Annotated in this window: 54 protein-coding genes (1 of these 54 running past the window's edge); 42 read left to right on the top strand and 12 right to left on the bottom strand. The window is 71.9% G+C overall.

What is annotated here, in order from left to right:
• The 11 genes from ACIBG4_RS16910 to ACIBG4_RS16860 all read left to right on the top strand — a co-directional run.
• On the top strand, window positions 1-241 hold the end of the coding sequence (locus tag ACIBG4_RS16910; protein WP_310712352.1) for a YebC/PmpR family DNA-binding transcriptional regulator. 512 nt of this gene lie to the left of the window's left edge; only the last 241 of its 753 coding nucleotides appear in the window; its start codon lies beyond the left edge, outside the window; it ends in the stop codon at window positions 239-241.
• Window positions 242-475: 234 nt separating this feature from the next.
• Window positions 476-2,326 carry a carbohydrate ABC transporter permease gene (locus tag ACIBG4_RS16905; RefSeq protein ID WP_397202548.1) on the top strand — a complete coding sequence of 617 codons (1,851 nt, stop codon included), beginning with the start codon at window positions 476-478 and terminating at the stop codon, window positions 2,324-2,326.
• An 11-nt stretch (window positions 2,327-2,337) separates the two neighbouring features.
• Window positions 2,338-3,495, top strand: a complete 1,158-nt coding sequence (gene eis, locus ACIBG4_RS16900) for an enhanced intracellular survival protein Eis (protein WP_397202547.1) — start codon at window positions 2,338-2,340, stop codon at window positions 3,493-3,495.
• 265 nt (window positions 3,496-3,760) lie between these two features.
• A complete protein-coding gene (gene ruvC, locus ACIBG4_RS16895) occupies window positions 3,761-4,399 on the top strand; it encodes a crossover junction endodeoxyribonuclease RuvC (protein ID WP_397202546.1) in 639 nt (212 codons plus the stop codon).
• Complete coding sequence (gene ruvA / locus ACIBG4_RS16890; RefSeq protein ID WP_397202545.1) at window positions 4,396-5,016, top strand: Holliday junction branch migration protein RuvA; 621 nt, start codon at window positions 4,396-4,398, stop codon at window positions 5,014-5,016. The genes ruvC and ruvA overlap by 4 nt, the downstream gene beginning before the upstream one ends.
• 211 nt (window positions 5,017-5,227) lie before the next feature.
• A complete protein-coding gene (gene ruvB / locus ACIBG4_RS16885; RefSeq protein WP_397202544.1) occupies window positions 5,228-6,259 on the top strand; it encodes a Holliday junction branch migration DNA helicase RuvB in 1,032 nt (343 codons plus the stop codon).
• A gap of 212 nt (window positions 6,260-6,471) precedes the next feature.
• Window positions 6,472-6,882, top strand: coding sequence for a preprotein translocase subunit YajC (gene yajC, locus ACIBG4_RS16880; protein WP_397202543.1), 411 nt, complete (start codon window positions 6,472-6,474; stop codon window positions 6,880-6,882).
• Between the two features lie 43 nt (window positions 6,883-6,925).
• A complete protein-coding gene (gene secD, locus ACIBG4_RS16875) occupies window positions 6,926-8,743 on the top strand; it encodes a protein translocase subunit SecD (protein WP_397202542.1) in 1,818 nt (605 codons plus the stop codon).
• Window position 8,744: 1 nt separating this feature from the next.
• Window positions 8,745-9,752, top strand: a complete 1,008-nt coding sequence (secF, locus tag ACIBG4_RS16870) for a protein translocase subunit SecF (protein WP_355447030.1) — start codon at window positions 8,745-8,747, stop codon at window positions 9,750-9,752.
• 326 nt (window positions 9,753-10,078) lie between these two features.
• The gene (locus ACIBG4_RS16865; protein WP_397202541.1) at window positions 10,079-10,597 is read left to right on the top strand and encodes an adenine phosphoribosyltransferase; all 519 of its coding nucleotides are present in this window, start codon (window positions 10,079-10,081) and stop codon (window positions 10,595-10,597) included.
• Window positions 10,598-10,769: 172 nt separating this feature from the next.
• A complete protein-coding gene (locus ACIBG4_RS16860; protein ID WP_310712342.1) occupies window positions 10,770-12,965 on the top strand; it encodes a bifunctional (p)ppGpp synthetase/guanosine-3',5'-bis(diphosphate) 3'-pyrophosphohydrolase in 2,196 nt (731 codons plus the stop codon).
• Window positions 12,966-13,094: 129 nt separating this feature from the next.
• Here the strand turns inward: ACIBG4_RS16860 and ACIBG4_RS16855 are convergent, their stop codons facing one another.
• On the bottom strand, window positions 13,095-14,324 hold the full coding sequence (locus tag ACIBG4_RS16855) for a DUF349 domain-containing protein (protein ID WP_310712341.1): 1,230 nt from the start codon (window positions 14,322-14,324) through the stop codon (window positions 13,095-13,097).
• A gap of 60 nt (window positions 14,325-14,384) precedes the next feature.
• On the bottom strand, window positions 14,385-15,272 hold the full coding sequence (locus tag ACIBG4_RS16850) for a peptidylprolyl isomerase (protein WP_397202540.1): 888 nt from the start codon (window positions 15,270-15,272) through the stop codon (window positions 14,385-14,387).
• 139 nt (window positions 15,273-15,411) lie between these two features.
• Here ACIBG4_RS16850 and ACIBG4_RS16845 point away from each other — a divergent pair, with 139 nt between their 5' ends.
• The 3 genes from ACIBG4_RS16845 to aspS are packed head-to-tail and all read left to right on the top strand — an operon-like array spanning window position 15,412 to window position 19,081.
• On the top strand, window positions 15,412-16,092 hold the full coding sequence (locus ACIBG4_RS16845) for an MBL fold metallo-hydrolase (RefSeq protein ID WP_355447037.1): 681 nt from the start codon (window positions 15,412-15,414) through the stop codon (window positions 16,090-16,092).
• On the top strand, window positions 16,092-17,348 hold the full coding sequence (gene hisS / locus ACIBG4_RS16840) for a histidine--tRNA ligase (protein WP_397202539.1): 1,257 nt from the start codon (window positions 16,092-16,094) through the stop codon (window positions 17,346-17,348). Before ACIBG4_RS16845 ends, hisS begins: the two co-directional genes overlap by 1 nt.
• A complete protein-coding gene (gene aspS, locus ACIBG4_RS16835; protein WP_397202538.1) occupies window positions 17,345-19,081 on the top strand; it encodes an aspartate--tRNA ligase in 1,737 nt (578 codons plus the stop codon). The genes hisS and aspS overlap by 4 nt, the downstream gene beginning before the upstream one ends.
• 149 nt (window positions 19,082-19,230) lie before the next feature.
• On the opposite strand, the gene ACIBG4_RS16830 is transcribed toward aspS, so the two are convergent.
• Window positions 19,231-20,118: a peptidylprolyl isomerase gene (locus ACIBG4_RS16830; protein ID WP_310712336.1), complete on the bottom strand. Its 888-nt coding sequence runs from the start codon at window positions 20,116-20,118 to the stop codon at window positions 19,231-19,233.
• 169 nt (window positions 20,119-20,287) lie between these two features.
• On the opposite strand from ACIBG4_RS16830, the gene ACIBG4_RS16825 reads away from it, so the two are divergent.
• The 9 genes from ACIBG4_RS16825 to ACIBG4_RS16785 all read left to right on the top strand — a co-directional run bounded on the left by ACIBG4_RS16825 (window position 20,288) and on the right by ACIBG4_RS16785 (window position 29,893).
• On the top strand, window positions 20,288-20,773 hold the full coding sequence (locus ACIBG4_RS16825; protein ID WP_397202537.1) for a hypothetical protein: 486 nt from the start codon (window positions 20,288-20,290) through the stop codon (window positions 20,771-20,773).
• 59 nt (window positions 20,774-20,832) lie between these two features.
• A complete protein-coding gene (locus ACIBG4_RS16820; RefSeq protein WP_397202536.1) occupies window positions 20,833-22,134 on the top strand; it encodes a replication-associated recombination protein A in 1,302 nt (433 codons plus the stop codon).
• Between the two features lie 193 nt (window positions 22,135-22,327).
• The gene (locus tag ACIBG4_RS16815; RefSeq protein WP_397202535.1) at window positions 22,328-22,771 is read left to right on the top strand and encodes a DUF948 domain-containing protein; all 444 of its coding nucleotides are present in this window, start codon (window positions 22,328-22,330) and stop codon (window positions 22,769-22,771) included.
• Window positions 22,768-22,998 carry a hypothetical protein gene (locus ACIBG4_RS16810; protein ID WP_310712333.1) on the top strand — a complete coding sequence of 77 codons (231 nt, stop codon included), beginning with the start codon at window positions 22,768-22,770 and terminating at the stop codon, window positions 22,996-22,998. The genes ACIBG4_RS16815 and ACIBG4_RS16810 overlap by 4 nt, the downstream gene beginning before the upstream one ends.
• Window positions 22,999-23,044: 46 nt before the next feature.
• On the top strand, window positions 23,045-25,717 hold the full coding sequence (gene alaS / locus ACIBG4_RS16805; RefSeq protein WP_397202534.1) for an alanine--tRNA ligase: 2,673 nt from the start codon (window positions 23,045-23,047) through the stop codon (window positions 25,715-25,717).
• Between the two features lies 1 nt (window position 25,718).
• Window positions 25,719-26,201, top strand: a complete 483-nt coding sequence (gene ruvX, locus ACIBG4_RS16800; protein WP_355447052.1) for a Holliday junction resolvase RuvX — start codon at window positions 25,719-25,721, stop codon at window positions 26,199-26,201.
• Window positions 26,202-26,247: 46 nt separating this feature from the next.
• Window positions 26,248-27,480, top strand: a complete 1,233-nt coding sequence (gene mltG, locus ACIBG4_RS16795; RefSeq protein ID WP_397202533.1) for an endolytic transglycosylase MltG — start codon at window positions 26,248-26,250, stop codon at window positions 27,478-27,480.
• 232 nt (window positions 27,481-27,712) lie between these two features.
• Window positions 27,713-28,870 (top strand): endolytic transglycosylase MltG, encoded by a 1,158-nt coding sequence (gene mltG / locus ACIBG4_RS16790; protein ID WP_397202532.1) that lies wholly within the window; start codon window positions 27,713-27,715, stop codon window positions 28,868-28,870.
• 168 nt (window positions 28,871-29,038) lie between these two features.
• Window positions 29,039-29,893, top strand: a complete 855-nt coding sequence (locus ACIBG4_RS16785; protein WP_397202531.1) for a shikimate dehydrogenase — start codon at window positions 29,039-29,041, stop codon at window positions 29,891-29,893.
• On the opposite strand, the gene ACIBG4_RS16780 is transcribed toward ACIBG4_RS16785, so the two are convergent.
• Both ACIBG4_RS16780 and ACIBG4_RS16775 read right to left on the bottom strand, forming a co-directional pair.
• Window positions 29,868-30,284, bottom strand: coding sequence for a type II toxin-antitoxin system VapC family toxin (locus ACIBG4_RS16780; protein ID WP_397202530.1), 417 nt, complete (start codon window positions 30,282-30,284; stop codon window positions 29,868-29,870). The two genes, ACIBG4_RS16785 and ACIBG4_RS16780, sit on opposite strands and share 26 nt — an antisense overlap.
• A complete protein-coding gene (locus ACIBG4_RS16775) occupies window positions 30,281-30,541 on the bottom strand; it encodes a type II toxin-antitoxin system Phd/YefM family antitoxin (RefSeq protein WP_397202529.1) in 261 nt (86 codons plus the stop codon). Before ACIBG4_RS16775 ends, ACIBG4_RS16780 begins: the two co-directional genes overlap by 4 nt.
• 344 nt (window positions 30,542-30,885) lie before the next feature.
• Between ACIBG4_RS16775 and infC the strand changes: the two genes are divergently transcribed.
• From infC to ACIBG4_RS16740, 7 genes are all read left to right on the top strand, one after another.
• A complete protein-coding gene (gene infC / locus ACIBG4_RS16770) occupies window positions 30,886-31,491 on the top strand; it encodes a translation initiation factor IF-3 (RefSeq protein ID WP_355447114.1) in 606 nt (201 codons plus the stop codon).
• Window positions 31,492-31,614: 123 nt separating this feature from the next.
• Window positions 31,615-31,809: a 50S ribosomal protein L35 gene (gene rpmI / locus ACIBG4_RS16765; protein WP_310712325.1), complete on the top strand. Its 195-nt coding sequence runs from the start codon at window positions 31,615-31,617 to the stop codon at window positions 31,807-31,809.
• A 24-nt stretch (window positions 31,810-31,833) separates the two neighbouring features.
• Window positions 31,834-32,217, top strand: coding sequence for a 50S ribosomal protein L20 (gene rplT / locus ACIBG4_RS16760; protein WP_397202528.1), 384 nt, complete (start codon window positions 31,834-31,836; stop codon window positions 32,215-32,217).
• A 179-nt stretch (window positions 32,218-32,396) separates the two neighbouring features.
• Window positions 32,397-33,200 (top strand): TrmH family RNA methyltransferase, encoded by an 804-nt coding sequence (locus tag ACIBG4_RS16755; RefSeq protein WP_397202527.1) that lies wholly within the window; start codon window positions 32,397-32,399, stop codon window positions 33,198-33,200.
• 201 nt (window positions 33,201-33,401) lie between these two features.
• Window positions 33,402-34,484, top strand: a complete 1,083-nt coding sequence (locus ACIBG4_RS16750) for an ATP-binding protein (RefSeq protein WP_397202526.1) — start codon at window positions 33,402-33,404, stop codon at window positions 34,482-34,484.
• Between the two features lie 129 nt (window positions 34,485-34,613).
• Entirely contained in the window at window positions 34,614-35,654 is a 1,041-nt protein-coding gene (gene pheS, locus ACIBG4_RS16745; RefSeq protein WP_397202792.1) for a phenylalanine--tRNA ligase subunit alpha, read from the top strand.
• On the top strand, window positions 35,654-38,209 hold the full coding sequence (locus tag ACIBG4_RS16740) for a phenylalanine--tRNA ligase subunit beta (protein WP_397202525.1): 2,556 nt from the start codon (window positions 35,654-35,656) through the stop codon (window positions 38,207-38,209). Before pheS ends, ACIBG4_RS16740 begins: the two co-directional genes overlap by 1 nt.
• A gap of 54 nt (window positions 38,210-38,263) precedes the next feature.
• Here ACIBG4_RS16740 and ACIBG4_RS16735 read toward each other — a convergent pair whose 3' ends face one another.
• Window positions 38,264-38,866, bottom strand: coding sequence for a Uma2 family endonuclease (locus tag ACIBG4_RS16735; protein WP_397202524.1), 603 nt, complete (start codon window positions 38,864-38,866; stop codon window positions 38,264-38,266).
• Window positions 38,867-38,953: 87 nt separating this feature from the next.
• On the opposite strand from ACIBG4_RS16735, the gene ACIBG4_RS16730 reads away from it, so the two are divergent.
• On the top strand, window positions 38,954-39,187 hold the full coding sequence (locus ACIBG4_RS16730) for a hypothetical protein (RefSeq protein WP_397202523.1): 234 nt from the start codon (window positions 38,954-38,956) through the stop codon (window positions 39,185-39,187).
• 6 nt (window positions 39,188-39,193) lie between these two features.
• Here the strand turns inward: ACIBG4_RS16730 and ACIBG4_RS16725 are convergent, their stop codons facing one another.
• The 4 genes from ACIBG4_RS16725 to ACIBG4_RS16710 form a co-directional block, all read right to left on the bottom strand.
• On the bottom strand, window positions 39,194-40,501 hold the full coding sequence (locus ACIBG4_RS16725; RefSeq protein WP_397202522.1) for an MFS transporter: 1,308 nt from the start codon (window positions 40,499-40,501) through the stop codon (window positions 39,194-39,196).
• Between the two features lie 97 nt (window positions 40,502-40,598).
• The gene (locus ACIBG4_RS16720; protein WP_397202521.1) at window positions 40,599-40,958 is read right to left on the bottom strand and encodes a nuclear transport factor 2 family protein; all 360 of its coding nucleotides are present in this window, start codon (window positions 40,956-40,958) and stop codon (window positions 40,599-40,601) included.
• Window positions 40,959-41,011: 53 nt separating this feature from the next.
• Entirely contained in the window at window positions 41,012-41,425 is a 414-nt protein-coding gene (locus ACIBG4_RS16715; RefSeq protein ID WP_397202520.1) for a hypothetical protein, read from the bottom strand.
• Window positions 41,426-41,627: 202 nt separating this feature from the next.
• A complete protein-coding gene (locus ACIBG4_RS16710; RefSeq protein ID WP_397202519.1) occupies window positions 41,628-43,289 on the bottom strand; it encodes a class I adenylate-forming enzyme family protein in 1,662 nt (553 codons plus the stop codon).
• A gap of 226 nt (window positions 43,290-43,515) precedes the next feature.
• On the opposite strand from ACIBG4_RS16710, the gene argC reads away from it, so the two are divergent.
• The 9 genes from argC to ACIBG4_RS16665 all read left to right on the top strand — a co-directional run bounded on the left by argC (window position 43,516) and on the right by ACIBG4_RS16665 (window position 52,616).
• Window positions 43,516-44,538: an N-acetyl-gamma-glutamyl-phosphate reductase gene (argC, locus tag ACIBG4_RS16705; protein WP_397202791.1), complete on the top strand. Its 1,023-nt coding sequence runs from the start codon at window positions 43,516-43,518 to the stop codon at window positions 44,536-44,538.
• Window positions 44,535-45,686 (top strand): bifunctional glutamate N-acetyltransferase/amino-acid acetyltransferase ArgJ, encoded by a 1,152-nt coding sequence (argJ, locus tag ACIBG4_RS16700; protein ID WP_310712313.1) that lies wholly within the window; start codon window positions 44,535-44,537, stop codon window positions 45,684-45,686. Before argC ends, argJ begins: the two co-directional genes overlap by 4 nt.
• The gene (gene argB / locus ACIBG4_RS16695) at window positions 45,683-46,585 is read left to right on the top strand and encodes an acetylglutamate kinase (RefSeq protein WP_397202518.1); all 903 of its coding nucleotides are present in this window, start codon (window positions 45,683-45,685) and stop codon (window positions 46,583-46,585) included. Before argJ ends, argB begins: the two co-directional genes overlap by 4 nt.
• Window positions 46,578-47,756 (top strand): acetylornithine transaminase, encoded by a 1,179-nt coding sequence (locus ACIBG4_RS16690; protein ID WP_397202517.1) that lies wholly within the window; start codon window positions 46,578-46,580, stop codon window positions 47,754-47,756. Before argB ends, ACIBG4_RS16690 begins: the two co-directional genes overlap by 8 nt.
• On the top strand, window positions 47,753-48,673 hold the full coding sequence (argF, locus tag ACIBG4_RS16685) for an ornithine carbamoyltransferase (RefSeq protein ID WP_310712310.1): 921 nt from the start codon (window positions 47,753-47,755) through the stop codon (window positions 48,671-48,673). The genes ACIBG4_RS16690 and argF overlap by 4 nt, the downstream gene beginning before the upstream one ends.
• Entirely contained in the window at window positions 48,670-49,176 is a 507-nt protein-coding gene (locus tag ACIBG4_RS16680; RefSeq protein WP_355447105.1) for an arginine repressor, read from the top strand. Before argF ends, ACIBG4_RS16680 begins: the two co-directional genes overlap by 4 nt.
• A gap of 24 nt (window positions 49,177-49,200) precedes the next feature.
• Window positions 49,201-50,400, top strand: a complete 1,200-nt coding sequence (locus tag ACIBG4_RS16675; protein ID WP_310712308.1) for an argininosuccinate synthase — start codon at window positions 49,201-49,203, stop codon at window positions 50,398-50,400.
• 63 nt (window positions 50,401-50,463) lie between these two features.
• Window positions 50,464-51,885: an argininosuccinate lyase gene (gene argH / locus ACIBG4_RS16670; RefSeq protein WP_397202790.1), complete on the top strand. Its 1,422-nt coding sequence runs from the start codon at window positions 50,464-50,466 to the stop codon at window positions 51,883-51,885.
• A complete protein-coding gene (locus tag ACIBG4_RS16665; protein WP_397202516.1) occupies window positions 51,867-52,616 on the top strand; it encodes a DNA-3-methyladenine glycosylase in 750 nt (249 codons plus the stop codon). The genes argH and ACIBG4_RS16665 overlap by 19 nt, the downstream gene beginning before the upstream one ends.
• Here the strand turns inward: ACIBG4_RS16665 and ACIBG4_RS16660 are convergent.
• Complete coding sequence (locus ACIBG4_RS16660) at window positions 52,556-52,957, bottom strand: PH domain-containing protein (protein WP_397202515.1); 402 nt, start codon at window positions 52,955-52,957, stop codon at window positions 52,556-52,558. The two genes, ACIBG4_RS16665 and ACIBG4_RS16660, sit on opposite strands and share 61 nt — an antisense overlap.
• 84 nt (window positions 52,958-53,041) lie before the next feature.
• Here ACIBG4_RS16660 and tyrS point away from each other — a divergent pair, with 84 nt between their 5' ends.
• On the top strand, window positions 53,042-54,307 hold the full coding sequence (gene tyrS, locus ACIBG4_RS16655; protein WP_397202514.1) for a tyrosine--tRNA ligase: 1,266 nt from the start codon (window positions 53,042-53,044) through the stop codon (window positions 54,305-54,307).
• Between the two features lie 70 nt (window positions 54,308-54,377).
• Here tyrS and ACIBG4_RS16650 read toward each other — a convergent pair whose 3' ends face one another.
• A complete protein-coding gene (locus ACIBG4_RS16650; RefSeq protein WP_397202513.1) occupies window positions 54,378-55,838 on the bottom strand; it encodes a glycosyltransferase family 39 protein in 1,461 nt (486 codons plus the stop codon).
• 31 nt (window positions 55,839-55,869) lie between these two features.
• Between ACIBG4_RS16650 and ACIBG4_RS16645 the strand changes: the two genes are divergently transcribed.
• Window positions 55,870-56,463 carry an HAD family hydrolase gene (locus ACIBG4_RS16645; protein WP_397202512.1) on the top strand — a complete coding sequence of 198 codons (594 nt, stop codon included), beginning with the start codon at window positions 55,870-55,872 and terminating at the stop codon, window positions 56,461-56,463.
• Window positions 56,464-56,954 lie beyond the last annotated feature (491 nt).

Genomic DNA, 56,954 nt, shown 5'->3' with positions numbered 1-56,954 from the left:
CTTCGAGGTCGTCTCCGAGGCCGGCGACCTCGTCCCCGTGCGCAAGGCGCTGCAGGAGGCGGGCATCGACTACGACTCGGCCGAGTCGGGCTTCATGCCGACCATGACGGTGCCGCTCGACGAGGACGGCGCCCGCAAGGTGTTCCGCCTCATCGACGCGCTGGAGGACAGCGACGACGTGCAGAACGTCTTCGCCAACTTCGACGTCTCCGACGACATCATGGAGAAGCTGGAGGCCTGAGCCTCCCGCTTCCCGCGTGCCCCGGAGCCGCCCTTCACACGGGCGGCTCTCCGGGACGCCACGGGTGCCTTGCTCACCGGAAGCAGGGGAGCGCCTCCCGGGACGCCCTGGACCGCTTTCCGGCCCTCCCAGGCGCCCTCCACGCCGTTCCGGGCGGGTAGCGCGCGCCGGGCGTCGCACCCCCGGAGTCCACGGCGTGCAGGGCGCTCCGAGATCGGCGTAGGGTCGGGGGACGTGACGTCCGACAGCCTTCCCCGACCCCCGTCCTCCCCGCTCGGCTGGGTGCTCCTCATGCCCGCCGGGCTCGGGATGCTGATCACGCTGCTGCTGCCCACCGTCCAGACGATCCGGCTCAGCCTGGAGTCCGGCGGCACGCTCACCCCTCTCACCTTCGTGGGCCTGGACAACTACACGCGCCTTCTCGGCTCGGGTGGCGGGTTCTGGGGCGCCCTGGGGTTCAGCCTGTCGCTGGTGCTCGTGCCCCTGCTGGTCGCGCTGATCGCCGGGCCGCTGCTCGCGCTGGCGCTCGACCGGGCCGGCACCGGGCCGCGGCGCGCCGGACTGGTCGTGCTGTCACTCGCCCCCGTGGTGTTCTCCCCGGCCGCCGTCGCCGTCGCGTGGATGCACGGCCTCACCCCGGGCGCCTCCGGGCTGGTCACGCTCGCCACCGCACTCCGCGACCCCGCCACGGCCCCCGGCGGGCTGCGGCTGATCCTCGGCGCCGCCACGTTCGGCGCCGTGTGCGCGCTGGCCGTGATGGCGTTCCTGCCGGCGCTGCGCGGCGGCGCCGTGACCCGGAGCATGCTCGCGGTGGGCGCCGTCGTCGCGCTCGCCACGGTCGCGGCGGGCCTCCAGACGTTCACCCTCACGACGGTCCTGACGCGGGGCTCCCGCCCCACGCAGACCCTCGCCGGCCTCCAGTACACCGAGGCGTTCGTCCAGGCCCGGCCGGGCATGGGCGCGGCCGTCGCCACGCTGACGGGGGTCATCCTGGGCGTGCTCGGCCTCGCGGCGGCGATCATCGTGGTGGCGGCCGGCGTCCGCCTGTGGGTCACTCCGAAGGGCTCCGCCCTGTCGTACGAGCCGGAGGACGCCCCGGCGGGCTCCGACGCCTTCGCCGTACCGGCCGGGGCCTCCGGCGCTTCCGCCCCGTCCGGCGCCCACGTCTCCTCCGGCCCCGCCGCCGGTCCCGGGCCTGGCACGGCCGGGCACGGCCCCGCGTCCGCCACGGGCGCGTTCCCGTACGGCGCGCACGGCGATCCCTCCGAGCGGACGCCAGGCGGCGAGCGGCCGGAGAGCGGCGGGCGGCCGGAGAGCGGCGGGCGGAGCGTCTCCGCCGCGGGGAGGGCCGCCGGCATCGCCGCCGTCGTCGTCTACGCCGCCGTCACCCTCGCCCTCATCTGGCCCTGGCTCACGGCCCTCACCGGACCCTCCGACGGGCGGGACGGCGGCATCGCCACCCAGGTCAACACGTGGGTTCCCGCTCTCGTCGGCGCCCTGGTCTCCGTGGGCGTCGCCTACCTGGGCGCTCTGGGCATCGGCGGGCTGCGGCCCCTCGGCCGGCGCAGCGAGTGGCTGCTGCTCCTGTTCGCGCCCTGGCTGTTCGTCGGCGTCGGGCCGCTCAGCGTGGCCGGCTGGAACGACATCCGCAACCTGGGCCTGATCGACACCTTCGTCTCGCTCGTGCCGCCGGTGCTGGTCAGCGTCCCGTGCCTGTTCGTGCTCACGCTGCTGTGCAAGGGGCTGGCCGAGCGCTCCGGCGGCGACTTCGCCGGCGGCGTGGTGAGGCCGTCGCTGCCCATGGCCGCCGTCCTCGTCGGCGTCGTCACCCTCCTCAACGGCCAGGACCTCCTCTGGCCGCTCCTCGTCGCCCACGACCCCGGCCTGGCCACCGCTCCCGCCGCCCAGTTCCTCCGCATCAGCGAGTACGGCGCCGCGGCCGACGCAAGCCTGGCCACGCCGCTGCCCGTCATGCTGCTCGCGCTGCTCGCCGCGGGCGCCGCCCAGGTGCTGTACCTGCACCGCCTGGCCATCGGCGCGGGGACGCCACGGGCCGGTTCCGGAAACCCCGCGCCCGCTGCGTAGGGTGTTGCCTCGTGGAGATTCGCGACCTCACCCCCGATGACCAGGATGCCCTGCTCGACGTGCGCAGGCGCTCGTTCGGACCGGTCCCGCCCGCCGAGGTGGAGAGCTGGCGAGCCCTCGCCGTCCCCGACCTGAACGAAGGCCGCTACCTGGGCGTGTTCGACGGCGGCAGGCTGGCCGGCTCGGCCCGGGTGCGGGGCTTCACCCAGTGGTGGCACGGCAGGCCGCAGCCCCTCGCGGGCGTCGCGGGCGTCACGGTCAACCCCGAGTACCGGGGCAGGGGCGTCGGCACCGCGGTCATGCGGGCCGCCGTGGGCAGGGCCACCGACCTGGGCGACGCGGTCTCCGCGCTCTACCCGGCCACCACCCCCCTCTACCGGGCGACGGGCTACGAGCACGCGGGCGCCCAGCATCTGGTCACCATCCCCACCGAGGCGCTGCGCGCGATCAGGCCGGCGGGCGACGTACCGGTGCGGCGCATGGACGCCGGCGACGCGGCCGAGGTCGTCGCCCTGCTGCACCGCCTGCACGGCCAGGCCCGAGCCTCCGGCCCGATCTCCTGGGACGAGCGCACCTGGGCCCGCCGGCTGGCCCGCGAGGACGACTTCCTCTACCTGGCCCCCGACGGCTATGCCGTGTACCGCTGGGACGGCGACCGCATGCGCGTCGACAACCTCGTCGCCGGCTCCCAGGAGACCGCCCGCGCCCTGTGGTCGCTGGTCGGCTCCGCCTCCTCGGTCGCCAAGACCGTCACGGCCGTGCTGGCGCCCGACGACCCCGTCCGCTGGCTGCTGCGCGAGCGGTCGGTCGAGGAGGTCACGATGGTGCGGTGGATGTTCCGGGTGATCGACGTGGCGGCCGCGGTGGAGCGAAGGGGCTTCCCGGCCGGGGCGACGCTGGACACGACGGTCGAGGTCGAGGACCCGGTACGCCCCGGCAACACCGGACGCTGGCGGCTCACGGTCTCCGGCGGCCGGGGCGAGGCCAAGGCCCTGTCCGCTGACGCGGGCGCCGGCCCCGCTCTCCGCATCAACGGCCTGTCCGCGCTCTACGCCGGTATCCCCACGGCGACGCTGCGCCGCACCGGCCTCCTGTCCGGGGACGACTCGCACGACGAGGCCCTGGACACCGCCTTCGCCGCCCAGCCGTACATGCTGGACTACTTCTGACGGACCCCGCCGGCGCGACCCCGCGTGCGACCGGACGCCCGTCCGCGCGGACGGGCGTCCGGTCGTCGCCGCGCCGCGCGGCCGTCCTCCCTCGGCGCACGGGCGTTTCCCGGTGCGCGGGCACGTCAGCCGGGGTAGAGTCTCGTGCCGAACAGGTGTTCGGCGGGCGCGAGCGGGCGCTGTGACAGGCGGACGTGACGAGCGCCGTGACTGGCGGACGTCGTGCGGGCAGGTCGGCGGGCGAGAACGAGCGGGAGGCGCGACGGTGCGAGTGATGGGCGTCGACCCGGGACTGACCCGGTGCGGCGTGGGAGCGGTCGAGGGTCGTCCGGGCGCGCCGCTGTCCCTGGTGGCCGTCGGGGTGGTGCGCACCGGAGCCGACGAGGAGCTGGGCGCGCGCCTGGTCGGCATCGAGGCCGGCATCGAGCAGTGGCTCGACGAGGTGCGGCCCGACGCCGTCGCGGTCGAGCGGGTCTTCAGCCAGAACAACGTCCGCACCGTCATGGGCACCGCCCAGGCCGCCGGCATCGCCGTCCTCTGCGCCGCCCGGCGCGGCCTGCCGGTCGCCCTGCACACGCCGTCCGAGGTCAAGGCCGCCATCACCGGCAGCGGCACGGCCGACAAGAAGCAGATCGGCGCCATGGTGACCCGGCTGCTGCGGCTCAAGGAGATGCCGAGGCCCGCCGACGCCGCCGACGCCCTCGCCCTGGCCATCTGCCACGTGTGGCGCGGCGGCGCCCAGCACCGCCTGGCCCAGGCCCTGGCCACCGCCGGCCGTACCGCGACGACGGGCCGTACCGGGACGACAGGCCGCACCGCGACGACAGGCCGCACCGCGACGACAGGCCGTAGCGGGGCGGCAGGCCGTACCGGCGACGGCCGTGAGAAGGACGTGGCGCCGTGATCGCCTCAGTGGCCGGCCGGGTCGCCGCCATCGCGCCCGACGGCGCGGTCATCGAGGTCGGCGGCGTCGGCATCCTCACCCACTGCACGCCCGGCACGCTGGCCCGGCTCAAGGTCGGGGAGGAGGCGCGCCTGTCCACGTCGCTGGTGGTGCGCGAGGAGTCCCTCACCCTGTACGGGTTCGCCACCGACGACGAGCGGGCCGTGTTCGAGCTGCTCCAGACGGCCAGCGGCGTCGGACCCAAGCTGGCCCTGGCCATGCTCGCCGTCCACACGCCCGGCGCGCTGCGCGCCGCCGTCGCCGCCGCCGACCTCAAGGCCCTCACCAAGGTGCCCGGCATCGGCCAGAAGGGCGCCCAGCGCATCGTGCTGGAGCTCAAGGACCGCCTCGGCACGCCCGACGCCGCCGTCGACGCCGCGCTCAACGGCGACCGCCCCGCCCCGCTGTGGCGCGAGCAGGTCCACTCCGGGCTCGTGGGCCTCGGCTACTCCGCCAAGGACGCCGACGAGGCGATCCTCGCCGTCGAGCCGCAGGCCGAGGCCGACGCCGCCGAGGGCCGCGAGCCGCAGGTCGCCGCGCTCCTCAAGTCCGCCCTCCGCGCCCTGAGCGTCCGATGACCCCACCGCCTCCGATCCTGTCCCCGACGGCACCGCGCCCGACAGCGTCGTCCCCGGCCCCGCCGTCCCCGGCCCCGCCGTCCCCGGGACGCGGCTTCCGGAGGGGCGTGAACGGCGTGGGTGCCGTACTCTCGCAGGGCCCCCGCACCGGACGCGGCGGGGCAGAGCGCGCGAGGCCGAGCGTGACGCGGATGGTGAGGGGGACGGGGAAGTGAGCCTGGATCGGGACCTCGTGTCGCCCGACGCCGAGGGCGACGAGCTGCAGATCGAGGCGGCGCTGCGCCCCAAGAAGCTCAGCGAGTTCATCGGCCAGGGCCGCGTCCGCGAGCAGCTCTCGCTGGTGCTGGAGAGCGCCCTGCGCCGCAGCCGGCCCCCCGACCACGTGCTGATGAGCGGATCTCCCGGACTCGGCAAGACCACACTGGCTATGATCATCGCGGCCGAGCTGAGCGCCCCGCTCCGCATCACCTCGGGACCCGCCCTGGAGCGGGCCGGTGACCTCGCGGCCATCCTGTCGACGCTGGCCGAGGGCGAGGTGCTGTTCATCGACGAGATCCACCGGATGGCCCGGCCCGCCGAGGAGATGCTCTACCTCGCGATGGAGGACTTCCGGGTCGACATCGTCGTCGGCAAGGGGCCCGGCGCGACCGCGATCCCGCTCGAGATCGCGCCGTTCACCCTCGTCGGCGCGACGACCCGGGCCGGGCTGCTGCCCGCCCCGCTGCGCGACCGCTTCGGCTTCACCGCCCACATGGACTTCTACGAGGTCGACGAGCTGGAGCAGGTGCTCAACCGGTCGTCCCGGCTGCTCGGCGTGGCCCTGCCCCCCGAGGGCGCCTACGAGATCGCCCGCCGCTCACGCGGCACGCCCCGCATCGCCAACCGGTTGCTGCGCCGGGTGCGCGACTTCGCCGACGTGCGCGCCGGCGGCGTCATCGACCGCGACGTCGCCTCCGCCGCCCTCGACCTGTACGAGGTGGACGCCGAGGGGCTCGACCGGCTCGACCGGGCGGTGCTCGGGGTGCTGCTGCGCAAGTTCGGCGGCGGTCCGGTGGGCCTGTCCACCCTGGCCGTCGCCGTGGGGGAGGAGCCCGAGACCGTCGAAGTGGTCGCCGAGCCGTTCCTCGTACGGCAGGGCCTGCTGGCCAGGACCCCGCGCGGCCGGGTCGCGACCGCCGCGGCCTGGCAGCACCTGGGTTTGACGCCACCCCCCGACGCCTTCGGAGCCACGCTTTTCGACTGATTACAGAACGGTTGCAACCGTTTCGAATTGGGAACTTCCCCGCGCGGCGAAACGCTGCCTCGTTGCCGCGTTTCGCAACAACGGCCTACACTCCGTGGCTTGGCTGGCTGTGTAGGCTGACGGGCTGAGCGGCGCGGCCCCGAGGCACCGCCCGGAATTTCCGGCGCGACGCCGGTGTCAACTTCTTGTACGACAATGGAAGGTCGCCCCTTATGAACACGGGTCAACTCACGAGTATCCTGCCGCTGATTCTGCTGGTGGTGGTGTTCTACTTCCTGCTGATTCGTCCGCAGCGCAAGCGTCAGCAGGAAGCGGCTCAGATGCAGAACAGCCTGACCCCCGGGGCGCGGGTGATGACCACGACGGGCCTGTTCGGCACCGTGGTGACGGTGGAGAATGACGATGTGGTCCTTGAGGTGGCCCCTGGCATCGAGACGCGGTGGGTGAAGGCCGCGATCGGACGTGTCGTCACCCCCGGCGAGCCCACGGCCGACGACCCCGTGGCCGACGAGCCCCTGACGGACGACGTGCCCGGCACCGCCGGAACGGACAAGGACGGCACCACCGGCACCACCGGCAGCACCCCCGAGCGCAACGACGGCCAGGACACCACGAAGTCCTGACTAGGCTTCTGCGACAACTTCTATCCGAAAGAACTGACGACCAGTGGCCCGACCGACCAGCAGCCACAGCAAGCCGGGGCGGACGCTCCTGCTGCTCCTGGCGCTCATCCTCGCCCTGGGCGGGACGATGTTCCTGCAGAAGGCGTTCACGCCGAAGCTCGGACTCGACCTCGCCGGCGGCACCACGGTGACCCTGTCACCCGTGACACAGAGCGGTGCGGCTCCGCCTGAGGAGATCCTCGACCGCGCGGTCAACATCATCCGCGAGCGGGTCAACGGCAGGGGCATCTCCGACGCGGAGGTCGCCAAGTCCGGCGACAACATCGTCATCTCCATCCCGGGCGTCGGGCAGAGCGAGGCCATCAAGCTGGTCGCGACCACCGCGGAGCTGCGGTTCCGCCAGGTGCTCGCCATGGAGGCCACGCAGCTCCCGCAGGAGCTCCCCACCCAGGCACCCTCCCCGGGCGCCACCCCCTCCGGCTCGGCCTCGCCGGCCGGTACGGCGTCGCCGTCGGCCAAGCCGCAGACGACCTCCACCCGATCGGCGGGCACGCCCGGCCCGTCGGTGTCCCCGACGGGCAAGGCGCTGTCCTCGGCGCTGACCGCGCCGACGCCCGCCCCCACGGGCGCCTCCGCCAAGCCGGAGAGCACCCGGGGCGCGCAGACGGAGCAGCAGCAGAAGAAGGGCCAGAACGCCAAGGCCACCCCGACCGCCGCTCCGACGCCGGCCACCACGCAGCAGCCGGCCGACTCCGGCGTCGACACCACGGGCATCGACCCGGCGGTGCTGAAGCAGTTCCAGGCCCTCAACTGCAGCGACCCCAAGAAGCGCGGCCAGGGCGTCCAGGACGACCCCAACAAGCAGTACGCGGCCTGCGAGAGCGACGGCAGCTACAAGTACGTCCTCGACAAGGCCAAGGTCGTCGGCACCGACATCGACACCGCCAGCTCGGGCGTGCGCCAGGGCACCACCGAGTGGCTCGTCCAGCTCGACTTCAAGTCCAAGGGCGCCAGCGCGTGGGCCACGCTCACCGGCCAGGCCGTCAGCGCGCCCGAGCCCCGCAACAAGGTCGCGGTCGTCCTCGACGGCGTCGTCATCACCGCCCCGAACATCATCAGCGCGATCCCCGGCGGCCGCGCCGAGATCACCGGCGGCTTCGACCAGAAGAGCGCCACCGACCTGGCCGACCAGCTCAAGTACGGCGCGCTGCCGCTGAAGTTCGAGCGCAGCTCGGTCGACACGGTCTCATCGACCCTCGGCCAGGACCAGCTCAAGGGCGGCCTGATCGCCGGCATCATCGGCCTGGCCCTCGTCGTCGTCTACAGCCTGCTGTACTACCGCGGCCTCGGCATCGTCGCCGTGCTGAGCCTCGTGGTCGCCACGATCCTCACCTACACGGCCGTGGTCGTGCTCGGCCACAACGCCAACTTCCGGCTCTCGCTGCCGCACATCATCGGCCTGGTGGTCTCGATCGGCATCACCGCCGACTCCTTCATCGTCTACTTCGAACGCATCCGCGACGAGATGAAGGAGGGCCGGCGGACCCTGCGCGCCGCCGTGGAGGTGGCCTGGGTCCGCGCCCGGCGCACGATCCTGATCGCCGACGCCGTCATGTTCATCGCCGCGGTCGTGCTCTACGCGCTGGCCGTGGGCGGCGTGGCGGGCTTCGCGTTCGCCATGGGCCTGACCACCCTCATCGACATCCTGGTCGTGTTCATGTTCACGAAGCCGTTCATCGCGATGCTGGCGAGGCTGAAGTTCTTCGCCAAGGGGCATCCGCTGTCCGGTCTCGACTCCGAGCGCATGAGCGCCGACCACACCGGCTCCGCCGGCCGTCCGAACACCCCGCAGGAGGCCTGACATGGGACTGGGGCGTCGCCTCTACCGCGGCGAGATCGATATCGACTTCGTCGGCCGCTGGAAGCTCTGGTACAGCCTGTCCGGCTTGCTGCTGATCATCTCCATCGCGGGCCTGCTGTTCAACGGGCTCAACCTGGGCGTGGAGTTCAAGGGCGGCTCGGTCATCTCGTTCAAGCCGGCCGTGGCCACGACGGTCCAGGACGTCCGCGGCACCTTCCTCGAGCAGGGCGTCCACCAGCCGATCGTCCAGACGACCAACGAGCGCTACCGCATCACCAGCGAGGACCTGTCCGAGGCCACCACGACCAAGCTGCAGCAGGTCATCAAGCAGAAGTACGGCGTCAAGGAGGAGATCGACGTGCAGTCGATCGGCGCCTCCTGGGGCGGTGAGGTCTCCCAGAAGGCCTGGATCGGCCTGGGCGTCTTCATGCTGGCGATCATCCTGTACCTGTCGATGGCGTTCGAGCCGAAGATGGCCCTGGCCGCCATCGTCGCGCTCGTCCACGACCTCATCATCACGGCGGGCATCTACGCCTGGTCCGGCTTCGAGGTCACCCCGGCCACGCTGCTGGGCTTCCTGACCATCCTCGGTTACTCGCTCTACGACGCGGTCGTGGTGTTCGACATGATCAAGGAAGTCACGGCCAAGCTGGGCACCACGTCCAAGCAGACGTACTCGATGGCGGCCAACAACGCGCTCAGCCACACGCTGATCCGGTCGCTGAACACGTCGCTGGTCGCGATCCTGCCGGTGGCGGCGATCCTGTTCATCGGCACCACGCTGCTCGGCGCGGGCACGCTGAAGGACCTGTCGCTGGCCCTGTTCGTCGGCATGATCGTCGGCACCTACTCCTCGCTGTGCGTCGCCACGCCGCTGCTGGTGACGCTGAAGGAGCGGGAGCCGAAGTACCAGGCCATCGCCCGGCGCGTCGCCGCCGCGAGCGGAGGCGGCAAGAAGAGCGGCAAGGGAGCCAAGGGCTCCGAGAACGCGGCCGTCGCCAAGGGCTGAGCATGACGCGCGGGGCGGGGCCGGGCCCCCCCCGCCCCCCCCCCCCCCCCGGCCCCCCCCCCCCCCCCCGGCCCCCCCCCCCCCCGCCCCCCCCCCCCCCCCCCCCCCCCCCCCCCCCCCGGGCGTACGGGGGGGGGGGGGGGGGGGGGGGGGGGGGGGGGGGGGGGGGGGGGGGGGGGGGGGGCCCCCCCCCCCCCCCCCCCCCCCCCCCCCGCCGCGCGTCCGCCCCCGCGACCCCCGGCCGCACCCCCGTCATCGGCGCGTCATCGATGCGTCATCATGGAGCCCGTCAGCCGCCGGACGAGCCCTCCCGAAGGAGTCCCGACATGACCGACCTGCGCACGCTGATCCTCGACCGGATCAGGGACGTGCCCGACTACCCGAAGCCCGGCGTGCTGTTCAAGGACATCAGCCCCCTGCTGGCCGACCACGGGGCCTTCGCCGCCGTGGTGGACGAGCTGGCCGGGCTCCACACCGTCGACAAGATCGTCGGCATCGAGGCGCGAGGCTTCATCCTTGCCGCGCCCGTGGCCTACCGCGCGGGAGCGGGATTCGTGCCCGTACGGAAAAAGGGCAAACTCCCCTCCGAAACCCTCGAGGAGTCCTACGATCTGGAGTACGGCTCCGCGACCATCGAGGTGCACCGCGACGCTTTCACCGAGGGCGACCGGGTGCTCATCGTCGACGACGTGCTCGCCACCGGCGGCACGGCCGAGGCGACCGTGGAGCTCGTGCGCAGGGCCGGCGCGGAGGTCGTCGGCGTGGCCATGCTCATGGAGCTGGCCTTTCTCCAGGGGCGCGAGCGTCTCAAGGGAGTCGACCTGCGCTCCTTGGTGATCGTCTGAGCCGGACCCGCGGGAGGCCAGGTTTCGCGCCTGGATACACTGGGGGACCTGGACTCGAACCAGAGGAGTCTGAGTGCCCCGTGACGCGGTCGTACCCGACGTAACCGATGCAGGAAGTGCCGAGCCCGCCGGCGCCCCTGCGACGCGTCGGCGACGGTTTGGGGGTGGGGCCATGAACCCGGTGCTGGAACCGCTGTTCCGCACGGTCCGTGCCACCCATCCCAAGGCCGACCTGCGCCTGATCGAGCGCGCCTACGAGGTCGCCGCGCACCACCACCGCGACCAGAAGCGCAAGTCCGGCGACCCGTACATCACGCACCCGCTGGCCGTCGCGACGATCCTGGCCGAGCTGGGCACCGACGACGAGACGCTGTGCGCGGCCCTGCTGCACGACACCGTCGAGGACACCTCCTACGGCCTGGAGGAGCTGCGCGCCGACTTCGGCGACACGATCGGCTCGCTCGTCGACGGCGTCACCAAGCTGGACAAGGTGAAGTTCGGCGACGCGGCCCAGGCCGAGACCGTGCGCAAGATGGTCGTCGCGATGTCGCGCGACATCCGCGTGCTCGTCATCAAGCTGGCCGACCGGCTGCACAACATGCGCACCATGCGCTACCTGCCCGAGCACAAGCGCCACCAGAAGTCCCGCGAGACGCTGGAGATCTTCGCCCCGCTCGCCCACCGCCTGGGCATGAACACGATCAAGTGGGAGCTGGAGGACCTCGCCTTCGCCATGCTCTACCCCAAGCGCTACGACGAGATCGCGCGCATGGTGTCGGAGCGGGCCCCGCGGCGCGACCTGTTCCTGCAGGAGGTCATCGAGAAGGTCTCCGGCGACCTGCGCGACGCCAAGATCCGCGCGGTGGTGAAGGGCCGGCCGAAGCACTACTACTCCGTCTACCAGAAGATGATCGCCCGCGACGTCGCCTTCGACGACATCTACGACCTGGTCGGCATCCGGGTCCTCGTCGACAGCGTGCGCGACTGCTATGCGGCCCTCGGAACGATCCACGCGCGATGGAACCCGGTGCCCGGCCGGTTCAAGGACTACATCGCGATGCCGAAGTTCAACATGTACCAGTCGCTGCACACCACGGTCATCGGTCCCGAGGGCAAGCCGGTGGAGCTGCAGATCCGCACCCACGCCATGCACCACCGGGCCGAGTACGGCGTGGCCGCCCACTGGAAGTACAAGGAGGAGGTCGGCGCCGCTCCCGGGCCTCAGGGCAAGGTCAAGCCGGGCAGCGACATGGCCTGGCTGCGCCAGCTCCTCGACTGGCAGAAGGAGACCTCCGACCCGGGCGAGTTCCTGGAGTCGCTGCGCTTCGACCTGTCGGTCTCCGAGGTGTACGTCTTCACCCCGCGCGGTCAGGTGGTGGCCCTGCCCGAGGGGGCGACGCCGGTCGACTTCGCCTATGCCGTCCACACCGAGGTCGGCCACCGCTGCATCGGCGCGCGGGTCAACGGGCGGCTGGTGCCGCTGGAGTCGCGCCTCGGCAACGGCGACACGGTCGAGATCTTCACCTCCAAGTCGCCCGACGCCGGGCCGTCGCGCGACTGGCTGAAGTTCGTCAAGTCGGGCCGGGCCCGCAACAAGATCCGGCAGTGGTTCTCCAAGGAGCGCCGCGAGACCGCGATCGAGGCGGGCAAGGAGGCCATCGGCCGGGCCATGCGCAAGCAGGGCCTGCCGCTGCAGCGGCTGATGTCCGGCGAGTCGCTGCTGGCCCTCGCCCGGGACCTGCGCTACCCCGACGTGTCGGCGCTCTACGCGGCCGTCGGCGAGGGCCACGTCGCCGCCCAGACGGTCGTGCAGAAGCTCGTGAGCTCCATCGGCGGGGTGGACAGCGCCGAGGAGGACATCGCCGAGACGTCGCTCCCGACGCGGCTGCGCGGCCGCCCCCGGGGCGGTGGCGGCGCCGGGGTGGTCGTCGCGGGCGACGCCGACGTGTGGGTGCGCCTGTCCAAGTGCTGCACCCCGGTGCCCGGGGACGAGATCGTCGGCTTCGTCACGCGCGGCCACGGAGTCTCGGTCCACCGGGCCGACTGCACGAACGTGCAGCAGCTCAAGGAGCAGCCGGACCGCCTGGTCGAGGTGAGCTGGTCGCCGGGCGACGACTCGGTGTTCCTGGTGGCGATCCAGGTGGAGGCCCTCGACCGGCCGCGTCTGCTGTCGGACGTCACGCGCACGCTGTCCGACCAGCACGTCAACATCCTCAGCGCGTCGGTCACCACCTCACGCGACCGGGTCGCGGTCAGCAAGTTCACCTTCGAGATGGGCGATCCGAAGCACCTGGGCCACGTGCTCAAGGCCGTGCGCAACATCCAGGGCGTCTTCGACGTCTACCGGGTCAGCGGCGCGGGAAGCTGACATCCCGCCCGCCGTACGGGGACGCCCGCCGTACGGCACGGTGGCGCGGACCCGCAGGCGACCCCCGTCGCCCGCGAAAGCCCGCGGCCCGCTTGATGAGCCGTCAGACCGAGCCGGCCGCGGAGCGGGTCAGCTGAACTCGGCCAGGGTTCGCTCGGCCTCCTCCAGCCACGAGCGGCGGGCGGTCAGCGCCTCCTCGGCCTCCTTGACGTCCTTGGCCCGGCCCGCGTCCTGTGCCTTGGCCAGACGCTTCTCCAGCTGCTCGATCGAGGTGCGGAGCTGGTCGACCGTGCTCTGGGCGCGGGCGCGCGCCTCGGGGTTGGACCGCTTCCACTCGGCCTCCTCGGCCTTGCGGACGGCGTCGTCCACCTTGCGCAGGCCGCCCTCCAGGCGGTCTCGCTGGTCGCGCGGCACCGGGCCGGCGGCCTCCCACCGCTCCACGAGGTGCCGCAGCGCGGCGCGGGCGGCGCGCACGTCGGTGACCGGCAGGATCTTCTCCGCCTCGGCCAGCAGTTGCTCCTTGACCTCGGCGTTGGCCGCCAGCGAGGCGTCACGCTCGGCGAACACCGCCGAACGCGCCTGGAAGAACTCGTCCTGGGCGCCCTTGAAGCGGGCCCACAGCTCGTCCTCCACCTCGCGCGAGGCCCGGCCGGCGTTCTTCCACTGCTGCATCAGGTCGCGGTAGGCCGCGGCCGTGCCGCCCCAGTCGGTCGAGCCGGCGATGGCCTCGGCCTCCTGGACGATGCGCTCCTTGGTGGCGCGGATGCCCTCACGCTGCTCGTCGAGGCCCGCGAAGTAGTGCTTGCGGCGCTTGGCGAACGCGGTGCGGGCGGCCGACAGCCGCTTCCACAGGGCCGCCTCGGTGACCCGGTCGATGCGGTCGGCGGCCTTCCACTCCTCGACGATCTGGCGCAGCCGCTCGCCGCCGGACTTCCAGTGCGTCGTCTCCTCGGCGATGCGCTCCGCCTCGGCGACGATGCGCTCCTTGACCGCCCTGGCCTCGCCGCGCGCCTTCTCGCGGGCGGCCTTGACCTCCTCGCGGCGGTGCGCGACGAGCTCGGTCAGGCCGTCGAGGCGCGCGGTCAGCGCGCCCAGGTCGCCGACCGCGTGCGCCTCGGCCACGGCCTCGCGCAGCTTGACGATGCTGGACTCGGCCTGGGCGGGCGCCAGGTCGGTGCCCTTGACCCGCTGCTCCAGCAGCTGGACCTGGCCGGCCAGCTCGTCGTACTTGCGATGGAAGTATGCCAGCGCTTCCTCGGGTTCACCGGCCTGCCAGGAGCCGACGGCGCGCTCTCCCTCAGCCGTACGCACGTAGACGGTGCCGTCGTCGTCTACCCGGCCCCACGGGTCGGTGCTCACCGTGTCCTCCCGCACTTTCCATCAGACCCTTCGGGACATGTCGTCCCTTGTTGTATTACGTCAGCTCTTGCCAGCTATTGTCACGTCTTTGATTTCGACGGTTTCCTTGGGTGCTCCCGTGCCGTCCCCGGCGTCACCGATGACGCCTGCCTTGTTGACCTTGTCCAGGATGTCGAGCCCCTTCGTGATCGTACCCACCGGCGTGTAATCGGGCGTAAGTCCGATATCGCCATAGACCAGGAAGAACTGGCTGCCCGTGCTGCCCGGCGCCTGCGTCTTGGCCATCGCCATCACGCCGCGCTTGTACGTGGCTCCCTTGAGATTCTCCTCGGCCATCACGTAGCCGGGGCCGCCGGAGCCGTCCTGCCCGGGCTTGCCGTCGGCCTTGGCCGTCGGGTCACCGCACTGGAGCATCGGGAACTTGTCGCTGCCCAGCCGGTGGCACTTGCTGCCGTCGTAGTAGTTCTTCTTCGCCAGGAACGCCAGCGAGTTGACCGTGCAGGGCGCCTTGGCGTTGTCGAGCTCGACCTTGATGTCGCCCAGGTTGGTCACCAGCGTCATGGTCTTCGTGGCGGGCTTGGGCGACACCTTCGCCGGCGGCATGCCGACGTCCTTGACCTTGCCGCCGCCGGTGTCGGCCACGTAGCCGCACGTGCCGGTCGCCGGGTCGTACGGCTTGGGCTGCGCGGCCGGGGACGCCGAGGCGGTGTCCTGAGGCGCGGAGGTGTCCTGCGCCGAGGCGGTGGGCGTCGCCGCGGCCTCGTTGTTCGGATCGCCGCCCAGCAGGGCGACCGCGGCGACGATGCCGCCTACCACGACCACGACTCCCACCGTGGAGCCGATGATCGCGGTGCGCTTGGCCCGCTGCTCGCGCTCGATGCGGCGCTGCAACTGCCGCTCGTGGTGCTCGCGTGCCAGCTGCTTCTGCCGGTCCTTCCCCGTGGCCACCGCTTTGCCTCCCATAGTCAATCAACTGAGGTGGGCGAATCGTATCGGCCAACGGGCGATGATTCGCAGCCCGGCGACCCGCACCGGTACCCTTCGGTTACATTCCCATTGGCTTTTTTGACGAGATCACCTGAGGCAGATGCTCATCGCAGGCTTCCCCGCAGGGGCCTTCCAGACCAATTGTTACGTCATCGCGCCCGCCGCGGGCGAGGAGTGCGTGATCGTCGACCCTGGTCAGGACGCCGTGGACGGGGTCGACGAGCTGCTGCGCGAGCACCGGCTCAAGCCGGTCGCGGTGCTGCTCACCCACGGCCACCTCGACCACGTCTGGTCGGTGGCCCCGGTGTGCGGCGCGCGGGACGTGCCGGCCTGGATCCACCCCGAGGACCGTCACCTGCTGTCCGACCCGGCCGCGGGCTGGTCGCCGACGAGCTCCCAGATCTTCGGCGGCATCACGCTGAGCGAGCCCGACGACGTGCGGGAGCTGTCGGACGGGGCCACGCTGCCCCTGGCCGGCCTGGAGTTCGTGGTCGACCACACGCCCGGCCATACCAGGGGGTCGGTGAGCTTCCGGCTGCCCGGCGACGCGATCATGTTCGCGGGCGACCTGCTGTTCGCCGGCTCCATCGGCCGCACCGACCTGCCGGGCGGCGACCACCCGACGATCCTGCGCAGCCTGGCCGCCAAGTGCCTGACGCTGCCTGACGATACGGTCGTCCTGCCGGGCCACGGACCACAGACCACGATCGGCCGCGAGCGCGCCAGCAATCCTTACCTCAAGGACGCCGCCCCGCACGCCGGTCCCACACGAGGGATCTGATGAACTTCCAAGCACCCAAAGGGGTCAAGGAATACGTCCCGCCGCAGGCCTCGACGTTCTCCGCGATACGCGCGGCGTTCGCGGAGACGGCCAGGCGCGCGGGCTACGCCTACCTGGAGACGGCGGTCTTCGAGGACACCCAGCTGTTCGCGCGCGGGGTCGGTGAGTCCACCGACGTCGTCAGCAAGGAGATGTACACCTTCACCGACCGCGGCGGCAGGTCGCTGACGCTGCGCCCGGAGTTCACCGCCGGTGTGCTGCGCGCGGTCCTGGAGTACGGCCTGCACCGCGGCCAGCTCCCGGTGAAGGTCTGGACCGACGGGCCGGTGTTCCGCGCAGAGGCGCCCCAGGAGGGCCGCTACCGGCAGTTCTACCAGCTCGACCTGGAGGCGATCGGCAGCGAGGACCCGGCGGTCGACGCCGAGACCATCGCGCTGGCCTGGCAGTGGTACGCCACGCTCGGCCTCACCCAGGTCCGGCTGCTGCTCAACTCGCTGGGCTGCAAGGAGTGCCGGCCGATCTACCGCGCGCGGCTGCAGGAGTTCCTGCGGGGGCTCGACCTCGACGAGGCGACCAGGGAGCGGATCGAGATCAACCCGCTGCGCGTGCTCGACGACAAGCGTCCGGAGGTCCGCGCGCAGGTCGAGGACGCGCCGCTCATCGGCGACCACCTGTGCGCCGACTGCAAGTCGTACCACGACCGCGTCAAGCAGCTCCTGGCCGATCTCGGCATCCCGTGGGAGGACGCCCCGAGGCTCGTGCGCGGGCTCGACTACTACACCCGCACCACCTTCGAGTTCGACCACCCCCTGCTCGGCGCGCAGTCCGGCATCGGCGGTGGCGGCCGCTACGACGGGCTCTCCGAGGCCATCGGCGGGCCGGCGCTGCCCGGCATCGGCTTCGGGCTCGGCCTCGACCGCACCGTCATCGCCCTGGAGCGGGAGGGCGTCGCCCCCGCGGCCCCGCCCCGCTGCGAGGTGTACGGTGTGCCGCTGGGCGAGGAGGCGGCGCGGGCCATGTTCAGGCTCCTCAGCGAGCTGCGGGCGGCGGGGGTCGCCGCCGACATGGCCTTCGGGGGCAAGGGGCTGAAGGGCGCTATGAAGGGCGCGGACCGCTCGGGCGCCCGCTTCGCCCTCATCCTCGGCGAGCGCGACCTGGCCGCGCAGGCTGTCCAACTGAAAGACCTGACCACCGCTGAGCAGACCGAGGTGCCGCTGGCCCAGGTCGTCGACGTTCTGAAAGGGAAAGTGCAGTGATTCGCACGCATACGGCCGGGTCGCTCCGTGAGGAGCACGCCGGGCAGCAGGTGACGCTCGCGGGATGGGTGGCCCGGCGCCGTGACCACGGCGGCGTGGTCTTCATCGACCTGCGCGACGCCTCCGGCTCGGCGCAGGTGGTCTTCCGCGAGGAGGACCACGCCCACGACCTGCGCGCCGAGTACTGCGTGAAGGTCGTCGGCCAGGTCCGGGTGCGCCCCGAGGGCAACGAGAACCCCGACCTGCCCACCGGCGCCATCGAGGTGGTGGCCGAGGAGGTGGAGGTGCTCAGCGAGTCGGCGCCGCTGCCGTTCCCCATCGAGGGCAACGTCGGCGTCTCCGAGGAGGCCCGCCTCAAGTACCGCTACCTCGACATCCGCCGCCAGCAGGTGGCCCAGTCGATGCGCACCCGCTCCAAGGCCACCTACCTGGCCAACGAGGTGATGAACGAGCTCGGCTTCGTCTACGTCGAGACGCCGACGCTCACCCGCTCCACGCCCGAGGGCGCCCGCGACTTCCTCGTGCCGGTCCGCCTCCAGCCCGGCAACTGGTACGCCCTGCCGCAGTCGCCGCAGCTGTTCAAGCAGCTTCTCCAGGTGGGCGGCCTGGAGCGCTACTACCAGCTCGCCAAGTGCTACCGCGACGAGGACCTGCGCGCCGACCGGCAGCCCGAGTTCACCCAGATCGACGTCGAGATGTCGTTCGTCGACCAGGAGGACGTCATCGCGGTCGGCGAGAAGCTGATCGGCCGGCTGTGGCGTGAGGTGCTGGGTTACGAGATCCCGATGCCGCTGCCGCGCATGACCTACGCCGACGCGATGGCCCGCTTCGGCTCCGACAAGCCCGACCTGCGCTTCGGCCAGGAGCTCGTGGACATGACGGAGTACTTCTCGGCCACCACGTTCCGGGTCTTCCAGGCCGACTACGTGGGCGCGGTCGTCATGCCCGGCGGCGCCTCCCAGACCCGCAAGGAGCTCGACGGCTGGCAGGAGTGGGCCCGCTCGCGCGGCGCCAAGGGCCTGGCGTACGTGCTGGTGCAGGCCGACGGCACGCTCGGCGGCCCCGTGGCCAAGAACCTGTCGGAGCAGGAGCTGTCCGGCCTGGCCGCCGAGGTCAAGGCCGAGCCGGGCGACGCGATCTTCTTCGCGGCCGGCGCCCGCAACGCCTCCCGTGACCTGCTGGGCGCCGCCCGCCTGGAGATCGGCCGCCGCTGCGGGCTGATCGACGAGTCGCAGTGGTCGTTCCTGTGGGTGGTGGACGCCCCCATGTTCGAGGAGGACGGCGAGGGCGGCTGGACCGCGGTCCACCACCCGTTCACCGGCCCCAAGCCCGAGTGGGCCGACACCTTCCAGGACCACCCGGCCGAGGCCCTGGCCTACGCCTATGACATGGTGTGCAACGGCATGGAGATCGGCGGCGGCTCCATCCGTATCCACCGCGCCGAGATGCAGCAGCGCGTCTTCGACGTGCTGGGCATCTCCAAGGAGGAGGCCGAGAGCAAGTTCGGCTTCCTGCTGGAGGCGTTCAAGTACGGCCCCCCGCCGCACGGAGGCATCGCCTACGGCTGGGACCGCATCTGCATGCTGCTGTCGGACGGGGAGTCCATCCGCGACGTCATCGCCTTCCCGAAGACGGCCTCCGGCTTCGACCCGCTCACCGGAGCCCCCACGCCCATCACGGGAGCCCAGCGCAAGGAGGCCGGTGTCGACGCCCAGCCCAAGGCCGAGGCGTAGTCACAGACCGGTTACAGGCCGTCCCAGGCGGCACCGGGCGCCCCGTCTCCCTCGCGGAGGCGGGGCGCCCGCGTCGTCCGGCCCCGGAAAGCAGCCGGCCGCCTCCCGGAGGGCTTCCGGGGAGGCGGCCGGCTCGGGCCTGACGACGGTCAGGACACGACGACCCGCTTGATGATGATCGGGTTCTTCGGCGCGGTGGAGCCGCCGTCGCCGGTGATGTCCTGATCGTTGACGATGACGCCGTCCTTGGCGACCTTTTCGATGATCTCCAGGCCGGAGCGGACCATGCCGAGCACCGAGAACTGCGGCTCGATCTGCGCGTTCTCGTCCGACACCGAGATGGCGAACTGGCTGCTGTTCTGCCCCGCCGCGTCCGGCGGCTGGGTCAGGAACACCACGCCCCGCGTGTACGGGACGGCGCCGACGGCCTCGTCCGGGAAGACGTAGCCCGCGGTGCCCTGGCCGTCGGTCGGGTTCTTGCCGTCGGCCTTGGCCTTGGGGTCGCCGCACTGGAGCAGGAACAGTCCCGAGGTCTCGGGCGTCACCAGCCGGTGGCACTTGGTGTTGTCGTAGAAGTGCTTCTTGGCCAGGAACGCCATCGAGTTGACCGAACACGGGCTGATGTTCGGGTCGACGTCGATGACGATGTTGCCGTGGTTGGTGACCACGGTCATCGTCTTCAGCTTCAGGTTGGGTCGCTTGCCCGGCATGCCGACGTACTTCTGCGGCACGTCCGAGGTGTCCCGCTTGTAGGTGCAGGTGACCGGGCCGGCGTGCGTCGGGGACGCCGGGGCCGTGGGCAGCGCGGCCGACGGGGTGGCCGAGGCGGACGGCGTGCTCTCGGCCGCGACGGTCCTGGCCGGCTCCCGGTTGATCAGGGTGGTCGCGGCGAAGATGCCGCCCGCCACCACGACGACGGCCACGCCTGCGCCGATGAAGGTGTTCCGCCTCGCCTTGGCGGACTGCGCGGCGGCACGCTCCGCCTGCCGCTCCTTGTGCTCCCGCGCCAGCTGGCTCTGGCGGTCTTCGCCGCTCACCGGTATGTCCTCCACTTTGCCTACACATGACCAAACAACTCCGCGAATGCTACCGGCACCGGAATGTGATGGGCGTAAGTGAAGGAACCAGGCCACTGTTGCGCGGCAGGTCGTGAACCATATCGTCCTGCCGTACGTGGTTGAAATAAGGACTAAAGAGGTGCGAGCCATGTTCGACCAGATCCTGGGGCTGCCGGCGCACGCGTTGATCATTCATTTCGCCGTCGTCCTGACGCCGCTGCTGGCCGGGGTCGCCGTCGCGTACGCGGTGCTGCCGAGCAGGCGCGCGTTGCTGGGCTGGGCCCTCGTGCTGCTCTCCCTGGCGGCGCCCGTCGCGGTCTTCGCGGCCAAGGAGAGCGGCGAGCGGCTCAGGGAGGCCCGCTTCGCCGCGGCCGGTGGCACGCTCGGGGAGCGGATCGAGACGCACGAGAGCTTCGCCGGGCCGCTCCTGCTGTCGGTGGCCGGCCTCGCGGCGGCCTCGCTGGTGCTCGTGTACGCCACCACGTCCGCGCGCGGCTCCACTCGCGACCGCTTCGGCCGCGGCGCCACGCTGGGCCTGTCCGCCCTGTCCGTGGTGCTCGCCGTCACGGCCGCCTACTTCGTCTTCCGGGCCGGTGACTCCGGGGCGAGGGCCGTGTGGGGCGGGAGCTCGTAGTCCCCGGCGGCCCTCCTGTGATGGATCGCCGGGCGTGGACCAGCGTGTAATCTCACGCTGTGGAGAGCTTGTTCGATTCGGCGGCCGAGCAGGCCACACCTCAGCCGCTCGCGGTCCGGATGCGCCCGCGCTCGCTCGACGAGGTGATCGGCCAGCGCCACCTGCTCGGCCCCGGCACCCCGCTGCGCCGCCTCGTCGAGAGCGAGGCCCCCATGTCGCTCTTCCTGTGGGGGCCGCCCGGCACCGGCAAGACCACGCTGGCCTACGTCGTCTCCAACGTCACCAAACGCCGCTTCGTCGAGGTCTCCGCGGTCTCGGCCGGGGTCAAGGACGTCCGCGCCGCCATCGAGCAGGCCCGCCGCGAGCTGGGCATGACCGGCCGGCAGACCGTCCTCTTCGTCGACGAGGTCCACCGCTTCAACAAGGCGCAGCAGGACGCCCTGCTGCCCGCCGTGGAGAACCGCTGGGTCACCTTCATCGGCGCCACCACCGAGAACCCGTTCTTCTCCGTCATCTCGCCGCTGCTGTCGCGCTCGCTGCTGCTCACGCTGGAGTCGCTGTCCGACGACGACATCCGGACGGTGCTGGAGCGCGCCGCGGCCGAGGAGCGCGGGCTCGGCGGCCGCGCCACCCTGGCCCCCGAGGCGCTCGACCACCTCGTACGCCTGGCCGGCGGCGACGCCCGCCGCTCGCTGACGTACCTGGAGGCGGCGGCCCTGCTGGAGGACGAGATCACGGTCGAGGTGGTGGAGCGGGCCGTCGACAAGGCGGCCGTCCGCTACGACCGGCAGGGCGACCAGCACTACGACGTGATCAGCGCGTTCATCAAGTCGATGCGCGGCTCCGACGCCGACGCCGCGCTCCACTACCTCGCCCGCATGGTCGAGGCCGGCGAGGATCCCCGCTTCATCGCCCGGCGCATCGTCATCTTCGCCTCCGAGGACGTCGGCATGGCCGACCCGACCTGCCTGCAGACCGCGGTGGCCGTCGCCCAGGCCGTCCAGCTCATCGGCCTGCCCGAGGCGCAGATCAACCTGGCCCACGCCGTCATCCACTGCGCGCTGGCCCCCAAGTCCAACGCCGTCGTCAAGGCCATCGGCGCCGCGGCCGGCGACGTGCGGCGCGGCCTCATCGGCCAGGTGCCGGTCCACCTGCGCGACGCCCACTACCCGGGCGCCGCCAAGCTCGGCAGCGGCGAGGGCTACAAGTATCCCCACGACTTCGACCACGGCCTCGTCCGCCAGGAGTACGCGCCGGAGCAGGTGCGGCAGCGGCGCTACTACGAGCCCACCCGGCACGGCGCCGAGGCCCCGGTCGCGGACCGCTGGGCCAAGATCCGCGACTTCCTCCGGGGCACCTGACCTCTCCGCCGGGCCCCTCACGCGGAAGGCCGGCGACCTCAAGGGCGGGCGGAGGAGACCACGGGCGGGGCGGCACGGGCCAGGTGATCACGGTGCGGCGGATCCGGCGGTGCCCCCTGCGCCCAGTAGCCTGGGTGCCCGAACGCGATAGGGTTCTTGCGTTTCCGGCGCAGCGTACGAGGGAGATGACCGGATGCTTACCGCTGGAGAGGTCGCCGGGCTGATCGCGGCCACGGGCTGGATAGTCCTGGTGTGCGTGCTCACGATGGTCCTCGTCAGGCTCGCCAGGCTGCTGACCGAGACCACCCGGGCGGTCTCCGACCTCAGCAGCCGCGTGGCGCCGCTGCTCGACGACGTCAGCGTCACGGTCAACGAGACCAACCGGCAGCTCGTCGCCGTCGAGGCGATCGCGCAGGACCTCAAGCAGGTCAGCGGCCACGCCGCCCGCCTGAGCGCGGTGACCCAGACCATCTTCACCGGCCCGCTGATCAAGGTGTCGGCGCTCGGCTACGGGCTGCGCCGGGCCATCGAGGCCCGCCGCCCGCGCAAGCCGCGCGCCACGGGCGGCCGGGCGGCGGGCCAGGCGACAGGCCAGGCAGCGGGTCGGGCGGTTCGCCAGGCCGGGAGGCGCCCGTGATCCGCCGCCTGTTCTACCTGTCGCTCGGCGCGTTCCTCGCCCTGTGGGTGATGCGCAAGCTGCAGGCGCTCCAGCCCGACCACGTGGCCCGTCGCACGGCCGCCGGCGCGGCGGGCATGCTCGCGCGGGTGAGAGACTTTACTTCCGACGCGCTCGGCGAGGCGGCCGACCGCGAAACCGAGTTGCGGGCCAGGTTCGGCCTTGACCAGTCTGGTCAGGGCGACTGAGCGCCACCGGATCGACCACATACGACTAACGCAAAGGATGGCCACCATGGAGTCGGCAGAGATCGCGCGCCGCTTCCTGCGCTTCTTCGAGGAGCGTGGGCACACGGTAGTGCCCTCGGCCAGCCTGATCGCAGAGGACCCGACGCTTCTCCTGGTCAACGCAGGTATGGTGCCGTTCAAGCCGTACTTCCTGGGGCAGCGCAAGCCTCCGGCGTCCCGGCTGACCACCGCCCAGAAGTGCGTCCGCACGCCCGACATCGACGAGGTGGGCAAGACCACCCGTCACGCGACGTTCTTCCAGATGCTGGGCAACTTCTCCTTCGGCGACTACTTCAAGGCCGAGGTCATCCCGTTCGCCTGGGAGCTGCTCACCCGCTCCGAGTCCGAGGGCGGCTTCGGCTTCCCCGAGGACCGGCTGTGGGCGACCGTCTACCACGAGGACGACGAGGCGTTCGACATCTGGCACAACAAGGTCGGCCTGCCCGCCGAGCGCATCCAGCGCCGCGGCCTGGAGGACAACTACTGGCACATGGGCGTGCCCGGCCCCGGCGGTCCCTGCTCGGAGATCTACTACGACCGCGGCCCCGAGTACGGCAAGGACGGCGGCCCCGTCGCCGACGAGGACCGTTACCTCGAGGTCTGGAACCTCGTGTTCATGCAGTACCAGCTCAGCCAGGTCCGCAGCAAGATCGACTTCGACATCAGCGGCGAGCTGCCGAGCAAGAACATCGACACCGGCATGGGCCTGGAGCGCATGGCGGCGATCCTGCAGGGCGTCGACAACATCTACGAGATCGACACCACGTACAAGATCCTCGACCGGGCGGCCGAGCTCACCAGGACCCGCTACGGCCGCGACACGCGCGCCGACGTGAGCCTGCGCGTCATCGCCGACCATGTGCGCACCGGCACCATGCTCGTGGCCGACGGCGTCATGCCCGGCAACGAGGGCCGCGGCTACGTCCTGCGCCGCATCCTGCGCCGCAGCGTGCGCAACCTGCGCCTGCTCGGCTCCGGCGACGAGCGCTACATGCACGAGCTCACCCGGGTCGCGATCGACGTCATGGGCGAGCAGTATCCCGAGCTCAAGGCCGACGCGCCGCAGATCCACGGTGTCATCGACGCCGAGGAGGCGTCGTTCCTCGGCACGCTGCGGACCGGCACCGCGATCTTCGACGTCGCGGTCGAGGAGACCAAGCGCAAGGCGGGCTCCTCGATCTCCGGCGAGCAGGCGTTCCAGCTCCACGACACCTACGGCTTCCCGATCGACCTGACGCTGGAGATGGCCTCCGAGCACGGCCTCGCGGTCGACGAGGAGGGCTTCCGCCGCCTGATGAAGGAGCAGCGGGAGCGGGCCAAGGCCGACGCCGCGGCGAAGAAGACCGGCAACGCCGACATCTCCGTCTTCGGGCAGCTCCTGGAGAAGGCCGGCAAGATCGAGTTCCTCGGCTACGACGAGACGGAGGCCGAGACCACCGTCGTCGGCGTCCTCGTCGACGGCGTGCCCGTCCCGGCGGCGGGCGCCGGCTCGACCGTCGAGGTCGTGCTCGGCCGCACCCCCTTCTACGCCGAGGGCGGTGGCCAGCTCGCCGACCAGGGCGTCATCCGCACGGCCGGCGCCGAGGTCGAGATCGTCGACGTGCAGTCGCCGATCAAGGGCCTCGTCGTCCACCGCGGCAAGGTGCGCTCCGGCGAGCTGCGGGTCGGCGACGAGGCGCAGGCCGAGATCGACGTCGAGCGGCGCCGCGCGATCTCGCGCAGCCACAGCGCCACCCACCTCGTCCACCGCGGCTTCAAGAACGCCCTGGGCGAGTCGGCGGCGCAGGCCGGCTCGGAGAACTCTCCCGGCCGTTTCCGCTTCGACTTCACCGCGGCCGGCGCCGTCCCGCCGAGCGTGCTGCGCGACGTCGAGGACGAGGTCAACGCCGTCCTCATCAACGACCTCAAGGTCAACGCGTTCTACACCTCCCAGGCCGAGGCCCGGGCGATGGGCGCGCTGGCCATGTTCGGCGAGAAGTACGGCGACGAGGTCCGCGTGGTGGAGATCGGCGACTACTCCCGCGAGCTGTGCGGCGGCACCCACGTCCACAGCTCCGGCCAGCTCGGCCTGGTCAAGGTGCTCGGCGAGCAGTCGGTCGGCGCGGGCGTGCGCCGCGTCGAGGCGCTCGTCGGCATCGACGCCTTCCGCTTCCTGGCCCGCGAGAGCGTGCTGGTCGCCCAGCTCACCGAGCAGCTCAAGGCGCGCCGCGAGGAGCTGCCCGAGCGCATCGAGGGCATCGTCACCCGGCTGCGCACCGCCGAGAAGGACCTGGAGCGGCTCCGCTCCGCGCAGGTGCTTCAGGTGGCCGGCGAGCTGGCCTCCCAGGCCCGTGACCAGCAGGGCGTCTCCGTGGTGACACACCGCGCGCCTGATGGCACGACCGGGGACGATTTGCGTAAGCTCGCGCTTGATGTGCGTGGCAGATTCCCGGCCGACAGGCCTGCGGTCGTCGTGATCGCCGGTGTCCCCTCCGACCGACCCGTGGTGGTCTCCGCGGTCAACGAGGCGGGACGCGAGCGAGGGCTCAAGGCCGGGAGACTGGTCGGCGTCGCCGCCAAGGCTCTTGGGGGTGGCGGTGGAGGCAAGGACGACGTCGCGCAGGGTGGCGGCACGCGCCCGGAGGCGATCGGCGACGCGCTGCGGCTGGTCGAGCAGGCCATCGAAGGACAGCTCGGCTGACATGCGGTTCGGCTCACGGATCGGCGTCGACGTCGGATCCGTCCGCATCGGCGTGGCCCGCAGCGACCCGTCGGGGATGCTGGCCACGCCGGTCGAGACCGTCAGGCGCGGCAAGGGCGACCTCGACCGCATCGCCGCCATCGCGGCGGAGCACGAGGCGATCGAGGTCGTCGTCGGCCTGCCGACCTCCCTGTCCGGCAGGGAGGGGCAGGCCGCCGCGCTGGCCCGCGAGTTCGCGGGCGCGCTGGCGGGGCGGCTCGTGCCGACCCCGGTCCGGCTGTTCGACGAGCGTCTGACGACCGTGGCCGCCCAGCAGGGGCTGAGGGCCAGCGGCGTACGGGCCAAGAAGCAGCGCGACGTGGTCGACCAGGCGGCGGCGGTGGTGCTGCTGCAGGACGCCCTGGACGTCGAGAGAGCCACCGGCGCTCCGCCGGGCAGGCCCGTCGATCCGCCGTCCGCGGCGGACGCCGGGCCCACCTCATGACCCGCCCTCCGACAGGGCACGGCCGCTCCGGTCACGGAGCACGCCGATGAGCGGGGGAGCGGCGCGGGGGCCCGACGAGGATCCCCACGCCGACGCCTCCCACCCGAATCCGCCTGCTGCGGAGTCCCCGACGCCCGCGACCGGCGGCCACGAGGACACCGAGCAGGCGAAGGACGGCCATGACCGCGGCGAAGCGGCTGGACCGGTCGCTGAACCGGGGGACGACGAGGCGGACACGCTGCCCCTGCCCGTGGGGCGGCGCGAAGGCGTGCGCCGGGCCGTCGTCACCGGTGGCGTCACGCTCTCCGCGCTGGTCCTGGCGGCGGGCGTGTACGCGCTGGTCAGGCCGTACGTGAACCCGGACGACCACGGGGACGCCGCAGCCGTCACCGTCCGCATCACGCCCGGCGCCGGCGCCGCCGACGTCGGCGAACTGCTGGCGGCCAGCGGGGTGGTGACGAGCGCCCGCTCCTTCGTGGCGGCGGCCGAACAGCGTGAGCCGGCCGAGCTCAAGCCCGGCTTCTACCAGCTGCGCACCGGCATGTCCGCCGGTGAGGCGCTCGACCTGCTCCTCGCGCCCGCCTCGCGGGCCGTCCGGCGGGTCACGTTGCCGGAGGGCATGCGGCTGGGGGAGACCCTGCGGCACATCGCCGAGCAGTCCGGCGTGCCGCTCGCGGACCTACGGGCGGTCGACTCCCGCCAGGTCGGCCTGCCCGACTACGCCCAGGGGCTGGAGGGCTTCCTGTTCCCCGCCACGTACGCGGTGCAGCCCGGCACGACCGCCGGGGGACTGCTCACGGCGATGGCGCAGCGGTTCGCGACCGTCGCGGACCGGCTCGACCTGGAGGAGCGGGCGGCCCGGCTGGGCCTGACCCCGCTCCAGGCCGTCACGGTGGCCAGCATCGTGCAGGCCGAGCCGGCCAAGGACGCCGATTACCCGAAGATCGCCCGGGTGATCTATAACCGGCTGAGGCGTGACATGTCGCTCCGGATCGACTCCACCATCCTGTACGCCCTGGGCAAGCGGACCGCCCGCCCGTCACGGAGCGGCACCAGGGCGGGCTCGCCGTACAACACGTACACGCGCAAAGGGCTGCCGCCCGGGCCGATCTCCAACCCCGGGGTGACGGCGCTGAAGGCGGCCCTCCACCCGGCCAAGGGTGATTGGTACTGGTTTGTCGCGACGGATCCGGCGCATAGAATCACCAAATTCACCGACAAAGAGAGCGAGTTCGTGAGATACCGGGAAGAGTTGAACGAACACCTCGGGACGAACTGATGCTCCCCGCGACGCCCCCCACCTCCCGCAGGATCGGCGAGATCCCCGGGCGGAGTCACGGAGCCGGGACGCCGGCGCTCTTCTCGTTGCCCCGCACGGCTACGGAGAGTGACGTCCCGGGGGTATCGGTGCATGACCGGCGGATTCCCCCGTTCCGTACGGTGACCCCCCACTGTTCGGTCCGACCGCTTGACGGCGGGCGCACCGAACCGGGAGATTGGCCAGCGCACCTATGAGCGAGCTCGATATGGATTTCCTGCTGGGCGCCGAGGACGACGACGAAGGTCGTGACCGGCGCCGGTCCCGTGGTTCCGGCGGACGCGGCAACCGGAGGCGGCGCAGACGCCGCAGCCGCGGCCGCTTCATCGCGCCGCTTCTCGCGTTCATCATCCTCGCCGGCATCATCGGCGGCGGCGGCTACTTCGGCTACCAGTGGATCAGCGGCGCCCTCGTCCCCGACGACTACACCGGGCAGGGCCAGGGCAACGTGGTGATCGAGATCAAGGAGGGCCAGAGCGCCTCCGACGTCGCCGTGGAGCTGGAGCGGCAGGGGGTCGTGGCCAGCGCCCGAGCCTTCACCAACGCCGCCGCCAGCGCCAACATGAGCTCCAAGCTCCAGCCCGGCTCGTACACCATGCGCAAGCGCATGTCCGCCGCCAACGCGGTCAAGCTGCTCGACTCGGGCAACCGCCTGCTCGTACGGGTGACCGTCAAGGAGGGCCTGCGCCTGTCCGACACGCTCACTCAGCTAGCGCAGAAGACCGGCAAGCCGCAGAAGGAGTTCCTCGCCGCGGCCCGCGACGCGCGTGCGCTGGACCTGCCCAGGTACGCGAAGGGCAAGCCGGAGGGCTACCTCTTCCCGGCGACGTACGAATTCCAGCCGAAGGACACACCGGCGGACATCCTGGGCAAGATGGTCGAGCGCTTCGGCGAGGCGGCCGACAAGGCGGGCCTGGAGGAGAGCGCCAGGAGCCTGGGCCACACCCCGGGGGAGATCGTCACGATCGCGAGCATCATCCAGGCCGAGGCCGGCCGGTACGAGGACATGCCCAAGATCGCCCGCGTGATCTACAACCGGCTCGACCGCCAGCCGCCCATGAACCTGAAGATGGACAGCACGGTCATGTACGGGCTGAACAAGTACCGAACGGCCGCCACGCTCGCCGAGACGCGCATCAACACGAAGTACAACACGTACATGCACGCCGGGCTGCCGCCAGGCCCGATCGGCAACCCGGGCGACCACGCCATCGAGGCGGCGCTCAACCCGGCCAAGGGCGACTGGCTGTACTTCGTCGCCACGGACCCGAAGAGCAACATCACGAAGTTCGCCACCACGGACGCCGAGTTCCAGGCGCTCCTGAACGAGTACCGCAAGAACGGCGGCTGAGCCCGGCCCTTCCGCCAAGGCCGTCGAGGGCCGCCCGCACGGACGCGGGCGGCCCTCGTCATGTCCGCGGGTCGGCGAGCCCCGAGGGGGCATGGCGCCTGCGTCGGGGGCGAGGTCGGGGGCGATAGGGTGCTCGCAGTTCGGAAAGGCGCGAAGGAGCAGGTGATCATGCGGGCCGCGGTGATGGGCTCACCGATCGCACACTCGCTCTCCCCCTGTCTGCACCGGGCCGCGTACGCGGCGATGGGGCTGGCCGGGTGGAGCTACGAGGCGATCGAGTGCGACGAGGCGGCGCTGCCGGAGACGCTCCGGCGGCTTCGTCCGGTGCGCGGCGAGGCCCCCGGGGACGGGGACGCCTGGGCGGGCCTGTCTCTCACGATGCCGCTCAAGCGAGCCGTGCTGCCCCTGCTGGACACCGTGACCGAGCCGGTCGTCGAGGTCGGCGGCGCCAACACGGTGGTGTTCCGCGACGGCGCCGCGCACGGCCACAACACCGACGTCCACGGCGTGCGGCAGGCCCTGGTGGAGGCGGGGGTGCCCGCTCCCGGCTCGGCCACCGTGCTGGGCGGCGGCGCGACCGCGGCCTCGGCGCTGGCGGCGTTGCGCGGCCTCGGCCTCCAGGCGGCCACGCTGCTGGTACGGGATCCCGCCCGCGCGGGGGAGACGGCCGAGGCGGCCGAACGGATCGGCGTGGCGCTGTCCGTGGAGACGTTCGACAAGCTCGACGCGGCGCTGCGGGTGGACCTGGTCGTCTCCACGCTGCCCGGCGGCGCGGCCGACGCCTACGCCGAGGCCCTGGCCGGGGTGCCCGCCCTGTTCGACGTCGTCTACTCGCCCTGGCCCACGCGCGCGGCCTCGGCGGTGCGGGCGGCGGGCGGCACGGTGGTGGGCGGCTTCGCGATGCTGCTGCACCAGGCGGTCCGGCAGGTGGAGCTGATGACGGGCCGCACGGACGTCCCGGTGGAGGCCATGCGCGCGGCAGGCGAAGCGGAGCTCCTCAGACGGGCCATGCGAACGGGTTGACCATCTTGACGTCGAGGTCGGCGAAGTCCTTGACGTTGCGCGTGACGAGAATCCATCCGTGCGCACGGGCCGTGGCCGCGATGAGACCGTCGATGACGGGGAGGGGGCGCCTGGCGTTCATGCGCCCCCATTCTTCGGCCACGTCGAGGGTCACCGGCAGGATGCGTGTCCTGAATTCCCGCTGCAGGTGGTCGAGCCACGACTCGTACGCTCCGGCCTGCGCCGGGTCGCGTCGGCGCAGGAGCTCGACTCCCTTCCGGATCTCGCCGAGGACGAGGACGCTCATGTGCAGCGCCGGGCCGTTGATCGTGTCCAACCACGCCTGAAGGCCGGCGCTCCTGGTGCGCTTGGTCATCTCGGACACCACGTTGGTGTCGAGCAGGTAACTCACCAGGCATCACCCAGCTCGATCTCGCGAGGCAGGTCCTTCGGACGCGTGAGATCCAGCTCGCTCAGGTCGGGCGCGCTGAGCAGGAACTCCTTGAAGTCGGGCTCGTCGCCCTTGAGCCGGCGGTACTCCGCCATGTCGATGACGACCGCCACGTCCTCCCCGTGGCGCGTGATGATCTGCGGGCCCTCGTCATGCGCCCGCCGCACCACCTCGCTGAAGCGCTGCTTCGCCTCCTGCAACTGCCAGACCGCCATCATCTCCTCCAATATGGACAGACTGGACAGAATCCGCCCTTGCTCAGACCGTAGCCGAGCCGGAGGTCGCCGGGGGAGGGAACATTCGAGGTGGTCCCGCGGTTGTGGTAACGTAGCTCTCTGATCGGTCCGGCATGTTTGCTGGACGCGCAAGCGGAGGTCTCCCTCCCACCCAGGTCGCCGAGAGGTAGCCGGGTCAAGGATCACGCCGGACTATTCCGGGGAGCTTGAGGCCACGCCGCCGAAAAGCTCAGTGGCCCCGCATGCGCGACGTGCGGGGCTTTTCGCGTCTGCGTGAAGCTCTCCGGCACGACGAGCACGTAGGGATCGCAAACCTAGGAGGCCCCATCAGCACTGAGCCCCGCATCAACGAGCGTATCCGAGTTCCCGAGGTCCGCCTCGTGGGCCCGAACGGCGAGCAGGTCGGCATCGTGTCCATTCACGATGCGCTGAAGCTCGCCCAGGAAGCCGACCTTGACCTCGTCGAGGTCGCGGCGACGGCTCGACCGCCCGTGTGCAAGCTCATGGACTACGGCAAGTTCAAGTACGAGTCCGCGATGAAGGCGCGCGAGGCGCGCAAGAACCAAGCGCACACGATCATCAAGGAGATCAAGCTCCGGCCGAAGATCGACCCGCACGACTACGAGACCAAGAAGGGTCACGTGGTGCGGTTCCTCAAGGCGGGGGACAAGGTCAAGGTCACGATCATGTTCCGTGGTCGCGAGCAGTCCCGTCCGGAGCTCGGCTTCCGGCTGCTGCAGCGGCTGGCCGAGGACGTCCAGGAGCTCGGCTTCGTGGAGTCCCAGCCCAAGCAGGACGGCCGTAACATGATCATGGTGCTCGGCCCGCACAAGAAGAAGGCCGAGGCCAAGGCCGAGAAGGCCGCCGCCAAGGCACAGCGTGACGGTGAGGAGCTTCCCGCCCAGGAGGAGCCTTCCGAACAGGAAGCGTGACCCCTGGTAGGGGTTAGCCTTACAGCGCACCCCTAACGGCCACAGCATGACGAAGACGCCGCGACCGGGTCGGCCAGCACCGGCCCGGCCACCGGCACGACCGAATTGAGGAGAGACGGCGACATGCCGAAGATGAAGACGCACAGCGGTGCGAAGAAGCGGTTCCGGCTCACCGGCACGGGCAAGATCAAGCGTCGCCGCGCCAACCGCGCGCACTACAACGAGTGGAAGTCGTCCACGCTGACGCGCCGTCTCAAGAACGAGGTCGTCCTTTCCGACGCCGATTCCAAGAAGATCAAGAAGCTGCTCGGCAAGTAGCGCGAACCCCCGGGGAGAAGAAACATGGCACGCGTGAAGCGGGCGCTCAACGCCAAGAAGAAGCGCAAGATCGTCCTCGAGCGGGCGGCCGGTTACCGTGGCCAGCGGTCGCGGCTGTACCGCAAGGCCAAGGAGCAGATGCTCCACTCGATGACCTACGCCTACCGCGACCGTAAGGATCGCAAGGGCGCTTTCCGCCGTCTGTGGATCCAGCGCATCAACGCTGCGGCCCGCCAGAACGGCATGACCTACAACCGCCTGATCCAGGGGCTGCGCCTGGCGGGCGTCGAGGTCGACCGCAAGATCCTCGCCGACCTCGCGGTCAACGACAGCCAGACCTTCGCCACGCTCGTCGAGGCCGCCAAGAAGGCGCTGCCGGCGAACGTGAACGCTCCGGCCGCCGGCTGAGCGACGCGAGCCGAGAGATGTGACGAGCCCGGCCCGGGCTCCAGCCGAGGGCCCACCTCACGGTGGGCCCTTCGCCATCTGCGGGGACGGGTTGTAACACCGGCGGGTCGTCCGCACGGGCGGACCGAGCCGGTCACCGGCGGCGCGAGCAGGCCACAGGCAGGGGGAGCAGGGAGAGCATGGCGGGATCCGAGCTGACCAACGTCAAGTCGCCGCGCGTGAAGGCGGCCCGGCGGCTGACCAAGCGCGCCTTCCGCGACCAGGACCGCAAGTTCCTGGCCGAGGGCCCGCAGGCGGTGCGCGAGGCCCTCAGGCTCGACGACGTGACGGTGGAGCTGTTCACGACGGCCGACGCCGAGCTGCGCCACCCCGAGATCGTCGGCGAGGCCGCCGCGCGCGGCATCCCGGTCCACCGCGCCAGCGGCGAGGTCATGGCCGAGCTGTCCCAGACCGTCACCCCGCAGGGGCTGCTGGCCGTCTGCCGGCTGGTGCACGTGCCGCTGGAGGAGGCGCTGCCCGCGCAGCCGCGGCTGGTGGCCGTGCTCGCCCACGTACGCGACCCCGGCAACGCCGGCACCGTCATGCGGGCGGCCGACGCCGCCGGCGCCGACTCCGTGGTCTTCACCGACGCCTCCGTCGACCCGTACAACGGCAAGTGCGTGCGCGCGAGCGCCGGCAGCCTGTTCCACCTGCCGGTCGTGATCGGCGCGCCCGTGTCCGACGCCGTACGGCGGCTCAAGGAGCGCGGCCTGCGGGTCCTCGCGGCCGACGGGGCGGGCAAGCACACCCTGGACGACGTGGACCTGTCCGGCCCCACCGCGTGGATCTTCGGCAACGAGGCGTGGGGGCTGCCCGAGGAGATCCTGGCCCAGGCGGACGACGTGGTCCGGGTGCCGATCTACGGGCAGGCCGAGAGCCTCAACCTGGCGACCGCCGCCGCCGTCTGCCTGTACGCCTCCGCCCGTGCCCAACGCACGGCCTGAAAGCGTTCCACCCGAGTGCGTTCCACCTGAGCGCGCTCACCCGAGTGCGCTCGGCGGGAAAGGGCGCGGGACGGCTGGAGACGGTGGCCGCGGCCGATGGCATGAAGCGGTCACGCCCCTGCCATAGGCAGCCTCGCGGCGAGTCCCCTAGGCGACGGGAAACCCGCTATTGTCGGCCTTGTAGGCGGAGGAGGCGAGGTCGTGCACGGAGCGGACACCGGCGGTCAGGAGATCGTCCCCGCGTGCTCGATCGCCGTCGACGACCTCCCCGACGGCCTCATCGTGACCGACAGGTTCGGCCGCGTCCTGGCGGTCAACCGGGCGGCCGTCCGGCTCACCGGGGTGCCCGCCGCGCGGGCGGTCGGCAAGGAGATGGACGAGGTCTTCCCGTTCCGCGACCACGACGGGCGCGAGTGGTGGAAGGCCCTCGACCCGCAGGGCGGGCTGCGCACCCGCACCCGGGTCCCCGAGCGCCCGCTGCACCTGCCCGGCGGTCAGGAGCTGCACGTCGCGGCCCGGCTGGTCCGCGAGCCCGCCCGCGGCGGCGACGTCGCGCGGGTCGCGATCACGTTACGCGACGGAGGGGCCCGCGCCAGGCTGGAGCGCAGCCGCGCCGACCTGGTCTCCACCGTCGCCCACGAGCTGCGCTCGCCGCTGACCAGCGTCAAGGGCTTCACCGCGACGTTGCTGGCCAAGTGGACCCGCTTCACCGACGAGCAGAAGCGCGTCATGCTGGAGACCGTCAACAACGACGCCGACCGCGTGACCCGGCTCATCACCGAGCTGCTCGACGTGTCCCGCATCGAGTCCGGCCGGCTGGAGGTGCGCCGCCAGGTCGTGGACGTGGCCGCGCGGGCGCGCCGCGCCGTCGCCGGGCGGGTGGCGGCCGGTGAGCCCGAGGATCGCTTCCGCCTCGTCGCGGGCGACGACCTGCCCGAGATGTGGCTCGACCAGGACAAGATCGACCAGATTCTCGGTAACCTGGTGGAGAACGCGGTGCGCCACGGCCGGGGCACCGTGACCATCGTCATCGAGTCCGTCGGATGGGGAGTGGCCGTGTCGGTGCGCGACGAGGGCGAGGGCATCGCGCCCGAGCTGGCTCCGCGCGTCTTCCGGCAGTTCTGGCGCGGCAACAGCCGCCGGCGCGGCGGCACGGGGCTCGGCCTGTTCATCGTCAAGGGCCTGGTCGAGGCGCACGGCGGCACGATCACCGTGCAGCGGGCGCCCGAGGGCGGTGCGGAGTTCCGATTTACCGTGCCCACCGGCACGCCCGACTTCGCCTGACGCGCGAGTCGGCCGGTGGGCCCGCCACCGTTAGACTCTTGACCGCTCAAGCCCTGGATACGGAGCTCACTCTTGTCTGACTACGACCCCGTCGAGGTGACACCGTTGCATGCCGACGAGGTGTCCCGCATGGAGGCCGAGGCCCTCGACGCCATCAAGACGGCCGGCAGCCTCGAAGCCCTCAAGCAGGCCCGCCTCGCGCACGCGGGTGACCGCTCGCCCATCGCCCTGGCCAACCGTGAGATCGGCGCGCTGCCCCCGGCGGCCCGCGCCGAGGCCGGCAAGCGCGTCGGCACGGCTCGCAAGGCGATCGGCCAGGCCCTCGCGACTCGCCAGGCCGAGCTGGAGGCCGAGCGTGACGCGCGCGTGCTCGTCGAGGAGGCCGTCGACGTCACCCTCCCGTGGGACAGGCGGCCGCGCGGCGCCCGCCACCCGCTGACGACCATGCAGGAGCGCATCGCCGACACGTTCGTCGCGATGGGCTACGAGGTGGCCGAGGGCCCCGAGCTGGAGGGCGAGTGGTTCAACTTCGACGCCCTCAACATCGCCCAGGACCACCCGGCGCGCTCCGAGCACGACACGTTCTTCGTCGGCTCCGCCGGCTCCGGCATGGTGCTGCGCACCCAGACCTCCCCGGTGCAGATCCGCGCGCTGCTCCAGCGTGAGCTGCCCGTGTACGTGATCTCGCCGGGCAAGGTGTTCCGCACCGACGAGCTCGACGCCACCCACACCCCGGTCTTCCACCAGGTGGAGGGGCTGGCCGTGGACGAGGGCCTGACGATGGCCCACCTCAAGGGCACGCTCGACCGCTTCGCCGAGGTCATGTTCGGCGAGGGAATCACGACCCGGTTCCGGCCGAACTACTTCCCGTTCACCGAGCCGTCGGCCGAGATGGACCTCAAGTGCTTCGTCTGCCGCGGCGCCTCGGCGGTGCCCGGCAACCCGCCGTGCCGCACCTGCAAGTCCGAGGGCTGGATCGAGTGGGGCGGCTGCGGCATGGTCAACCCGCGCGTGCTGGTCTCCTGCGGGGTCGACCCGTCGAGATACTCGGGGTTCGCGTTCGGCATGGGCATCGAGCGGACGCTGATGTTCCGCCACAACGCCGAGGACATGCGCGACATGGTCGAGGGAGACGTGCGCTTCACGCTCCCGTTCGGAATGGAGATCTGATGAGGGTCCCGCTCTCCTGGCTGCGGGAGTATGTCGATCTTCCCGCGGTCACGGCGCACGAGGTGGCCGACCGGCTCACCGCGGCCGGCCTCAAGCTCGAGTCCATCGCCTCCTACGGCCACGACGTCAAGAACGTCGTCGTCGGCGAGGTCCTGGAGATCGAGGAGCTGACCGGCTTCAAGAAGCCGATCCGGCACTGCAAGGTCGAGACGGGCGAGGCGACGCCGCGCGAGATCGTCTGCGGCGCCACCAACTTCGCCGTCGGCGACCGGGTGCCGGTCGTGCTGCCGGGCGGCGTGCTGCCCGGCGGGTTCGAGGTCGGCGCGCGCAAGACGTACGGGCGCATGTCCGAGGGCATGATCTGCTCCGAGCGCGAGCTGGGCCTGACCGAGGACCACGGCGGCATCATGGTGCTGCCGGCCGACACCCCGGTCGGCGCCGACGTGGTGGAGCTGCTCGGCCTGCGCGACGACGTCATCGAGCTGGAGATCACCCCCGACATCGGCTACGCGCTGTCGATCAGGGGCGTGGCCCGCGAGGCGGCGATCGCGTTCGGCGTGCCGTTCCGCGACCCCGCCGCGGTCGAGCCGCCCCCGGCCGAGGGCACGGCCTGGCCCGCCTCGATCGCCGACCCGTCCTCCTGCGACCGGTTCGTGCTGCGCGAGGTCACCGGCTTCGACCCGGCCGCGCAGAGCCCGCTGTGGATGCGCGTACGGCTGGCGCGCGCCGGCATGCGGCCGGTGTCGCTGGCCGTCGACGTCACCAACTACGTCATGCTGGAGCTCGGCCAGCCGCTGCACGCCTTCGACCGGGCCAAGCTGACCGGGGAGATCGTCGTACGGCGGGCGCTGCCCGGCGAGCGGCTGGAGACGCTCGACCACGTGGTCCGCGACCTCGACCCCGACGACATCCTCATCACCGACCAGGCGGGCCCGCTGTCGATGGCCGGCACGATGGGCGGCCTGGACAGCGAGATCTCCGACGCCACGACCGACATCGTCATCGAGGCGGCCCACTTCTCGGCCACCGGCATCTCCCGCGAGTCGCGCCGGCACAAGCTGGTGTCGGAGGCGTCCAAGCGGTTCGAGCGCAGTGTCGACCGCGAGCTGCCGCTGGCCGCGTCGTGGCGGGCCGTACGGCTCCTCGCCGAGCTGGGCGGCGGCACCGCGGGCCACGCGGTCACCCACGCCGAGACCGAGGCGGAGCCGCCGCGCATCGCCATCCCCGCCGGCTACCCCGGTGTCGTCGCCGGTGTCCCGTACACCAAGGAGACCGTCGTCCACCGGCTGGAGCAGATCGGCTGCACCGTGACCGACGGCGACGAGCCGGCCGTGCGCAGGGGCGCCGTCGACCCGACCGGGGTGGTGACCGGCGGCGAGCTGGCGGCCCGGCTCGCCGTCAGCGGCCCCGACATGATCACGGTGACGCCCCCGTCCTGGCGGCCCGACCTCACCGACCCGAACGACCTGGCCGAAGAGGTCATCCGCCTGGAGGGCTACGAGCACCTGCCGTCGGTCCTGCCCAAGGCCCCCGCCGGGGCCGGGCTGACCGAGGGACAGCGGCTGCGCAGGCGCGTCGGCCGGACCCTGGCCGCCGCCGGGTACGTCGAGGTGCTGGCCTACCCGTTCATCGGCGAGAGCGACTTCGACCGCCTGCAGCTTCCGGCCGACGACGCCCGCCGCCGGGCCGCGCGGCTGGTCAACCCGCTGGCCGACGACGAGCCGCTGCTGCGCACCACGCTGCTGCCGGGCCTGCTCAAGACGCTGGCCCGCAACGTGGGGCGCGGCTTCACCGACGTGGCCCTGTTCGAGTCCGGCTCGGTGTACCGGCCGCGCGAGGACGGCCCGGACACCGCTCCGACGCCCGGCGTGGAGCGCAGGCCGACGGAGGAGGAGCTGGCCGGGATCGAGGCTGCCCTGCCCGATCAGCCGCGCCGCGTCGCGGTCGTGCTGGCCGGCGAGTTCGAGCGGTCCGGATGGTGGGGGCACGGGCGCCAGGAGTGCTGGGCCGACGCGGTGCAGGCCGCCCGGCTCGTCGCCGCCGAGGCCGGAATCGAGCTGTCGGTCGTCGCCGACCAGCACGAGCCGTGGCACCCGGGCCGCTGCGCGGCCCTCTACGTGGGCGACACGCTCGTCGGCCACGCCGGCGAGCTGCACCCGCGCGTCATCGAGGCGTACGGCCTGCCGCCGCGCACCTCGGCCATGGAGCTGGAGCTGTCCCGGCTGGAGTCCGCCCTGCCCGGCCCGGTGGACGCCCCCCGGGTGTCGGCCTACCCGGTGGCGACGCAGGACGTGGCGCTCATCGTCCCCGACTTCACGCCGGAGGCCGACGTGGCCACGGCGCTGCGTGACGGGGCGGGGGAGCTGCTGGAGTCGATCCGGCTGTTCGACGTCTACACGGGTGAGCAGGTGGGCGAGGGCAACAAGTCCCTGGCGTACACGCTGCGCTTCCGCGCCCAGGACCGCACGCTGACGGTCGAGGAGACGACGGCGGCGCGTGACGCGGCGGTGGCGCTGGCGGCCGACCGTGTGGGGGCCCAGCTCCGCGGCGCCTGACGATCCGCATGCGAAGGGCCCGGTACGGAGGTACCGGGCCCTTCGTCGTGCGCGTCAGATCCGCTCGATCTCGGTGAGGTCGATGTCGATGTCGAACGGGACGGTCAGCTTGAGCCGGTCGCGAAAGATTCCGGTGGCGACATACGAGTCGGTGACCTTGTCGAACTCGTAGACGTAGACGATCGGCTTCTCCTTGGCCTCCTCGACCCGCCAGAAGTGCGGGATTCCGGCCTTGGCGTAGAGAACCGGCTTGCGCTCACGGTCACGGGCCCTCGACTCCGGTGATACCACCTCGACGGCGAGTATGACGTCCTTGCCGTGGTAGAAGGTGGCGTCGAGCTGCGTGACTGCGCTGGGAATGACGATGAGGTCCGGCTCCGGACGCTGCTCCGGCCCCAGAATGACGCTCATCTCCCGGCGCACTCGACAGTCAGCCGGGGCCGCTCTGCGCAGTTCGCTGTGGAGGAGAAACAGCATCGAGGTGTGGAAGTCTCGCTGGGGGCTCACGAAGACCAAGCTTCCATCAATCAACTCTGTGTGCGCAGGCAAATCCGGAATGTGATCGAGGTCTTCGGCCTTGAAGCCTCCCGGTGGCGGAGTGATCCAGTCGGGTAGCGAAGGTGGTTCCATCTCCAGGCTCACCGCTTCTGCCGTCATGGTCCTACGGTAACAAGCTAGCGCGTTCACGGTAAGTAAACCCAGCAACACGCGGCGTTTGATAGATCTGCGGCACAATGCGGTGGCATGAGGCAGTTGCTGGTGTTCGCCGAGCGGGACGATGCCGAGGAGGTCGCGGAGAGGCTGGGCGAGTGGTTCCCCGAGCTCGGCATGCCCCGCGTCGTACGGGAGACGCTGGCCGGGGAGGACGACGCCGAGGACGCGCAGTGGCTCGTCGTCGCCGAAGGGCTCGACGGCGCGCACCTGGCCCGGGTCGACGTCCTCGTGGAGGAGTACGACGGGTGGCGCGAGAGCGGATGACGCCGGTCAGGCCGTGCCGGCCTCGGTGACCTGGCGCTCCTCGCGGCGCGCCTTCTCGGCCAGCGCGTGCTCGTCCGTGCGCGCGTCGTACCTCCGGAACCCGGGCAGCGCCGCGGCGAGACCCGCGACCGCCGCCACGCACAGCAGCCCGCCCGCCCCGAGCGAGAACCTCGCCCCGCCCCAGCCGGCCATCAGCCCGGCGCGCGCGTTGCCCAGCATCGGGCCGCTGGCGTACGAGAGCAGCTCGATGCCCGCCAGCCGCCCGCGCAGCTCCTCCGGGATCGTCTGGTTCCAGATCGTCATCCGGAAGATGCCGCTGACCATGTCGGCAGCGCCCGCCAGCGCCAGGCAGGCGAACACCAGCCACACGCTGGAGGCGACGGCGGCCAGGGCCACGGCGGCGCCCCACACGGCCGCCGCGAGGATCACGCCGAGGCCCTGCCGGTGGACCCGCGACGTCCAGCCGCCCGTGAGCGAGGCCACCAGTCCGCCCACGGCCCCCGCCGAGTAGAGCAGGCCGAGCGCCCGCGCCGCGCCGAGCTGGTCGGCCAGGAACGGGAACAGCGCCGTGGACATGGCGAACACCATCGCCGCGATGTCCACGAGGTAGGTGCCCATGAGGTCGCGCCGGCGCACGGCGTAGCGGACGCCCTCGACCAGCGAGCGCAGCGACGCGGGGGCGGCGTCCTCGGCCGGCGGGCGCGAGGTGGTCCGCCGGAGCAGCAGCAGCGACACGACGAAGCTGAGGGTGTCGGCCGCGTACGCGGTGGCCGTGCCGAACGAGGTCACGAGCAGGCCGCCGAGGGCGGGGGCGACGATCGCGCCGACGTTCCAGCGCAGGCTCTGCAGGACGGCGGCGGCGCCGAGCTGGTCGTGCCGCACGACCTGCGGCGTCAGGGACTCCAGGCTGGGCCGCTGCAGGGAGCCGATGCCCGTCGAGAGCGCGCCCACCACGTACAGCACCCACACCTGCGGGTCGGGCAGCAGCGCGTTGACCATGAGCATCGCCGAGGTCACGGCGAGGCCCAGCTCACCGAGCAGGATGACCTTGCGCCGGTCGAGGGCGTCGGCGATCGCGCCGCCCCACAGCCCGCACACCACCATGGGCACGAACTCCGCGAGGCTCACCAGCCCGACCGCGATGGGGGAGCCGGTCAGCTCCTTCATCTGGTACGGCACCGCCACGACGGTGATGAACGTGCCGAACATGGTCACCACGCCCGAGGCGGTCAGCAGCCGGTAGTCGCGGGAGTCGCGCAGCGGGCCGAGGTCGGGCATGAGGCGGCGGAGCAGATGGCGGAGTCGTGACGGCACAGGCGCTGATTGTCCGGTTCGCGGACGGGCGCCGCAAACACTTTTCCGGTAAGCGAAACGGCCCCCGGGGACACCCCGGGGGCCGTTCGGCGGAAGGTCACGCGCCGGGGACCTTGTCCAGGAACCCGAGCACCCGGGCGATCCTGCCGTCCTCGGCCACCTCCACCACGTCGAACCCGACCGCCACCGGCTCCCCGCCCTCGGGGCCCAGGTGCCAGGTGAAGCGGGCGATGTTGTTGTGGGCGTCGAACACCTCTCCGGCGCTGAAGACGAGGCCGGGGAACATGCCCTGCGCGCCCTCGATCACGGCGGCGATCGCGTCCTGGCCCTGCACCTGGGCCAGCGGGTCGGTGTAGGTGGCTTCCTCGGTCCACAGCTCGGCGACTGCCTTGGCGCGGGCGGCGGCGTCGGTCTCGTTCCAGGCGGCGACGTAGCGCTCGACCAGCTCAGCGTTCATGATTGTTCAACCTTTCGTACGAAATTTCGGTGTATGTGGGGTAAGCGGGGGGATCAGCGGAGGCGGCGCAGGCCCATGATCTGCAGCTCGGCGAAGACCGCGACCACGAGCGCCTGCAGGACCGTCCAGACCAGGCCGGGCGTCGTGAACTCCCCGGACGCCTCGACCGCGGCGACCAGGCCGGCGAGGGTCCAGGCCAGGTTCAGCCCGATCGCCGCCCTGGCGCCGGCGACGCTGACGGCCCGGCGGCTCGCCAGCACGCCGATGGCCGCGGCGTACACGAGGAGGAAGGCCCCGATCCCGCGCAGCAGGCCGGCGTCCGGCCCGAGCAGCCCGGACAGCGGCCCCGCGGCGGCCAGGTAGGCGAGGCCGTTGACCCCGGTGACGGCCGCGTCGGCGGCCAGCGCGAGGCGCAGGAACTTGGCCCGGTCGGTGGTGACGGTCACGGCGGTCACGGCGGTCATCATGGCTCCTTCTCGGTTTCGGTCTGTCTGCCGGTCCGGCCGGTGTGCCCGGTGCCGACAACCGAAAAGATGTCATCGGGGGCGGGGGTCCCGCGATTACGCCTCAGGTAATGCGTGCGCCTATCTCCGCGCCGACCTGCCCGTACGCGCGCGAAAAAAGGCCGCCGGACGGGGGTCCGGCGGCCTGGGGGAGGGGGTGACAGCGCTACGAGCCGAGGATCTCCCTGCGCAGGCGGGTCTTGAGGATCTTTCCGCCCGGATTGCGCGGCAGCTCCTCCTCCCGGAACCACACGTGCACCGGGATCTTGAACTTGGCGATGCGGCCGGTCAGGAACTCCCGCAGCTCCCCGTCGGTGACCGAGGCGCCGGGCGTCAGGCGGACCACCGCGCCCACCTCCTCGCCCAGCTCGTCGTGCGGGACGCCGATCACCGCCGCGTCGTCCACGGCCGGGTGCTCGAACAGCGCGGCCTCGACCTCGGCGCAGTAGACGTTCTCCCCGCCCCGGATCACCATGTCCTTGGCCCGGTCGACGATGTAGACGAAGCCCTCCTCGTCCATCCAGGCCAGGTCGCCCGTGTGCAGCCAGCCGTCGACGAACGTCTCGGCGGTCGCCCGGGGCTTGTTCCAGTAGCCCATGATGACGTTCGGCCCTCGTACGCACAGCTCGCCCACCTCGCCGCGCGGCAGCTCCTTGCCGGCCGGGTCCACCACGCGCACGTCCACCACGGCCGAGGGCAGGCCGATGCTGTCGGGCCGGGACAGGTAGTCGGGGCCGCCGTTGCCGATGGCCAGCGCGGTCGTCTCCGTCATGCCGTAGCCGTTGGAGGTGGCCCGCTGGGGGAGGTTCGAGGTGATGCGCTCCAGCAGCTTGGGCGGGGCCGGCGCGCCGCCGTACCCGAGGGTGGTGAGCGAGGACAGGTCATGCGCGCCGAAGTCCGGATGCGACATGAGCTGCCAGGCGTTGGTGGGCACGCCGATCATGGTGGTGACGCGCTCGCGCTCGATGAGGCGCAGCGCCTGCCCGGCATCCCACTTGTACATGAGCACCAGCCCGCCGCCGCTGAACATCGTCGTGGTCAGCGCCGAGAAGCACCCCGTGACGTGGAACAGCGGCACGGTCAGCAGCGTCACCCGTCGCTGGCCGGCGACCTCGGAGACGTCCTTGCCGGCCAAAGCGACCGCGCGCATGAGGCCGTAGGCGACGGTCATGGGGGACTGGCCGAGGTTGCGGTGGCTGCCGAGCGCGCCCTTGGGCCGGCCCGTCGTCCCGGAGGTGTAGAAGATCGTGGCCGGGTCCTCGGGTGACAGCTCGACGTCCGGGAGCCGCGCGTCGGGCCCGGGCTCACCCATGACCTCGGCGAGTGTGCGGGCGCCGGGGGGCGCCTCTCCCCGGGCCACGATGAGCGGCAGGCCGGTCGAGGCCAGCCTGGCGGCGCGCTCACCGTCGGCGATCAGCACCTTGGCGCCCGAGTCGGAGACGCCGTAGGCCAGCTCGGGCTCGGTCCACCACGCGTTCAACGGCACGGCGATGCCGCCGGCGGCGAGCACGGCGGAGAAGGCGATGACCCATTCGGGGTAGTTGCGCATGGCCACGGCCACCCGGTCGCCCTTGCCGACCCCGTAGTCCTCCACGAGCCGGGTGGCCAGTGCCGCCACCCGCCGGTAGTGCTCCTCGAAGGTGATGTGCTCGTCCTCGTAGACGAGGAACACCTTGTCGCCGTGGAAACGGCTGATGTCGAGCAGGGCTCGGAAGTGGGCGGGCGCGTGCTTCCAGGTGCGCACCCCGGTGCGGCCGATCTCCTCCACCTCGAACAGCTGGCCGGGCCCGGTGAGCTGGGCTTCGACCTGGGCATGCGTGAGCGTCATGCGCAAGACTCCCGCGATGAGACGGCTGGTCCGGAAGCCTCACAGTACCGACCGGTAGGTACGGTCCGCTAGAGCAACATTCCGTTCGCCCGCTGCCCAGCGGGAACACCCGGCCCGGCGGCGTGCCGCACCCCTTCCGACTTGCATGTTCTTGCCGTGCCGTGCATCATTTCTCCTAGCAAGGACATGAGGTATCATGCATGACTATGCAAGCGTGGAGGTCAGGATGAGGGCGGCGGTCGCGGGAGCCAGCGGCTACGCGGGAGGCGAGCTGCTCCGGCTGCTGCTCGGCCACCCCGAGCTCGAGATCGGCGCGCTGACCGCGGCCTCCAGCGCCGGCAGCCCGCTCGGCGTGCACCAGCCGCACCTCGCGCCGCTGGCCGGCCGGGTCATCGAGGAGACCACCACCGAGGCGCTCGCCGGTCACGACGTCGTCTTCCTGGCGCTGCCGCACGGCCACTCCGCGGCCGTCGCCGCGGAGCTGGGCGACGACACGCTCGTGGTCGACTGCGGCGCCGATCACCGGCTCGCCGACGCCGCCGCCTGGCAGGAGTTCTACGGTGGCGAGCACGCCGGCACCTGGCCCTACGGCCTGCCCGAGCTGCCCGGCCGGCGCGAGCTGCTCAAGAGCGCCCGCCGCGTCGCCGTCCCCGGCTGCTACCCCACCTCCGTCCTGCTCGCCCTGTTCCCCGCCTTCGCCGCCGGCCTGGCCGAGCCCGACGTCGTCGTGGTGGCCGCCAGCGGCACCAGCGGCGCCGGCAGGTCGCTCAAGCCCCACCTGCTCGGCAGCGAGGTCATGGGTTCGGTCAGCGCGTACGGCGTGGGCGGCGTGCACCGCCACACCCCCGAGATGGAGCAGGGCCTGTCGGCCGTCGCCGGCACACCGGTGCGCGTGTCGTTCACCCCGACGCTGGCCCCGATGAGCCGCGGCATCCTCGCCACCTGCTCGGCGCCCGCCGCTCCGGGCCTCACCCGCGCGGCCGTCCGCGACGCCTACGAGAGCGCCCTGGCCACGGAGCCGTTCGTGCGGCTCCTGCCGGAGGGCGTCTGGCCCGCCACCTCCATGACCTACGGCGCCAACACCGCGGCCGTGCAGGTGACGCTCGACGAGCGCGCCGGCCGCCTCATCGCCGTCATCGCCATCGACAACCTCACCAAGGGCACGGCCGGAGGGGCGCTCCAGAGCGCCAACCTCGCGCTCGGCCTGCCGGAAGAGCTCGGTCTCCCCACGACAGGAGTCGCCCCATGAGCGTCACCGCCCCCCTCGGCTTCCGGGCCGCGGGCGTCGCCGCCGGCATCAAGTCCGGAGCCGCCCGCGACCTCGCCCTCGTCGTCAACGACGGGCCCAGCCGCGCCGCCGCCGGCGTCTTCACCGCCAACCGCGTGAAGGCCGCCCCCGTGCTGTGGTCGGAGCAGGTCCTGCGCGGCGGCAGGGTGCGGGCGGTCGTCCTCAACTCCGGCGGCGCCAACGCCTGCACCGGCCCCGAGGGCTTCCAGGACACCCACGCCACCGCCGAGAAGGCGGCCGAGACCCTCGGCGACTCCGCCGGCGAGATCGCCGTCTGCTCCACCGGCCTCATCGGCGAGCGGCTGCCGATGGACGCCCTGCTGCCCGGGGTGGAGCAGGCCGCCTCCCAGCTCTCCCGCGACGGCGGCCTGGCCGCGGCCGACGCCATCCGCACCACCGACACCGTCTCCAAGATCTCGTTCAAGCGGGCCGACGGCTACATGGTCGGCGGCATGGCCAAGGGCGCCGGCATGCTCGCCCCGGCCCTGGCCACCATGCTGTGCGTGATCACCACCGACGCCGACCTGACCAGCGGCCAGCTCGACGCCGTGCTGCGCCGGGCCACCTCCCGCACCTTCGACAGGCTCGACACCGACGGCTGCATGTCCACCAACGACACCGTGCTGCTGCTGGCCAGCGGCGCGTCCGGCGTCGTGCCCGACCTGGCCGAGTTCGAGCAGAAGGTCACCGAGGTCTGCGCCGACCTGGCCAGGCAGCTCCTCGTGGACGCCGAGGGCGCCACCAAGGCCATCGCCATCGAGGTCGTCGGCGCCGCCTCCGAGGACGACGCCGTCACCGTCGGCCGCGCCGTCGCCCGCTCCAACCTGCTCAAGTGCGCCGTCCACGGCGAGGACCCCAACTGGGGCCGCGTGCTCGCCGCCGTCGGCACCACCCGCGCCGTGTTCGAGCCCGACCGGGTCAACGTGGCCATCAACGGCATCTGGATCTGCCGAGGCGGCGCCGTCGGCGACGACCGCTCCAAGGTGGACATGCGCCCCCGCGACGTGACGATCACGGTCGACCTGTCGGCGGGCACCCAGTCGGCGACCGTCCACACCACGGACCTGACCGCCGCGTACGTCCACGAGAACTCGGCGTACTCCTCATGACCGGCTCCTCGCTCGCCACGGCACGCGCCAACGGCGCGTACGCCAAGGTGGGCACGCTCATCGAGGCGCTGCCCTGGCTGACCCGCTTCCACGGCGCGACCGTCGTCATCAAGTACGGCGGCAACGCGATGACCGAGGAGACGCTCAAGGCCGGCTTCGCCGAGGACGTCGTCTTCCTGCGCCACGCCGGGCTGCGGCCGGTCGTCGTCCACGGCGGTGGCCCCCAGATCAGCGAGCACCTCGACCGGCTCGGCATCGAGTCCACCTTCACCGCGGGGCTCCGGGTCACCACGCCCGAGGCCATGCGGGTGGTCCGGATGGTGCTGGTCGGCCAGGTCAACCGCGACGTGGTCGGCCTGATCAACCGGCACGGCCCGTTCGCGGTCGGCCTGTCCGGCGAGGACGCCCACCTGTTCACCGCCGAGCGCAAGCACGCCATCGTCGACGGCGAGCCCGTCGACATCGGCCAGGTCGGCGACATCGTCCGGGTCGAGCCCGGCGCGGTGAGCGCGCTCATCGACGACGGTCGCGTCCCGGTCGTCTCCAGCATCGCGCGCGGCGAGAACGGCGAGGTCTACAACGTCAACGCCGACACCGCCGCCGCCGCGCTCGCCGTCGCGCTCGGCGCCGACAAGCTCATCGTCCTCACCGACGTCGAGGGCCTGTACGCCAACTGGCCCGACGACACCGACGTGATCGACAAGCTGAACGCGGCGGAGCTGGAGGACCTGTTGCCCAGCCTGTCCAGCGGCATGGTGCCCAAGATGGAGGCGTGCCTGGCCGCGGTGCGGGGAGGAGTGCCGCAGGCGCACGTCCTCGACGGCCGGGTCCCCCATGCGCTGCTGCTGGAGATCTTCACCGACGAAGGAATCGGAACCATGGTGATGCCCGATGAGTGACCGGCCCAGCCTGTACGACAGGTTCGAGCGGGCGTTCATGCCCAACTACGGCGTGCCGCCGGTCGCGCTGGCCCGCGGCGAGGGCACCCGCGTGTGGGACGTGGACGGCAAGGAGTACCTCGACTTCATCGGCGGCATCGCGGTCACCTCCCTCGGCCACGCTCATCCGGCGCTGGTCGAGGCGGTCACCCGCCAGGTGGCGACGCTCGCCCACACCAGCAACCTGTTCCTGCACGAGCCCGAGGTGCTGCTCGCCGAGCGGCTCCTGGAGCTGCTGGACGCGCCCGCCCGTGTCTTCTTCGCCAACTCCGGCACCGAGGCCAACGAGGCGGCCTACAAGCTCGCCCTCAAGTACGGCCGGCGCGAGGGCCGCACCCACTTCGTCGCCGCCGAGAACGGCTTCCACGGCCGCACCATCGGCGCCCTGTCGCTGACCGGCAAGAAGGCCATCCGCGACCAGTTCGGCCCGTTCCCGGTGGACGTCCGCTTCGTCCCCTACGGCGACGCCGACGCGCTCAAGGAAGCCGTGAACGGCGACACCATCGCCGTCTTCCTGGAGCCCACCCAGGGTGAGGCCGGCGTCGTCCCGCCGCCCGACGGCTACCTGGCGGCGGCCCGCGAGATCTGCGACGCCACCGGAGCGCTGCTCGTCGCCGACGAGATCCAGTCCGCGATCGGCCGGACCGGCCACTGGTTCGCCCACCAGGCCGACGGCTTCACCCCCGACATCCTCACCCTCGCCAAGGGTCTCGGCGGCGGCCTGCCGATCGGCGCCTGCGTCGGCTTCGGCGAGGCAGGCACGCTGTTCGAGAAGGGCGACCACGGCTCCACCTTCGGCGGCAACCCCGTCGCGTGCGCCGCCGCCCTGGCCGTCCTCGACAACGTCGACCTCGACCACGTCCGGTGGGCCGCCCGCCGGCTGCGCGACGGCCTGGAGGCGATCGACCACCCCCTGCTCAAGGGGGTGCGGGGCCGCGGCCTGTGGCTGGCCGCCGTGCTGGAGCAGCCCGCCGCGCCCCGCGTCCAGGAGGCCGCCGCGCGCGCCGGCTTCCTCGTCAACGCCCTGCAGCCCGACGCCGTACGGCTCGCCCCGCCGCTGGTCGTCACGGGCGAGGAGATCGACGCGCTCGTGTCCGCGTTCCCCGCGATCCTGACGGAGGCGACCCCGTGACCCGGCACTTCCTGCGGGACGACGACCTCACGCCCGCCGAGCAGGCGGAGGTGCTAGACCTGGCCGAAGCCATGAAGAAGGACCGCTACGGCCACCGCCCGTTCGAGGGCCCGAAGACCGTCGCCGTGCTGTTCGACAAGCCGTCCACCCGGACCCGCGTGTCGTTCGCCGTGGGCGTCGGCGAGCTGGGCGGGCTGCCGCTCGTCATCGACGGCGGATCCTCCCAGATGGGCCGCGGCGAGCCGATCGAGGACACCGCCCGCGTGCTGGAGCGCCAGGTCGCCGCGATCGTGTGGCGCACCTCCGGCCAGGAGCGGATCGACGCCATGGCCTCCGCCTCCGGCGTCCCCGTGGTCAACGCCCTCACCGACGAGTACCACCCCTGCCAGATCCTCGCCGACCTGCAGACGGTCCGCGAGCGCTTCGGCCGCACGGCCGGGCTCACGCTCGCCTACCTCGGCGACGGCGCCAACAACATGGCCAACTCCTACCTGCTGGGCGGCGCCACCGCCGGCATGCACGTGCGCATCGGCGCGCCGGCCGGCTACCAGCCCGACGCCGCCGTCCTCGACCGGGCCGCCGCCGTCGCCGCCGGCACCGGAGGCTCCGTCCTGGTGACGTCCGACCCGGCCGCCGCGGTCGCCGGGGCGCACATCGTCGCCACCGACACCTGGGTGTCCATGGGGCAGGACGGCAAGGAGGAGCGGGTGGCCGCGCTCATGCCGTACCAGGTGAACGCCGAGCTGCTGGAGCACGCCGCCGACGACGTGATCGTGCTGCACTGCCTGCCCGCCTACCGCGGCTACGAGATCACCGAGGACGTCCTCGACGGGCCGCGCAGCGCCGTGTGGGACCAGGCCGAGAACCGCCTGCACGCCCAGAAGGCGCTCCTGCACTGGCTGGTGACCTCGGCATGACCATCCCGATGACCAAGGTGGCCCGCCAGGCGAAGATCACCGACCTGCTCGAACGGCAGGCGGTGCGCTCCCAGCCCGAGCTGGCCAAACTGCTCGCCGAGAGCGGCGTCGAGGTCACCCAGGCCACGCTGTCGCGCGACCTCGACGAGCTGGGCGCGCTCAAGCTGCGCGCCGAGGACGGCTCGCTGGTCTACGCGCTGCCCGGCGAGGGCGGCGGCCGGATCCCGCTGGCCCGGCTCGGCACCGGGGAGTCGCCCGCCGCGCGGCTGCACCGCATCGCCGAGGAGCTCCTGGTCTCGGCCGAGGCGTCCGCCAACCTGGTCATCGTCCGCACCCCGCCCGGGGCCGCGCAGTTCCTGGCCTCCGCCATCGACCACGCCGACTGGGAGTCCATCCTGGGCACGGTCGCCGGTGACGACACGATCCTCGTCATCAGCCGCGACCCGCAGGGCGGCCGGACGGTGGCCGAGGCCCTGCTCAAGGTCGCCGACCGCCGTGCCTGACCCACTCTGAGAGGTTTTCCGATCATGTCCGAGAGAGTTGTTCTCGCGTTCTCCGGAGGTCTGGACACCTCCGTGGCCATCCCGTTCCTCGCCGAGAAGATGGACGCGGAGGTCGTCGCCGTCGCGGTGGACCTCGGCCAGGGCGGCGAGGACATGGAGGCCATCCAGAAGCGCGCCCTGGACTGCGGCGCCGTGGAGTCGGTCGTGGTGGACGCCAAGGAGGAGTTCGCCGCCGACTTCTGCGTGCCGGCCCTGCGCGCCAACGCCCTCTACATGGACCGCTACCCGCTGCTGTCGTCGCTGTCGCGGCCGCTCATCGTCAAGCACCTCGTCTCGGCGGCCAAGCGGTTCGGCGGCACGGTCGTCTCCCACGGCTGCACCGGCAAGGGCAACGACCAGGTCCGCTTCGAGGCCGGCCTGGCCGCCCTCGCCCCCGACCTGCGCGTCGTCGCCCCGGCCCGCGACTTCGCCTGGACCCGCGACAAGGCGATCGAGTTCGCCGAGCAGAAGGGCCTGCCGATCGAGACCACCAAGAAGAACCCCTTCTCGATCGACCAGAACCTCTGGGGCCGCGCCGTCGAGACCGGCTTCCTGGAGGACATCTGGAACGGTCCGAGCGAGGACGTCTACGCCTACACCGCCGACCCGTCCGTCCCGCGCGACCCCGACGAGGTCGTCATCACCTTCGAACAGGGCGTCCCGGTCAAGCTCGACGGCCGCTCCCTGACCCCGTACCAGGTGATCGAGGAGCTCAACAGGCGCGCCGGCGCGCAGGGCGTCGGCCGCATCGACATGGTCGAGGACCGTCTCGTCGGCATCAAGTCCCGCGAGGTGTACGAGGCGCCCGGCGCCATCGCGCTGATCACCGCCCACATGGAGCTGGAGAACGTCACCGTCGAGCGCGACCTGGCCCGCTTCAAGCGCGGCGTCGACCAGCGGTGGAGCGAGCTCGTCTACGACGGACTGTGGTTCTCCCCGCTCAAGCACGCCCTCGACGCGTTCATCGACGACGCCCAGCGGCACGTCTCCGGCGAGATCCGCATGACCCTGCACGGCGGGCGCGCCACCGTCACCGGCCGGCGCTCCGACGACTCGCTGTACGATTTCTCGCTGGCCACCTACGACACCGGTGACAGCTTCGACCAGTCCCTCGCCAGGGGCTTCGTCCAGCTCTTCAGCCTGCCCGCGAAGATCGCGGCGGCCCGGAACGCCAGGCATGGCTGACGTGCACTATGGTCGCCCAGGTGATCCCGCACCGGCGCGACCATGAAAGTTGACCAGGAGGAGATGACGGTGAGTGAGGCGAAGCCGATGCGGCTGTGGGGCGGACGCTTCGAGGGGGGTCCGGCCGACGCGCTGACCCGGTTGTCGGTGAGCGTGCACTTCGACTGGCGGCTCGTGCCGTACGACCTGGCGGCGTCCCGCGCGCACGCCCGCGTGCTCAACCGCGCCGGGCTGCTGGACGACCAGGAGCTCGACCGTATGATCGGCGCGCTGGACGACCTGGAGCGCGCCTGCAAGGCCGGCGAGTTCCGGCCGACGGTCGCCGACGAGGACGTGCACACCGCGCTGGAGCGCGGCCTGCTGGAGCGGCTCGGCTCGCTCGGCGGCAAGCTGCGCGCCGGCCGCAGCCGCAACGACCAGATCGCCACCGACCTGCGCCTCTACCTGCGCGACCACGCGCGCACCGTCGTCTCCCGGCTGGTGGAGCTGGAGACGGCGCTGATGGAGCAGGCCGAGCAGCACGCCGACACGGCCGCGCCCGGCATGACGCACCTGCAGCACGCCCAGCCGGTGTCCTTCGGCCACCAGCTGCTCGCCCACGTCCACGCCTTCGCCCGTGACATCGACCGGATCACCGACTGGGACAAGCGCGCCGCGGTCTCGCCCCTCGGCGCGGGCGCGCTGGCCGGCTCGTCGCTGCCGCTCGACCCGCAGGCGGTGGCCGCCGAGCTGGGCTTCGACAGCGCGGCGCCCAACTCGATGGACGCCGTGTCCGACCGCGACTTCGCCGCCGAGTTCCTCTTCGACGCCGCCATGATCGGCGTGCACCTGTCCAGGCTCGGCGAGGAGATCGTCCTCTGGGCCTCGCAGGAGTTCCGCTGGATCGAGATGGACGACGCCTACTCCACCGGCTCGTCGATCATGCCGCAGAAGAAGAACCCCGACGTGGCCGAGCTGGCCCGCGGCAAGTCCGGGCGCCTCATCGGCAACCTCATGTCGCTGCTGACCACCCTCAAGGGCCTGCCGCTCACCTACAACCGCGACCTGCAGGAGGACAAGGAGCCGGTCTTCGACGCCGTCGACACCCTCCTGCTCGTCCTGCCCGCGATGGCCGGCCTCGTCGCCACCATGCGGGTCAACACCGCCCGGCTCCAGGCGTCGGCGCCCGACGGGTTCGCCCTGGCCACCGACCTCGCCGAGCTGCTCGTACGGCGTGGCGTCGCCTTCCGCGAGGCGCACGAGGCCGTCGGCCACCTGGTCGTCTACTGCCAGTCCTACGACAAGGACCTGGGCGACCTCACCGACGAGGAGCTGATCAAGGTGTCGGAGCACCTGACGCCCGACGTCCGCGACGTGCTCAACGTGCCCGGCGCGCTGGCCGCGCGCAAGGCGCACGGCGGCACCGCCCCCGACCGCGTGCGCGACCAGCTCTCCGCGCTGCGCGAGGCCGTCGACGCCCAGGCGGCGTGGGCGGCGGGCTCCTGACCTCCGCGCCGCTGCCGCGCTCGTTCTTCGACCGGCCGTCCCACGAGGTGGCGCCCGACCTGCTCGGGCGCGTCCTCGTCCACGGCGGCGCCGACGGAACGGTCGCGGTGCGGCTCACGGAGGTCGAGGCGTACGGCGGGCCGGGCGAGGACCCGGCCGCCCACACCTACCGGGGCAGGACGCCCCGCAACGCGGTGATGTTCGGGCCGCCGGGCCACCTGTACGTGTACTTCACCTACGGCATGCACTTCTGCGCCAACCTGGTGTGCCTGCCGGAGGGCCACGGGTCGGCCGTGCTGCTGCGCGCCGGGGAGATCGTGGCCGGGCACGAGCTGGCCCGGCTGCGGCGCTCCGGCAAAGGCCGCGCCCCCGCCGCGGCGCCACGCCGGGTCCCCGACCGCGACCTGGCCCGGGGCCCCGCGCGCCTGGCCACCGCCCTCGGCCTGCTGCGCGAGCACAACGGGCTCGACGCGATACGCGGGGGCGGGAGCGGCCACGCCGTCCCGGCCGGCCTGACCGGCGTGCCCGCCGGAGCCGCCGCCGTGCTGGAGGGAGCCCCGCCCGAGCCCGAGACGATCAGGTCAGGCCCGCGCACCGGGATCTCCACGGCCAAGGACACGCCGTGGAGGTTCTGGATCGACGGCGACCCGACCGTGTCGCCGTACCGGGCTCACGTGCCGCGCCGCCGCAGCGCCGCCGCCACCTCGGTGGGAGAGACGCCCAGCTCGTGAGCGCTGAAGAGGTGCAGATGGTCGCCGGTGTCGATCTCCAGCATCTCGCTGCGCAGGCCGTACCTGCGGCGCACGTCCACCTTGACGTCCCGGATGTCCTCCCACGGCACGTGCCGCCGCCCCGCGAACCCGTGCACCACCGTGATCCCGTCCTCCGCGACCGACAGCCGCACGGGGACGAGCACGTCCCGCAGCCCCATGGCGCCCACGAGAAGCGCCGCCGGCACCGCCAGGAGCACCCCGCGCAGGTCTCCGTTCAGGTACCAGAAGACGGCGAGACCCGCGCACCCCAGAGCCCCTAAGATCTTCGAAACGGCCAGCTCGCGACGGACCCTCCACATGGTTGCCGAGCGTATCCAAGTGGCGGGGTGAGGCCACGATCGGGCAGGCTGTAACCATCCACCGTCTATCGGAAAGCCAGCACCGTGACCGACATTCTGGACGAGCTCGAATGGCGCGACGTCCTCGCGCAGACCACCGACATCGCGGCCCTGCGCGAGTCGCTGTCGAAGGGTCCGATCACGGTCTATGCCGGCTTCGACCCGACCGCCCCGTCCCTGCACATGGGCAACCTGGCGACCTTGCTGATCCTCACCCGGTTCCAGCAGGCCGGCCACCGGCCGATCGGGCTGGTCGGCGGGGCGACGGGCCTGATCGGCGACCCCAGCGGCCGCAGCACCGAGCGGGTGCTCAACACCACCGAGGTCGTCGCCGAGTGGGTGAGCAAGATCCGGGTGCAGGTGGAGAAGTTCCTCTCCTTCGAGCCCGGCCCCACCGCCGCCGCGCTCGTCAGCAACCTCGACTGGACCGCCGAGCTGTCGGCCATCGACTTCCTGCGTGACGTCGGCAAGCATTTCCCGATCAACCGCATGCTGGCCCGCGACTCCGTGGCGAGCCGGCTCGGCGGCGACGGGCTCAGCTACACCGAGTTCAGCTACCAGATCCTGCAGTCCAACGACTACCTGGAGCTGTACCGCCGGCACGGCTGCACCCTGCAGGTCGGCGGCAGCGACCAGTGGGGCAACATCACCGCCGGCGTCGACCTGATCCGCCGCGTCGAGGGCGCCCACGTCCACGCGCTCACCGGCAAGCTCATCACCAAGGCCGACGGCACCAAGTTCGGCAAGACCGCGGGCGGCGCCGTGTGGCTCGACCCGGCGCTCACCTCGCCGTACGCCTTCTACCAGTACTGGCTCAACGCCGACGACCGCGACGTGGTCCGCCTGCTCAAGGTGTTCACCTTCCGCACGCGCGAGGAGATCGACGAGCTGGAGAAGTCCGTGGCCGATCGGCCGTTCGCCCGGGAGGCGCAGCGCACGCTGGCCGAGGACCTCACCACGATGGTCCACGGCGCCGACGAGCTCGCGGCGGTCGTCGCGGCGTCCAAGGCGCTGTTCGGCCAGGGCTCGCTGGAGGAGCTGCCCGCCGCGACGCTGGAGGCCGCGCTGGCCGAGGTGCCCAAGGCCGTCGTGCCGGCGCTCGGGGCGCCGCTGGTCGACCTCATGGCCGAGAGCGGGCTGGTGGAGTCCAAGTCCGCCGCCCGCCGTGCGGTCAAGGAGGGCGGGGCGTACCTCAACAACGTCAAGATCACCGACGAGTCGTACGTGCCGGCGGCCGAGGACCTGCTCCACGGGCGGTTCCTGGTGCTGCGGCGCGGCAAGAAGTCGGTCGGCGGCGTCGTCGTCGGCTGACGCACCCGTTCGTTCGCCGCGGGCCCTCTCCTCACGGGCAGGGCCCGCGCGCGTGCCCGGACTCGTGCGGTCAGCGCCGGGACCGGGTGAACAGTGCCACGGTCAGGCCCGGCAGCTCGGCCGAGTGCCAGGCCGACGCCCGCTCGAACCCGGCCTCCTCGACGGCCTTCACCCTCGGCAGCTTCCCGCCCGCCGCCTTGGCGCCGCGCCACACCACCCAGACGCGCCGCCGGTCCCGCAGCGCCCCGGCGACGTCCGAGCGCTCGGGGAACCCGAACCCGTCCGCCTGCGGGGCGTCGCCCAGCCGCAGCACGTCCGCCGCCGGACCCGAAGGCGCGTAGTAGTCGAAACCGGCGCGCACCGAGCTCTGCCCGAACACGATCGCGTCGCCCTCCCGCGCCGCGACCCGCCGGACCGCGCCCGGGAAGTCCTCGAACCTCCCGTTGGCGGAGCGCAGCTCCGTGTGCCGGTCCAGTCCCGCGACCGCCGTGACCGCCACCAGCAGGCAGCCCGCCGCCGCGGCCGCGACGGGAGGCCGGATCGCCGCCACGGCCAGCGCCGCCAGCAGTGCCAGGGCCGGGGACGTGACGAACAGGTACCGGTCCACGTACAACGGCGTGACCAGCAGCGACACGGTGAGCAGGAGCAGCGGCGGCGCCATGAGCCAGGCCGCCAGCGTCCCCGACCAGGCACGGTCACGCGGCCACAGTGCCGCCGCACCGGCGAGCGCCACGGCGAACAGGATCACCCCGGCCGTCTCCGCCCCCGCCACCATCTTGGGGAACTTCAGCAGCACCTCCGGCCCCCGCTCCTGGATCCAGCTCACCGCGTGTCGCTCGCCGTACCCGACCAGGCCGAGCACCAGCGCGGGAACGCAGCCGGCGACCGCCGCCGGCGCGGCCCGGGTCAGCAACTCACGCCGGGACACCGCCGCGAGCAGGACCGGCAGGTGCGCGGGCAACGTCAGCACCGCGAACAGGTGCGTCGAGCACACGAGCGCCACCGACACCCCGTACAGCACCCACCCGCCCCGGCGCGGCGTTCCCGTGAGGCGGTGGAGGGTCCACAGCGAGAACACCACGGCCGCGGCCGCGAACGCGTACGGCCGCGCGAACGCCCCGTAGTACGACACGGAGGGCAGCACGGCGAACACCGCCGCCGCCGTCACCCCGGCCCGGCCGCTGTGCAGCCGCCGCCCCAGGTCGGCGAGCAGGCCCGCGGCCACCCCGATCGCCAGCGCGGACGGCAGCCGGAGCCACAGCTCCGCCGTGCCCATCAGGGTCCAGAAGTGCATGAACAGGTAGTACGGCAGGAAATGCCCGTCGATGTGCCGGGCCAGCTCCCACAGTCCCGCCAGGGAGCGGGAGGCCGCGCTGATCGTGGCCAGCTCGTCGCCGTTCAGGGAGGACGTGCCGGATCCGCTGAGCGCCGCCACCCCGGCCACCACGCCCATCGCCCATGCCTTCCACCAGCGGGCACCGGAAACCGCCGGGGCATATGGGGGATTCGGGGCAAGGGTGGCGCTCGTCACCGGGGCAGAATACGCGCATAGGCTCGGAGGCATGCCTGAAGTGATCGTATTCGACCTGTACGGCGTGATCGCACGGACCCAGACCGAGGCGGCCAGGGAACGCCTGGTCGAGCTGGCCGGTGTGCCGGCGGAGCACTTCTGGCGGGCGTACTGGGCCTGCCGGCCCGCCTACGACGCGGGCCAGGAGGGCGTCGCGTACTGGGAGACGGTGGCCGGTCACCTGGGGACCCGGTTCGCCGACGTGCCGGCGCTGCTGCGGGCCGACCTGGAGAGCTGGTCCCAGGTCGACGAGGAGATGGTCGGGCTGGTGTGCGAGCTCGCCGACGGGGGGCGCAGGCTCGGGCTCCTGTCCAACATCATCGAGGACCTGGTGCCGGTGTGGGAGACGCGGCACGGGTCGTGGCTGGGGAGGTTCGCGGCGCTGACGTTCTCATGCCGGATCGGGGTGGCCAAGCCCGACCCGCGGGCGTACGAGATCTGCGCGGACAGGATGGGGGTGTCCCCGTCGGACGTGCTCTTCTTCGACGACAACGAGGCGAACGTGGTGGCGGCGCGCGAGGCCGGTATGGCGGCGGAGCTGTTCGTCTCCGCGGACCAGGTACGCTCCCTGACGGCGCGCTCCTGACCCCCGTGGCTGTGCCGGCGCAGGTCAGAGCCGGTACGGCGGCCAGGAGGCGCGCCGGGGCGCGGCGAGATTTGACGAGTGGTGGATGTCGACCTAGTCTTTGTCTTCGCCCGGGAGTGAGCCGGACGCCAGATGGCGGCCGGGCCCCAGGCAAAACCCTTCAAAGCGAGCCACTCGGCCGGCGTGACATGTCACGTGCGGTCCGGGTCGTTCTGGGTGCGTCCACATCACTGGAAAACCGGTTGATTCGACACGGCCAGAGTGACACGGTAAGTTAGACGGGTTGCCCCAGAGACGGGGCGGCGAAACTTAGCAGGACATCACGATCTGGAGTTTGACACCGGATCGGAAAGCCTGATAAGATAGCGATACGGAGTTTGTGCCTCTCGCAGTTCTGGGGAGTACGCGTCCGTTTCTTGAGAACTCAACAGTGTGTTAAAAGCCAGTGCATGATGCACAACCCCGTCATTTCGGTGACGGATTCCTTTTTT

Origin of the sequence: Nonomuraea sp. NPDC050383, assembly GCF_044459125.1 — a bacterium.
Taxonomy (GTDB): domain Bacteria; phylum Actinomycetota; class Actinomycetes; order Streptosporangiales; family Streptosporangiaceae; genus Nonomuraea.
This window is presented reverse-complemented; position numbering and strand designations above follow the sequence as displayed.

Bases quoted from the DNA above. Each gene is read 5' to 3' on its own strand.
- yajC (WP_397202543.1), top strand. From the start codon at position 6,472: ATGAACACGGGTCAACTCACGAGTATCCTGCCGCTGATTCTGCTGGTG.
- secF (WP_355447030.1), top strand. From the start codon at position 8,745: ATGGGACTGGGGCGTCGCCTCTACCGCGGCGAGATCGATATCGACTTC.
- ACIBG4_RS16865 (WP_397202541.1), top strand. From the start codon at position 10,079: ATGACCGACCTGCGCACGCTGATCCTCGACCGGATCAGGGACGTGCCC.
- ACIBG4_RS16860 (WP_310712342.1), top strand. From the start codon at position 10,770: ATGAACCCGGTGCTGGAACCGCTGTTCCGCACGGTCCGTGCCACCCAT.
- ACIBG4_RS16845 (WP_355447037.1), top strand. From the start codon at position 15,412: ATGCTCATCGCAGGCTTCCCCGCAGGGGCCTTCCAGACCAATTGTTAC.
- hisS (WP_397202539.1), top strand. From the start codon at position 16,092: ATGAACTTCCAAGCACCCAAAGGGGTCAAGGAATACGTCCCGCCGCAG.
- ACIBG4_RS16825 (WP_397202537.1), top strand. From the start codon at position 20,288: ATGTTCGACCAGATCCTGGGGCTGCCGGCGCACGCGTTGATCATTCAT.
- ACIBG4_RS16815 (WP_397202535.1), top strand. From the start codon at position 22,328: ATGCTTACCGCTGGAGAGGTCGCCGGGCTGATCGCGGCCACGGGCTGG.
- alaS (WP_397202534.1), top strand. From the start codon at position 23,045: ATGGAGTCGGCAGAGATCGCGCGCCGCTTCCTGCGCTTCTTCGAGGAG.
- ruvX (WP_355447052.1), top strand. From the start codon at position 25,719: ATGCGGTTCGGCTCACGGATCGGCGTCGACGTCGGATCCGTCCGCATC.
- mltG (WP_397202533.1), top strand. From the start codon at position 26,248: ATGAGCGGGGGAGCGGCGCGGGGGCCCGACGAGGATCCCCACGCCGAC.
- mltG (WP_397202532.1), top strand. From the start codon at position 27,713: ATGAGCGAGCTCGATATGGATTTCCTGCTGGGCGCCGAGGACGACGAC.
- ACIBG4_RS16785 (WP_397202531.1), top strand. From the start codon at position 29,039: ATGCGGGCCGCGGTGATGGGCTCACCGATCGCACACTCGCTCTCCCCC.
- ACIBG4_RS16775 (WP_397202529.1), bottom strand. From the start codon at position 30,541: ATGATGGCGGTCTGGCAGTTGCAGGAGGCGAAGCAGCGCTTCAGCGAG.
- rpmI (WP_310712325.1), top strand. From the start codon at position 31,615: ATGCCGAAGATGAAGACGCACAGCGGTGCGAAGAAGCGGTTCCGGCTC.
- rplT (WP_397202528.1), top strand. From the start codon at position 31,834: ATGGCACGCGTGAAGCGGGCGCTCAACGCCAAGAAGAAGCGCAAGATC.
- ACIBG4_RS16755 (WP_397202527.1), top strand. From the start codon at position 32,397: ATGGCGGGATCCGAGCTGACCAACGTCAAGTCGCCGCGCGTGAAGGCG.
- pheS (WP_397202792.1), top strand. From the start codon at position 34,614: ATGGAGGCCGAGGCCCTCGACGCCATCAAGACGGCCGGCAGCCTCGAA.
- ACIBG4_RS16740 (WP_397202525.1), top strand. From the start codon at position 35,654: ATGAGGGTCCCGCTCTCCTGGCTGCGGGAGTATGTCGATCTTCCCGCG.
- ACIBG4_RS16735 (WP_397202524.1), bottom strand. From the start codon at position 38,866: ATGACGGCAGAAGCGGTGAGCCTGGAGATGGAACCACCTTCGCTACCC.
- ACIBG4_RS16730 (WP_397202523.1), top strand. From the start codon at position 38,954: ATGAGGCAGTTGCTGGTGTTCGCCGAGCGGGACGATGCCGAGGAGGTC.
- ACIBG4_RS16720 (WP_397202521.1), bottom strand. From the start codon at position 40,958: ATGAACGCTGAGCTGGTCGAGCGCTACGTCGCCGCCTGGAACGAGACC.
- ACIBG4_RS16715 (WP_397202520.1), bottom strand. From the start codon at position 41,425: ATGATGACCGCCGTGACCGCCGTGACCGTCACCACCGACCGGGCCAAG.
- ACIBG4_RS16710 (WP_397202519.1), bottom strand. From the start codon at position 43,289: ATGACGCTCACGCATGCCCAGGTCGAAGCCCAGCTCACCGGGCCCGGC.
- argC (WP_397202791.1), top strand. From the start codon at position 43,516: ATGAGGGCGGCGGTCGCGGGAGCCAGCGGCTACGCGGGAGGCGAGCTG.
- argJ (WP_310712313.1), top strand. From the start codon at position 44,535: ATGAGCGTCACCGCCCCCCTCGGCTTCCGGGCCGCGGGCGTCGCCGCC.
- argB (WP_397202518.1), top strand. From the start codon at position 45,683: ATGACCGGCTCCTCGCTCGCCACGGCACGCGCCAACGGCGCGTACGCC.
- ACIBG4_RS16690 (WP_397202517.1), top strand. From the start codon at position 46,578: ATGAGTGACCGGCCCAGCCTGTACGACAGGTTCGAGCGGGCGTTCATG.
- ACIBG4_RS16680 (WP_355447105.1), top strand. From the start codon at position 48,670: ATGACCATCCCGATGACCAAGGTGGCCCGCCAGGCGAAGATCACCGAC.
- ACIBG4_RS16675 (WP_310712308.1), top strand. From the start codon at position 49,201: ATGTCCGAGAGAGTTGTTCTCGCGTTCTCCGGAGGTCTGGACACCTCC.
- argH (WP_397202790.1), top strand. From the start codon at position 50,464: ATGACGGTGAGTGAGGCGAAGCCGATGCGGCTGTGGGGCGGACGCTTC.
- ACIBG4_RS16660 (WP_397202515.1), bottom strand. From the start codon at position 52,957: ATGTGGAGGGTCCGTCGCGAGCTGGCCGTTTCGAAGATCTTAGGGGCT.
- ACIBG4_RS16645 (WP_397202512.1), top strand. From the start codon at position 55,870: ATGCCTGAAGTGATCGTATTCGACCTGTACGGCGTGATCGCACGGACC.